This is a genomic window from Bacillus badius NBRC 15713 (assembly GCF_001591605.1).
Taxonomy (GTDB): Bacteria; Bacillota; Bacilli; order Bacillales; family Domibacillaceae; genus Pseudobacillus; species Pseudobacillus badius.
The window spans coordinates 1-57,671 of the sequence record NZ_BCVF01000022.1 but is presented as its reverse complement, the minus strand read 5'-3'; the positions used below and the strand labels follow the sequence as shown (position 1 = coordinate 57,671).

Annotated in this window: 50 protein-coding genes; 11 read left to right on the top strand and 39 right to left on the bottom strand. The window is 46.3% G+C overall.

Annotation, left to right across the window (positions count from 1 at the left end):
- Nucleotides 1-207: 207 nt before the first annotated feature.
- The 3 genes from BBA02S_RS12135 to BBA02S_RS12125 form a co-directional block, all read right to left on the bottom strand.
- Nucleotides 208-663, bottom strand: a complete 456-nt coding sequence (locus BBA02S_RS12135; protein WP_041095065.1) for an Lrp/AsnC family transcriptional regulator — start codon at nt 661-663, stop codon at nt 208-210.
- Between the two features lie 70 nt (nt 664-733).
- On the bottom strand, nt 734-2,095 hold the full coding sequence (locus BBA02S_RS12130) for a sodium-dependent transporter (RefSeq protein WP_041095067.1): 1,362 nt from the start codon (nt 2,093-2,095) through the stop codon (nt 734-736).
- Nucleotides 2,096-2,391: 296 nt separating this feature from the next.
- Nucleotides 2,392-3,366 carry an NAD(P)H-dependent flavin oxidoreductase gene (locus tag BBA02S_RS12125; RefSeq protein ID WP_041095069.1) on the bottom strand — a complete coding sequence of 325 codons (975 nt, stop codon included), beginning with the start codon at nt 3,364-3,366 and terminating at the stop codon, nt 2,392-2,394.
- An 81-nt stretch (nt 3,367-3,447) separates the two neighbouring features.
- On the opposite strand from BBA02S_RS12125, the gene BBA02S_RS12120 reads away from it, so the two are divergent.
- Nucleotides 3,448-3,966 carry a gamma carbonic anhydrase family protein gene (locus BBA02S_RS12120; RefSeq protein ID WP_041095071.1) on the top strand — a complete coding sequence of 173 codons (519 nt, stop codon included), beginning with the start codon at nt 3,448-3,450 and terminating at the stop codon, nt 3,964-3,966.
- 165 nt (nt 3,967-4,131) lie between these two features.
- Here the strand turns inward: BBA02S_RS12120 and paaX are convergent, their stop codons facing one another.
- The 15 genes from paaX to paaK form a co-directional block, all read right to left on the bottom strand.
- A complete protein-coding gene (paaX, locus tag BBA02S_RS12115) occupies nt 4,132-5,010 on the bottom strand; it encodes a phenylacetic acid degradation operon negative regulatory protein PaaX (RefSeq protein WP_041113746.1) in 879 nt (292 codons plus the stop codon).
- Between the two features lie 79 nt (nt 5,011-5,089).
- On the bottom strand, nt 5,090-5,866 hold the full coding sequence (locus tag BBA02S_RS12110; RefSeq protein WP_041095075.1) for an enoyl-CoA hydratase-related protein: 777 nt from the start codon (nt 5,864-5,866) through the stop codon (nt 5,090-5,092).
- A gap of 163 nt (nt 5,867-6,029) precedes the next feature.
- Nucleotides 6,030-7,235, bottom strand: a complete 1,206-nt coding sequence (locus tag BBA02S_RS12105; RefSeq protein ID WP_041095077.1) for a 3-oxoadipyl-CoA thiolase — start codon at nt 7,233-7,235, stop codon at nt 6,030-6,032.
- Nucleotides 7,232-8,104 carry a 3-hydroxyacyl-CoA dehydrogenase gene (locus tag BBA02S_RS12100; protein ID WP_041113747.1) on the bottom strand — a complete coding sequence of 291 codons (873 nt, stop codon included), beginning with the start codon at nt 8,102-8,104 and terminating at the stop codon, nt 7,232-7,234. The genes BBA02S_RS12105 and BBA02S_RS12100 overlap by 4 nt, the downstream gene beginning before the upstream one ends.
- A 68-nt stretch (nt 8,105-8,172) precedes the next feature.
- Nucleotides 8,173-9,690: an aldehyde dehydrogenase family protein gene (locus tag BBA02S_RS12095; protein ID WP_041095081.1), complete on the bottom strand. Its 1,518-nt coding sequence runs from the start codon at nt 9,688-9,690 to the stop codon at nt 8,173-8,175.
- 14 nt (nt 9,691-9,704) lie between these two features.
- A complete protein-coding gene (locus tag BBA02S_RS12090) occupies nt 9,705-10,478 on the bottom strand; it encodes an enoyl-CoA hydratase-related protein (protein ID WP_041095083.1) in 774 nt (257 codons plus the stop codon).
- Between the two features lie 14 nt (nt 10,479-10,492).
- A complete protein-coding gene (locus BBA02S_RS12085) occupies nt 10,493-11,269 on the bottom strand; it encodes an enoyl-CoA hydratase/isomerase family protein (RefSeq protein ID WP_041095085.1) in 777 nt (258 codons plus the stop codon).
- Nucleotides 11,266-11,574 (bottom strand): EthD family reductase, encoded by a 309-nt coding sequence (locus BBA02S_RS12080; protein WP_041095087.1) that lies wholly within the window; start codon nt 11,572-11,574, stop codon nt 11,266-11,268. The genes BBA02S_RS12085 and BBA02S_RS12080 overlap by 4 nt, the downstream gene beginning before the upstream one ends.
- 18 nt (nt 11,575-11,592) lie before the next feature.
- Nucleotides 11,593-12,093, bottom strand: coding sequence for a 1,2-phenylacetyl-CoA epoxidase subunit PaaD (gene paaD, locus BBA02S_RS12075; protein ID WP_041095089.1), 501 nt, complete (start codon nt 12,091-12,093; stop codon nt 11,593-11,595).
- A 26-nt stretch (nt 12,094-12,119) separates the two neighbouring features.
- Nucleotides 12,120-12,932, bottom strand: coding sequence for a 1,2-phenylacetyl-CoA epoxidase subunit PaaC (paaC, locus tag BBA02S_RS12070; protein WP_041095091.1), 813 nt, complete (start codon nt 12,930-12,932; stop codon nt 12,120-12,122).
- Nucleotides 12,929-13,273 (bottom strand): 1,2-phenylacetyl-CoA epoxidase subunit PaaB, encoded by a 345-nt coding sequence (paaB, locus tag BBA02S_RS12065; protein WP_041095093.1) that lies wholly within the window; start codon nt 13,271-13,273, stop codon nt 12,929-12,931. The genes paaC and paaB overlap by 4 nt, the downstream gene beginning before the upstream one ends.
- A gap of 25 nt (nt 13,274-13,298) precedes the next feature.
- Nucleotides 13,299-14,252 (bottom strand): 1,2-phenylacetyl-CoA epoxidase subunit PaaA, encoded by a 954-nt coding sequence (gene paaA / locus BBA02S_RS12060; protein ID WP_041095095.1) that lies wholly within the window; start codon nt 14,250-14,252, stop codon nt 13,299-13,301.
- 324 nt (nt 14,253-14,576) lie between these two features.
- Nucleotides 14,577-14,816, bottom strand: a complete 240-nt coding sequence (locus tag BBA02S_RS12055; protein WP_041095097.1) for a ferredoxin — start codon at nt 14,814-14,816, stop codon at nt 14,577-14,579.
- Between the two features lie 41 nt (nt 14,817-14,857).
- On the bottom strand, nt 14,858-15,883 hold the full coding sequence (locus tag BBA02S_RS12050; protein ID WP_041095099.1) for an NAD(P)/FAD-dependent oxidoreductase: 1,026 nt from the start codon (nt 15,881-15,883) through the stop codon (nt 14,858-14,860).
- 35 nt (nt 15,884-15,918) lie between these two features.
- Entirely contained in the window at nt 15,919-17,247 is a 1,329-nt protein-coding gene (gene paaK, locus BBA02S_RS12045; RefSeq protein ID WP_041095101.1) for a phenylacetate--CoA ligase PaaK, read from the bottom strand.
- Nucleotides 17,248-17,674: 427 nt separating this feature from the next.
- On the opposite strand from paaK, the gene BBA02S_RS12040 reads away from it, so the two are divergent.
- The gene (locus tag BBA02S_RS12040) at nt 17,675-18,136 is read left to right on the top strand and encodes a PaaI family thioesterase (protein ID WP_306305185.1); all 462 of its coding nucleotides are present in this window, start codon (nt 17,675-17,677) and stop codon (nt 18,134-18,136) included.
- An 86-nt stretch (nt 18,137-18,222) separates the two neighbouring features.
- On the opposite strand, the gene BBA02S_RS12035 is transcribed toward BBA02S_RS12040, so the two are convergent.
- From BBA02S_RS12035 to BBA02S_RS12020, 4 genes are all read right to left on the bottom strand, one after another.
- The gene (locus BBA02S_RS12035; RefSeq protein ID WP_041095103.1) at nt 18,223-18,690 is read right to left on the bottom strand and encodes an S-ribosylhomocysteine lyase; all 468 of its coding nucleotides are present in this window, start codon (nt 18,688-18,690) and stop codon (nt 18,223-18,225) included.
- Nucleotides 18,691-18,806: 116 nt separating this feature from the next.
- Nucleotides 18,807-19,367: a hypothetical protein gene (locus tag BBA02S_RS12030; protein ID WP_156141461.1), complete on the bottom strand. Its 561-nt coding sequence runs from the start codon at nt 19,365-19,367 to the stop codon at nt 18,807-18,809.
- Nucleotides 19,368-19,547: 180 nt separating this feature from the next.
- The gene (locus BBA02S_RS12025) at nt 19,548-20,228 is read right to left on the bottom strand and encodes a response regulator (protein WP_041095107.1); all 681 of its coding nucleotides are present in this window, start codon (nt 20,226-20,228) and stop codon (nt 19,548-19,550) included.
- Nucleotides 20,229-20,253: 25 nt separating this feature from the next.
- A complete protein-coding gene (locus BBA02S_RS12020) occupies nt 20,254-21,408 on the bottom strand; it encodes a sensor histidine kinase (RefSeq protein ID WP_041095109.1) in 1,155 nt (384 codons plus the stop codon).
- 476 nt (nt 21,409-21,884) lie between these two features.
- Between BBA02S_RS12020 and BBA02S_RS20695 the strand changes: the two genes are divergently transcribed.
- The 3 genes from BBA02S_RS20695 to BBA02S_RS12010 all read left to right on the top strand — a co-directional run bounded on the left by BBA02S_RS20695 (nt 21,885) and on the right by BBA02S_RS12010 (nt 23,792).
- Nucleotides 21,885-22,034: a hypothetical protein gene (locus BBA02S_RS20695; protein ID WP_156136534.1), complete on the top strand. Its 150-nt coding sequence runs from the start codon at nt 21,885-21,887 to the stop codon at nt 22,032-22,034.
- Between the two features lie 3 nt (nt 22,035-22,037).
- Nucleotides 22,038-22,679 (top strand): YigZ family protein, encoded by a 642-nt coding sequence (locus tag BBA02S_RS12015; RefSeq protein ID WP_041095111.1) that lies wholly within the window; start codon nt 22,038-22,040, stop codon nt 22,677-22,679.
- A gap of 132 nt (nt 22,680-22,811) precedes the next feature.
- Complete coding sequence (locus BBA02S_RS12010) at nt 22,812-23,792, top strand: LCP family protein (RefSeq protein WP_041095112.1); 981 nt, start codon at nt 22,812-22,814, stop codon at nt 23,790-23,792.
- 83 nt (nt 23,793-23,875) lie between these two features.
- Here the strand turns inward: BBA02S_RS12010 and BBA02S_RS12005 are convergent, their stop codons facing one another.
- On the bottom strand, nt 23,876-24,925 hold the full coding sequence (locus BBA02S_RS12005) for a glycosyltransferase family 4 protein (RefSeq protein ID WP_041095113.1): 1,050 nt from the start codon (nt 24,923-24,925) through the stop codon (nt 23,876-23,878).
- A gap of 364 nt (nt 24,926-25,289) precedes the next feature.
- On the opposite strand from BBA02S_RS12005, the gene secA2 reads away from it, so the two are divergent.
- Nucleotides 25,290-27,647 (top strand): accessory Sec system translocase SecA2, encoded by a 2,358-nt coding sequence (gene secA2, locus BBA02S_RS12000; RefSeq protein WP_041095115.1) that lies wholly within the window; start codon nt 25,290-25,292, stop codon nt 27,645-27,647.
- Between the two features lie 2 nt (nt 27,648-27,649).
- Entirely contained in the window at nt 27,650-28,552 is a 903-nt protein-coding gene (locus tag BBA02S_RS11995; RefSeq protein WP_041113749.1) for an accessory Sec system S-layer assembly protein, read from the top strand.
- Between the two features lie 95 nt (nt 28,553-28,647).
- Here BBA02S_RS11995 and BBA02S_RS11990 read toward each other — a convergent pair whose 3' ends face one another.
- A complete protein-coding gene (locus tag BBA02S_RS11990; RefSeq protein ID WP_041113750.1) occupies nt 28,648-29,841 on the bottom strand; it encodes a phosphodiester glycosidase family protein in 1,194 nt (397 codons plus the stop codon).
- Nucleotides 29,842-30,172: 331 nt separating this feature from the next.
- Here BBA02S_RS11990 and BBA02S_RS11985 point away from each other — a divergent pair, with 331 nt between their 5' ends.
- The gene (locus BBA02S_RS11985; RefSeq protein WP_041095120.1) at nt 30,173-31,618 is read left to right on the top strand and encodes an MBOAT family O-acyltransferase; all 1,446 of its coding nucleotides are present in this window, start codon (nt 30,173-30,175) and stop codon (nt 31,616-31,618) included.
- An 11-nt stretch (nt 31,619-31,629) separates the two neighbouring features.
- Nucleotides 31,630-32,679: a hypothetical protein gene (locus BBA02S_RS11980; protein ID WP_041095126.1), complete on the top strand. Its 1,050-nt coding sequence runs from the start codon at nt 31,630-31,632 to the stop codon at nt 32,677-32,679.
- A gap of 115 nt (nt 32,680-32,794) precedes the next feature.
- On the opposite strand, the gene BBA02S_RS11975 is transcribed toward BBA02S_RS11980, so the two are convergent.
- The 15 genes from BBA02S_RS11975 to BBA02S_RS11900 form a co-directional block, all read right to left on the bottom strand.
- On the bottom strand, nt 32,795-34,660 hold the full coding sequence (locus BBA02S_RS11975; RefSeq protein WP_052477304.1) for a C40 family peptidase: 1,866 nt from the start codon (nt 34,658-34,660) through the stop codon (nt 32,795-32,797).
- A gap of 183 nt (nt 34,661-34,843) precedes the next feature.
- Nucleotides 34,844-36,856 (bottom strand): penicillin-binding transpeptidase domain-containing protein, encoded by a 2,013-nt coding sequence (locus BBA02S_RS11970; protein WP_041113751.1) that lies wholly within the window; start codon nt 36,854-36,856, stop codon nt 34,844-34,846.
- Between the two features lie 53 nt (nt 36,857-36,909).
- The gene (locus tag BBA02S_RS11965) at nt 36,910-37,866 is read right to left on the bottom strand and encodes a DMT family transporter (protein WP_041113752.1); all 957 of its coding nucleotides are present in this window, start codon (nt 37,864-37,866) and stop codon (nt 36,910-36,912) included.
- A gap of 136 nt (nt 37,867-38,002) precedes the next feature.
- Nucleotides 38,003-39,964 carry a hydantoinase B/oxoprolinase family protein gene (locus BBA02S_RS11960; RefSeq protein WP_041095133.1) on the bottom strand — a complete coding sequence of 654 codons (1,962 nt, stop codon included), beginning with the start codon at nt 39,962-39,964 and terminating at the stop codon, nt 38,003-38,005.
- Nucleotides 39,965-39,977: 13 nt separating this feature from the next.
- Nucleotides 39,978-42,065, bottom strand: a complete 2,088-nt coding sequence (locus BBA02S_RS11955) for a hydantoinase/oxoprolinase family protein (RefSeq protein WP_041113753.1) — start codon at nt 42,063-42,065, stop codon at nt 39,978-39,980.
- A 166-nt stretch (nt 42,066-42,231) separates the two neighbouring features.
- Nucleotides 42,232-43,212, bottom strand: coding sequence for a 5-oxoprolinase subunit C family protein (locus BBA02S_RS11950; RefSeq protein ID WP_041095137.1), 981 nt, complete (start codon nt 43,210-43,212; stop codon nt 42,232-42,234).
- Between the two features lie 3 nt (nt 43,213-43,215).
- Nucleotides 43,216-44,100, bottom strand: coding sequence for a 5-oxoprolinase subunit B family protein (locus tag BBA02S_RS11945; protein ID WP_041095138.1), 885 nt, complete (start codon nt 44,098-44,100; stop codon nt 43,216-43,218).
- Between the two features lie 14 nt (nt 44,101-44,114).
- Nucleotides 44,115-46,145, bottom strand: coding sequence for a sigma 54-interacting transcriptional regulator (locus BBA02S_RS11940; RefSeq protein WP_052477305.1), 2,031 nt, complete (start codon nt 46,143-46,145; stop codon nt 44,115-44,117).
- A gap of 392 nt (nt 46,146-46,537) precedes the next feature.
- Nucleotides 46,538-47,665: a glycerate kinase family protein gene (locus BBA02S_RS11930; protein ID WP_041095147.1), complete on the bottom strand. Its 1,128-nt coding sequence runs from the start codon at nt 47,663-47,665 to the stop codon at nt 46,538-46,540.
- A gap of 136 nt (nt 47,666-47,801) precedes the next feature.
- Nucleotides 47,802-49,643: a sigma-54-dependent Fis family transcriptional regulator gene (locus BBA02S_RS11925; protein WP_412676331.1), complete on the bottom strand. Its 1,842-nt coding sequence runs from the start codon at nt 49,641-49,643 to the stop codon at nt 47,802-47,804.
- Between the two features lie 335 nt (nt 49,644-49,978).
- Entirely contained in the window at nt 49,979-51,358 is a 1,380-nt protein-coding gene (lpdA, locus tag BBA02S_RS11920) for a dihydrolipoyl dehydrogenase (protein ID WP_041095151.1), read from the bottom strand.
- 16 nt (nt 51,359-51,374) lie between these two features.
- Nucleotides 51,375-52,592, bottom strand: coding sequence for a dihydrolipoamide acetyltransferase family protein (locus BBA02S_RS11915; RefSeq protein WP_041113755.1), 1,218 nt, complete (start codon nt 52,590-52,592; stop codon nt 51,375-51,377).
- 28 nt (nt 52,593-52,620) lie between these two features.
- Nucleotides 52,621-53,655 (bottom strand): alpha-ketoacid dehydrogenase subunit beta, encoded by a 1,035-nt coding sequence (locus BBA02S_RS11910; RefSeq protein WP_041095155.1) that lies wholly within the window; start codon nt 53,653-53,655, stop codon nt 52,621-52,623.
- Between the two features lie 24 nt (nt 53,656-53,679).
- Nucleotides 53,680-54,672, bottom strand: coding sequence for a thiamine pyrophosphate-dependent dehydrogenase E1 component subunit alpha (locus tag BBA02S_RS11905; RefSeq protein WP_041095157.1), 993 nt, complete (start codon nt 54,670-54,672; stop codon nt 53,680-53,682).
- A gap of 233 nt (nt 54,673-54,905) precedes the next feature.
- Nucleotides 54,906-55,187, bottom strand: a complete 282-nt coding sequence (locus BBA02S_RS11900; protein WP_041095751.1) for a hypothetical protein — start codon at nt 55,185-55,187, stop codon at nt 54,906-54,908.
- Between the two features lie 161 nt (nt 55,188-55,348).
- On the opposite strand from BBA02S_RS11900, the gene BBA02S_RS11895 reads away from it, so the two are divergent.
- Together BBA02S_RS11895 and BBA02S_RS11890 are read left to right on the top strand one after the other, a co-directional pair.
- Nucleotides 55,349-56,458: a mandelate racemase/muconate lactonizing enzyme family protein gene (locus BBA02S_RS11895; protein ID WP_041113756.1), complete on the top strand. Its 1,110-nt coding sequence runs from the start codon at nt 55,349-55,351 to the stop codon at nt 56,456-56,458.
- A gap of 40 nt (nt 56,459-56,498) precedes the next feature.
- Entirely contained in the window at nt 56,499-57,581 is a 1,083-nt protein-coding gene (locus BBA02S_RS11890) for a M20 peptidase aminoacylase family protein (protein ID WP_041113855.1), read from the top strand.
- Nucleotides 57,582-57,671: the final 90 nt, after the last annotated feature.

The following is a 57,671-nucleotide window of genomic DNA, read 5'->3' as shown; positions in this document are numbered from 1 at the left end:
AAAAGGTTAAATGATATATATATATATCATTATGATTGAATTTTCAGACCTTTATTTACTTTTCGTATGTATTTTTTGGTATTTATCTTCGTTTTGTAAAACGCTTTCATTTCCAGTAAATAAAAGCTAAAAAAGCCTCCTCTTTCGACAATAGAAAGAGGAGGCTTGTCTTATCATTCGACATCATCTTCTATGATGCGCCGTCCTTCACGGCCATTCCTGTTCTTCATCAGACGGCAAAATAATCTTCTCGGGAACAGGGGATTTCAGCACGATAGAAGTGTGAATACTGCCAAACCGGATCAAATAATCAATCAGCTTGTTTAAATGCTCCATGTCATTGACAGCTGCCTTTAATAAATAATTCACGGTTCCAGTCAAGCGATGGCACTCAATAATATCCGGATGTTCACATGTCATGCTTTCAAATTCCTCGTAAGGAACACTGACCTCGCTTACCTGGATAAACAACAAAATGTTACGTCCGACGGCACTGGGTGACACTCTAGCGCTGATTTTGTCGATGCTGCCTTTTTCCATCAGCCGTGTAAAGCGCTCTGCGACGCTTGGCCGGCTGAGTGAGAGCTTTTTCGACAAATCGCTTAATGTGATCCTTCCATCTTCTTGAAGAATTTTTAAAAGTTGAATATCTGTCTCATCCATGCTTTCACCTTCAAACTTTTGATTGAACTTTGCAACAAAACGCTTTCTCTATCACCGGCAAACTAGTTCATTACTTGAGGCCCATCATGCGAAAAATGCCAAGGACATCAAGGTAAACAATGATAATAGCGACTGGCGCCACATATTTAATCAAGAGGAACCAGGCAGAGAAAATCTTCTTGCCTATCGATGATCCCTCGGACAGCTCCGCAATCAAGCGTTCCTTTGGAATTTTCAGCGGAACGAAAATCGCAATGAGCAGCGCGCCAAGCGGCATCAATATGTTGCTGACAAGGAAATCCGCAGCATCAAAAATCGACTTATCAAAAATCAGCACATCGCTCCATACGCCAAATGACAAAGCGGAAGGCACGCCGACGATGAAAATCAGGAAGCCAATGAGCCATGAGAATTTCATCCGTTTGCCATTATCCCCTTTTGCTAAAGCAGCCACAATAATTTCCAGCATGGAAAAGGCTGATGTCAATGTAGCAAACAAGAATAACACTAAAAAGGCAATCAAGAACACAATGCCTAATGGAATTTGGTTAAAAACAGTCGGCAAAACATTAAACAGCAAGACCGGTCCGGCATCCGGCTCCAGCCCGAATGAGAAAACAGCCGGGAAAATAGCCAATCCCGCCAAGATCGCGACAAGCAAATTCAACGTAACGATTGAAATAGCTGATTGCGGAATGCTTTCCTTTTTAGACAAATAAGAGCTGTACGTAACCATGACCGACACCCCGACGCTTAGCGCGAAGAACGACTGTCCCATAGCAAACAGAATCGTTTCGGAGGTGATTCTTCCTAAATCAGGCTTCAAGAAAAACTCGATCCCTTCCATTGAACCATCGAGCGTAACTGAACGGATAATGATCAGCAGGAATAAAATAAACAGCGCCGGCATCATAAATTGGCTTGCCTTTTCAATCCCTGCGGTTACTCCTTTAGAGACAACATAAATAGTGATAACCATGAAGAGAAATTGGGCAAATACCGCCAACAGCGGGTTAGAAATCGTTTCACCAAACAAAGAACCGTATTGGGCTTCCGACAATCCGCTTAAATCTCCTGTCACGCCTTTGAAAATATAAATTAAAATCCAGCCGCCTACTACACTATAAAACGATAGTAAAATAAAACATGTAAAAATGCCAAGGCGCCCGATCAAATGCCAGGACGAATTCGGCACTAATTCCTTATATGATTGAATTGCATCTTTTTGCGTGCTTCTCCCAATGACAAATTCCCCGATTAATAGCGGTAATCCGACAAGCAGCGTAAAGAGAATGAAGATCAGGAGAAAAATTCCTCCTCCGCTCGTTCCAGCTACATAAGGGAATTTCCAGATAGCCCCCAGCCCGATAGCCGAACCCGCTGCTGCCAAAATGAACCCCAGCTTAGATGACCATTGTTCTTTCTGTTCCATTTTTTCACCCCATAAAGTTGTTAAAATCAGAAAACGCTTACATTTACCCCTCAATATTACTTCAGATATGTATAACGTTATTCCTACGTCATTTTACCAATCAGTAATAAAGGAGTCAATCATGTTGTTAGAAAAATCTTTCTCTTCGAAAAATTGCAGGCATTTCTAGATAAAAAAAGAGAGCGGCTTATCCCCTCTCTAACGAAAAGCTTTTTTAATAAAATAGTTTGGCTGCTGATGAGATTTACCTGAACATATTACCATGGATGCTTTGCGCCGGCAATAGGAAGCGCCGCTTATTTTCCTGTCCGCTCCGCGATCTCTTTTAATTCCTCTGCCGAGCGGTTCAGCTGTTCATTCGCCTCTTCGATCATTCTTTCCAAAAGCTCTTTCACAGTAGGAACATCTTCAATCAGGCCTGCAATTTGGCCGCTGTTAATAAAGCCATTTTCCATATCGCCTTCTACCGCTCCTTTAATATGTTTGTCTTCCGACGTCCATTCTGCATATTGTTCAAGCGTCATACCTGCTTGTTCCCGTTCATTTAAGATGTTGGCATAAGGAGTTTTCAAGATCCTTCTGACTCTGCCAACGCTCCGCCCAAAGATTGTTGTTTCCGTATCACCCGCTCCAATTAAGCGGCCTTTGTACTGCTCATGAAACGGAGCCTCTTTAGTGGCAATAAGCCGGGTTCCCATTTGCACACCGCTTGCACCGAGCATCAAAGCAGCAGCCAGCCCTTTGCCATCACCGATCCCCCCGGCCGCAAGCACCGGAACCTTCACATGCTTCACGATTTGCGGAATAAGCGTGAAGGTAGTCAGCTCAAGGCTCGAGTTAATTCCAGCCGCTTCAAAGCCTTCAGCGACTAGAATGTCCGCTCCGGCTGCTTCTGCCTTTTGGGCATGCTTCACTGAAGCAACAAGCGCAATCACCTTCACACCATGCTCATGCAAGAGCGGGATAAACGGTGCCGGATTGCCGGCCGAAAGCGATACGACTGGCACCTTGTGCTGGATGACGAGATCCATTAATTCCTTTGTATAGGGCGACACACTAATAGCAATATTGATGGCAAAGTTTTTATCTGTCCGTTTTTTTGTTTCTAGAATAATTTTCTCGACTTCCTCAGGCGTCATCGTCCCACAGCCAATCGTGCCGAGACCGCCCGCTTCTGAGACGGCCGCTGTCAGCTGGGCATTGCTGATATTGCCCATCCCGCCTTGAATAATCGGATACTTGATCTGGAGTAATTCACAAACGTATTTCATTATTTCTCCTCCTCTTAAAAGAAATGTTATAATAAATAAAAAAGAAAAACAATTATGTAAATTTGTAATTGGAGGGATTCCATGATCGTTTCGTATAACGGAAAAAATCCGAAGGTAGATCATTCCGTATTTGTCGCGCCTGGAGCTTATCTTATCGGCGACGTTCATATCGGTTCTGAATCAACCGTTTGGTTTAACGCGGTGCTTCGCGGAGATGAAGGAGCAATTACCATCGGCAAGCGCTGCAGCATTCAAGACAATTCTACTATCCATCTGTATGAAGGCGCGCCTGTCGTTGTTGAAGATGAAGTGACGGTTGGCCATAACGTAATCTTGCACGGCTGTAAAATCGGCAAACGGTCAATTGTCGGCATGGGCTCCACTATTTTAGATCATGCTGAAATCGGGGAAGAGTGTATTATTGGCGCGAACACACTGATTCCAAGCGGCAAAAAAATACCGCCGCGCTCCCTCGTCGTGGGTTCTCCGGGAAAAGTTGTCCGCGAGCTGAACGACAAAGATCTCGAGCTCATTCAACTGTCCATCGATACTTACGTTCAAAAAGGCTATGAGTTTCGCGAAGTTTTCAAAGAAAAGTAAACAGGCGTTAGCACCGTGAGCCTAAATCGCGTGATTGCGCGCGTAAATTCGGTTAGTGCGCGCATATTTTGTCAAAGTTCGCGCGCTATTCCAGCAATGGCGTGCATAAAGACGCCCACAGTCATGTGATCCGCAAAAAAAGGTGCCCAGGCGGCACCTTTTTCTTTAGTTCACAATGTACGGATGATCCGCTGCATCATAGGATTTATCTTTTCGGCGCATATCATTATCTTCACTGAATACTTCTTCGAAGAACCGGCTGGCCGGTTCAGCGAGCAGTTTGTAATACTGCGCAAATAAAAGAGCAGCATGATCGCCATTCCACATCGACGGCAGCAACTCTTTTGGCAATCCCGGATCTGTAAAGAGAAACTTGCGATACTCATGCACAAGGTTGGCTCGTTCCACAAAGCATTCGGCATCGGTCATTTGCCCGCTGGCCATTGCACTTTGGTGGACGATATACCTCTTGCTGTATGTGGAAATAAACTCTTCGTACTTCCCTTCAATCTCTTCAAGCGGCCAGCTTTTCTCCACGAGCACCCGGTCTTGCTTCGGGCCTTTATAATCGGAGATAAAGAAATCGACATATTCGCTTATGTCATATTTCTCTATGAGCATCTTCACTTCTTTTTCTAAATCATTCGGTGAAATCCAGCATCCGTTGGAGAAACTGCCAAATCCGCTCCACAGCAGCTCTTTGCGCAATTCGTCGCGAATTTGCCTTTTTTCTTCCGGGATCGTGTACATCAGCATGCGCCATTTGCCGTCCCATTCGTGCGCCTTTAGCTTAAAAATCCGGCGGGCTGCTTCTTCCATGCGCGCTTCGCCGCGAGGAGTAAGGAAATAATAACTTTTGTTTCCTCTCTTCTCTGACTGGATCCACCCTTGCTTCACCATCCGTGAAACCGCCACGCGAACCGACTGCTCGTTATGTCCAAACTCTTTCAGCACACGGATCAAGCTGCCGATCCATATTTTGTTGCCGTAATGACGAATGTAATCGCCATAAATCGTAAAAATCATTGACTGTGTATTCGCCATCTCTCCCACTCTTTCTCTCTTTATCGTTGCATCACTTTCCTTCTGTTCTCTTATTATAACGTGATCCTGATTAAAATACTTACTTTCCGATAAATTTTGGTGCCCTTTTTTCACTGAAAGCTTGAAGCGCTTCTAAGCGGTCTTCCGTTGGAATCGTTAATTCATACGCTTTGGACTCGATGGCCAGTCCTGTCTGTAAATCGGTGTTCATGCCTTGAGTGATAGCATATTTCGCCTGCTTCAATGCAACAGGGCCGTTTTTCATCATTTCCGCCGCCAGCTGTTCACACGCCTCCATCAATTCTTCCTTCTTCACTACCTTCAAAACGGCTCCAAGCTCCTGTCCTTCTTCGGCAGTAAATTTCTTGGCTGTAAAAATCAGCTCTTTCGCCTTCATCTCTCCGACCAGCCTTGGCAGACGCTGGGTGCCGCCCGCTCCAGGAATGATCGCCCAGCTTGTTTCCGTTAATCCCATCTTTACCCCTTCTGCAGCAATCGGGAAATCGCAGGCAATCATCAGCTCAAACCCGCCGCCCAGCGCATAGCCGTTTACAGCGGCGATAGTTGGCTGCGGCAAAGCAGCAATGCTGTTAAAGACATCACGGATGGCCTTTACATTTCTCCGCACTTCTGTTTCTGTCAATGTCTTCCGCTCTTTTAAATCGGCACCGGCACTGAATGCTTTGTCACCGGCACCGGTAAAGATCACAACCTTTACCTCCGGATCAATTGAAATCTCATCCGTCACTTCCTGCAAACGTTTGAGTGTTTCATAGTTAAAACAATTTAGTGATTCTTCACGGTTGATCGTTACATAGCCAATATTATTTTCTTTTTTATATAAAACAGTGGACATATTCCTCTCCCTTTCTACTAGGCTTAATATGAATTGCGCAAAGGGGCAAAGGCAGCAGCTCCTCCTAAAAAAAGCTGTCCAACGTCTGCCGCTGCTCTTCCTTTCCCTTAACAGAAAAGAGCTCTGGCGCCTGAAGGACAGCCTGTTTACCCAATCATTGCATTTATTCGTTTATATTCTCTACAATCGCAGCGATGCCTTGGCCAACACCAATACACATCGTTGCCAAGCCATATTGTTCCTTGCGCTTTTTCATTTCATAAAGCAGCGTTGTTAAAATCCGTGCGCCGCTTGCGCCAAGCGGATGACCAAAAGCGATCGCTCCGCCGTTGACGTTCACCTTGCTTTGGTCAAGCTCCAGCTGGCGGATGCATTCAAGCGACTGGGAAGCAAATGCTTCATTTAACTCAATTAAGCCTAAATCATTCACCGACAGCCCTGCACGTGCCAGCGCTTTGCGGGAGGCATAAATCGGGCCAAGCCCCATCACAGCCGGCTCCAAGCCTGCTGTTGCCCCAGTGATATATTTTGCCATCGGCTGTAAATTCAATTCCTTCGCTTTCTCTGCACTCATAATCAGCAAGGCAGAAGCCCCGTCATTCACTCCGGATGCATTTCCTGCAGTAACGGTGCCACCCTCAAATAATGGCCGCAGCTTTCCAAGCTTTTCAAGGCTCGTGTCCGGACGAGGGTGCTCATCTGTATCAACAACAATCTCATTGCCTTTACGGTCTTTGTACACAACAGGCACAATTTCTTCCGCAAAGCGGCTTTCTTCCATCGCTTTTTTCGCGCGCTGCTGGCTTTCAAAAGCAAATTTATCTTGATCTTCGCGTGAAATGTTATGGCGCTGGGCAACATTTTCGGCTGTTTGCGGCATAGAGTCCGTTCCATACATTTCATGGAGCTTCGGATTTGTAAAACGCCAGCCAATCGTCGTATCCTGCAATTCCATGTTTCCGCGAGGGAAGTCCTTATCCGGCTTTGCCATAACGAGCGGAGCCCGCGTCATGCTTTCTGTTCCGCCGGCAATGAAAATATCTCCTTCGCCAACAGCAATTGCTCTGGCCGCGTACATCACGGCATCCAGCCCTGAACCGCACAGACGGTTGATCGTCGTGCCGCCTACTTCTACCGGAAGACCGGCAAGAAGAGCAGACATTCTGGCCACATTGCGGTTATCTTCGCCTGCCTGGTTCGCGTTGCCGAATATAACTTCTTCAATTTGTTCAGGCGGAAGGCTCGGGTTTCTTTCAAGCAAGGCTTTAATCACAACAGCTCCCAAATCATCTGGGCGAACGTCTTTTAAAGCGCCTTTATATCTGCCAATCGGTGTGCGGACAGCATCAACAATGACTACTTCTCTCATTTTTTTACCAACTCTTCCTTGTTCGTATAGTCGTAAACTCCTTTTCCGCTTTTGCGGCCAAGACGCCCTGCTTTGACGTATTGTTCAAGAAGCGGAGCCGGGCGATATTTCTCGCCAAGCTTTTCATGGAGATATTTTAAATTATTTAACCGGGCATCTAACCCGACAAGATCGACAAGCTCAAACGGTCCCATTGGATAATTCAAGCCAAGCTTGATTGCTTTATCAATTTCCTCTGGCGTGCCTAGTCCTTCCTGCAGCATATAAAACGCTTCATTCCCGACGAGGGCGCTGATCCGGCTCGTTACAAACCCAGGAAATTCATTAATAACCACTGTTTCTTTGCCCATTTTTTCAGCCACTTCTTTGATGATTTGGGCCGTTTCATCGCTCGTTTCCAAGCCGCGAATAATTTCGACGAGAGGCATTTTATGTACCGGATTGAAAAAATGCATCGCGATCGTTTTTTCCGGACGCTTAGCGTAAGAAGCGATTTCTGTCGGACTCATTGTAGATGTGTTTGTCGCAAAGAAGCAATGCTCCGGTGCATGCTCTTCAATCGTTTCGAATACTTGCTTTTTAATCTCTGCTTTTTCCGGAACGGCTTCAATAATTAAATCAGCGGCTGCAGCTGTTTTTGCCAGGTTGCTTTCATAGCTTAAATTTCTCCGTGCTTGTTCAGCCGCTTCTGCTGTGATTTTGCCGCGCGCTAAGCCTTTTTCGAAGATCGAGTCAATTTCCTGCTTGGCGTTCTGCAAAGCGGCTTCATTAATGTCTACTATCGTTACTGAATAACCGCCAACAGCTCCCACATAGGCTATTCCTCTGCCCATCACTCCAGAACCGACGACTGCAATGCGGTTGATCATGTTGCTTTCCCCCTATTCGTAAAGACGGACAGAGGCTTAGCCGCCTTCTGTCCGCACTGATTGATAAATTAAACTCCTAATGGATTAATTGGACGGCTGCCATAGTAAGACAGGATGCTCTTCGTTTCCGTATAGAGATCCAATGATTCAATGCTCAGCTCGCGGCCAAAGCCGGATTGTTTATATCCGCCGAATGGCGTGCCCGGGAAGGCAGAGAATGGGCAGTTGATCATTACGATGCCGGCTTGAATTTGGTTGGCTACACGAGTAGCGCGGGCGCCATCTTTTGTCCAAATAGCAGAACCAAGGCCAAAGTCAGTATCGTTTGCCAATCTGATGGCTTCTTTTTCATCTTTAAATTTCATAACGACAACAACCGGGCCAAAAATTTCTTCTTGGACGACCTTCATGTCGTGATTCACATTAGCGATGACAGTCGGCTCGTACCAGAAGCCGTTTTCGTAGCCTTCAGGATGTACTTGCTTGCCTCCAGCAAGAACTTCAGCGCCGTCTTGAATAGCGGATTGCACATAGCTATCAATTGTATCAAGCTGGCCTTGATCAATGATGGCTCCCATATGAGTGCCTTTATCAAGCGGGTCGCCAAGTTTAATCTTTTTCGCTTTTTCAACGAATTTGCCGACAAACTCGTCATAAATATCTTCATGCACATACAGACGGGAACGCGCCTCGCAAGATTGTCCGCTGTTATAGAAAATACCGAACAGAGAACCATCTACTGCTGCGTCAATATCCGCATCAGCAAATACAAGATTAGGAGATTTACCGCCAAGCTCCAGCGTTACTCGCTTCAATGTTTGAGAAGCTTTCGCCATAATGTCTTTGCCGATTGGCGTTGAACCTGTGAAGGCCACCTTGTCCACTTGAGGATGCCCAACTAAGTAGTCGCCCACTTCAGCGCCGGAACCAGGAACGATGTTTACAACGCCGGCTGGAACGCCCGCTTCTTGGCAAATCTCACCCAGTACAATAGTTGTCAGCGGAGTAAGTGAAGCCGGCTTCACGATAACTGAACAGCCGACAGCGATAGCAGGTGCAATTTTCCAAGCAGCCATCATCATCGGGTAGTTCCACGGAGTGATCTGGGCACAAACACCGACAGGTTCTTTTTCTGTATAGTTATGGAATTGGCCAGGGACATTGTTCACTGTGCCGCGGTGGCCTACAATAGCGCCTGCGTAAAATTCAAAGTCTTCAATTGCTTGTGTGATTTGTCCTTGGGCAGCGTGGATTGTCTTACCTGTATCAAGAACTTCCAGCTCAACAAGCTCGTTGAAACGAGAGCGCATGATCGCAGCAATTTTGTTCAGCACTTGCGCACGGCGGCCAACAGGGTACTTCTTCCATTTGCCGTTGTCAAAGGCTTCGCGCGCTGCTGCGACTGCTTTTTCCGTGTCTTCTTTCGATGCTTTTGCTACTTCCGCTACTAATTCACCAGTCGCTGGATTGTATGTCTTGATCGTTTCGCCCGTGCTGCTTTTTACTTTCTCGCCATTGATGATTAAATGATAAAAGTCGCGCTTCACCGCTTCTTGTTCTACTTTCGTTTCTTGAGTTGTTGACATATATTCCACTCCCTTTATTTTCCTGAGAAAACAGGTTTTCTTTTTTGCAAAAATGCTTCGACACCTTCACGGTGATCAGCCGTTAATCCGGCTGCCCGCTGTCCTTGGGCTTCCTGCTCAAGGTAGTCCTCAAAAGAGAGCACTTCAGCGGCTTTCAATGACCGTTTAATGAGACCGATTGCTTTCGTTGGCATAGCAGCCAAACGAGCGGCATACGCGCTCACTTCATCGTTGAAGGCTTCTGCAGAAATGATCGTGTTAGCAAGCCCAAGCTCTACTGCTTTAGCTGCCGGAATCTTCTCTCCTAAAATCGATAATTCTGCCGCTTTTGCCTGGCCGACCAGCTGTGTAAGGAAATAAAGATTGCCTGAATCAGGGATCAAGCCTACATGGATAAAAGCATTGACGAAGCTGGCTTTCTCGGAAACAAGCCTGAAGTCGCAGGCAAGGGCAAGAGAAAATCCGGCTCCTGCGGCTACGCCGTTGACAGCAGCCACAATGGGCTTTTCGCATTGTCTGATCTGTTTGACCATCGGGCCGTAATGCTTCCTCAGGATGTCACCATGATCCATGCTTTCATCGACTTCTGATAAGTCTTGGCCTGAACAAAAGGCGCGTCCTTCTCCTGTAATGACGATACAGCGGACTTCTTCATTCTGCGAAGCAGCTTTCACTGCATCTTTGATCTCGCGATTCATTTGCGCTGTAAACGCATTCAGCTTATCGGGCCTGTTTAAAAAGAGCCAGGCGACTCCGTCTTTCACATCATAACGGATCGTTTCAAACATTCGACAAGGCCTCCTTACTTTCCTTTATAATTCGGTTTTCTTTTTTCCACAAAGGCGTTCATGCCTTCTTTTTGGTCTTGAGAGGCAAATAGCAAATAGAAATTTTTCCGCTCATATTGCATGCCTTCATACAATGAATAGTCGACCGCTTTGTTCACCGAATCTTTAATCAGGCGAATAGAAAGAGGGGGCTGCTTGGCAATTCTTCCAGCAAACTTCAGCGTTTCCTCCATTAGTACTTCCGGTGCGACAATTTTATTGATGATTCCATGGGCCAAAGCGGCTTCCGCTGGAATTCGTTCACCCGTCCAAAGCCATTCAAGCGCCTTCGTGCGGCCGGCAAGCTTTGTCAGCCTTTGAGTGCCGCCTGCCCCCGGCATTACGCCGATGGATACCTCTGGAAAGGAAAACTCGGTGCCGGCTGAGGCAATTAAGATATCACAGCTTAACGCCAGCTCAAATCCGCCGCCGAATACGAAGCCCTTCACTGCTCCAATAATCGGTTTTTTTATGAGCGCCAGCCTGTCCCAATCAGCAAACTGGTTTAAAAGCTCCAAGCGAATCGGGTCATCCTCGGCCATTTCATCAATATCAGCACCAGCTGAGAAAGAATGGCCTTTTCCTGTCAATACGATGACACGCACTTCATCATCGCGGTCGAATGCTTCCATCGCCGCCACGATTTCACTGACCATCTTGCGGTTCAGCGCATTCAGCTGCCGAGGGCGGTTTAATTCAATAACCGCCGTACCGCCCTCTACAGATGTTTCAATAAATTCAAAACGGCTCATTCTGCTTCCTCACCGATCATCAATGTGACAAGATCACCTGCAAACCCCATTAAGTCTTTGCCAGAAGCTTTCCCCTCATCGGAACGCATGCCGTTCTTTAAATCTTCCATGCTATCGTAAATCATTTCGCACATGAGATAGTATTCTGCTTCTCCGCCGGTCATCACAGATTTATTAAATTTCGTTACCTTCATTTCACGAAGACCCGGGATTTTTGCCGTGATTGGTCCGTGAACATTGAAATAATGCTCATCAAACTTTTCTTTATCTTTTGGTTGTTTGTATAGTGCCACTACTTTTGCCATCGTACATCCCCTCCACTTTTACATCATTGTCGAAACAGGCTTCATTGCTTCAAAAGGATTTTTGCAGCTTTTGCAGTACAAAATGCTTCTGCAGGCGGTCGGCCCAAAAATATTCTCCATGGTCACATAAGTGGATCCGCAATACGGGCAATCCACATGCCAGGAACCGTCTTCTTCGAAGTGCTCTGGCGGCGGAGCAATTCCGAATGCCCGCAAGCCTTTATGCCCTTCTTCCGTGATGCGGTCTGACGTCCATGGCGGATGAAAAACAAATTCCACTTCCACCTTTTCAACAAACGGAAGTTCCTTCACTGCATTCACTGTATTCTTTTTAATAATTTCTAATGCCGGACATCCCAAAAATGTCGGCAGCAGAACAATTTTCACATCATTCCCGGCTGCAATGACCTCTTCTACCATGCCAAGATCAATAATGCTGACTGTATCAATCTCCGGGTCTTTTACATTCGCTAGCGCCTCATATACTTGTTGATTAACAGATTCTACGGATGTATTCATTAAGGCCACCTCTTTTCGGTATAAAATTACCAAACAGCTACAGGGTCCAATTTATATACTTCAGATAGAGTAGCTAGTGCTCCATCCAGTTCTTCGGTATGTTCGCCATTGCGGCCGTTTTTCTCTGACGCTTCAGGAATCGCCGGTACGGCCATTTCAAGAGATTCAAAAATTGGCGTCATGTTCGCTGTCCATCTGGCCTTCAGTTCTTCCTCACTGGCAATCAATTGATTTCCTTCAATGGCTGCCTTTTCATTTCCGTAAGAGAACACGTCCCCGAAATCCTTCATGACGAGCTCCATGGCTGCCGTCATCTTCTGTTTCGCTTCATCTGTGGAGCTTAACAGCTGAACAAACCATGTTTTCCAATGAAGAAGGTGATAGTAAAGCTCCATATTGACCTTTACCGCTGTTTCTGCAAGCGGCTGGTAAGAGCTCTGGCGCAAAGAATCAATTTTCACTTTTTTCGCTTGCGCGTAGAAAAAGTTTCTTACAACAGCATAAGCCCAATCGTACTGAGGCGTCTCCATATAATAGCCTTCACCGTTTACACGCTCAGCCAGTATGCTGTTCTTTCTTTCAGAAGCGGGGCGCAGGTGAGCTAAGTCATCTGCCTTTCCAATGCTGAGCTCCTCTAGCAGTGTGTAATACATCGCGGCGTGCCCCATGGTGTCCTGGCTGATGGAAGAGGAAGCAACGTCTTCCTCAATATGGGGAGCGAGTCCGAGCCATTCGGAACCGCGGAAAGAAATTAAGAAGTCATCATCCGCCAATTGAAATAACAGATTAGTGACTGCCTCTTTATACTCCGGGCTTAATACGTTTTCTGTGCTGCTCATTTGCCGTCTCCTCCCCAGGACAAGATTTCTTTTTCATCAAGCATCTGTTGTTCATAGTGACGCCACTTTTTCTTTAAGTAGCCGTAACCTTTCGTTGTTCGGTATTGTTTATTATCCAGTCTGCCAAGCGTTAGCTTCTCTTCGGCATCCATTGCACGGATATGCTTTCTGTTAACAATCCAAATATCAGCAACCGGTTCGCGGCGCATAAAGTTTTCCTGAGCCATAACCAGCGCCATGTCTTCGTTCGGGGCAAGCAAACTGAACTGATGCTGGAACGCAGAGCTCGGCGTACGCTTGCTGAATACTTCATATTCTTGGTAAAATGTTTTTTCTGCCATTTTCCTTCTGCTCCTCTCGATTTCCTTAGCTTACTGTCGCTGCAAGGGCATCACGCACCCAGGCATTGTTTTCATAAGAAGTTCTGCGCAGGTTCAAACGCTCTTGAGAACGCGGACCTTGGTTTTTAATAATTTTTTTGAATTCCGCCCAATCCGGCTGCTGGTAGACCCATACTTTATTTTCTTCATCATAATGCATTGTCGGATCTGGAAGCTTCAAGCCGAGAGATAAGATACGCGGTACATATTTATCAAAGAAGGCTTGCCTTAATTGCTCATTTGTTTTTGTACGGATTTTATATTTAATCGTTACATCCTGTTTAGAAGAACCTGTCGTGTCTTTGCTTGCCGGTCCGAAGAACATCAGCAAAGCATCCCACCAGCGGTTCAAGGCATCCTGAACCATTGCTCTTTGCTCTTCTGTTCCTTCTGCCAACGCCATGATGATTGCTTCTCCGTGCTGTGCATGGAATACCTCTTCGGCACAAATACGCTGAAGGGCTCTTGCATACGGACCGTAAGAAGCGCCAAGCATGTTTGTCTGAGTAATGATTGCTGCTCCATCAACGAGCCAGCCGATCAATCCGGCATCTCCCCATGTTCTCGTATCCATGTGGAAGACGTTATGGAATTTTAAATCGCCGTTAAATAAATCCTGCATTAAATCGCCGCGGTTTTTGCCGTAAGGCTTCAGCAAGTCCTCCGCTACGCGCAGAAGAAGCTGTCCATGTCCCATCTCATCCTGAACTTTCGCCATGATGCCAAGCTTTCTATGAAGCGAAGGGGCTTTCGGTACCCATTCCTTCTCTGGAAGCGCTCCCATTATTTCGCTGATCCCGTGCATAGAAATTAACTTAATCAGTGCCATACGGTATTCTTCCGGCATCCAGTCATCCGCTTCAATTTTGTCTCCCGCCTCGATCCGCTGCACAAATTGTTCTAATTTTTCTTCTTCAGTCATCATTGTCAGGTTAGACATTGTCTGCTCCTCCTTTAATTCTATCGCAATTCCCTAAATTCATATATAACAGTTTTATAACGTAATTATAAATTATTGTTATACATAATGCAAATATATTCTGATTATTTTATTAAATTTTTTGCTGCAAGCGCCATTTCTTCTAATTAACAGGAGACAAAAAGAGGCAAATAATAAACTTGGGGAGGTCTGTCATGCTCTCAGACGGCTCGACATCCATCTAAAAAACAAAAAGAGGTTCGGAATGAAATCATTCCGAACCTCTTTTTTGTCGACAAACTGAAGGAGACGCCCCTTTGGGACGCCTCCTGGCACCTGCAGCTGTTACACCTTTTCAGCGCAAAACGGCTGTTCAGCTATTTTAATTGACTCTGTCGGACAACCATCAGCCGCATCCTCTAAATCATCAAGGAAGTCTTCAGGCACTTCCGCTGTTCCTTCGTTATCATCCAGGATGACGTAAGAAATCCCCTCGTCATCGTAATCAAAAATATCCGGCGCGCTCGCCCCGCAAGCTCCGCAGGCAATACAAGTATCTTTATCAACAATGGTGTAAGTTGGCATGATGGTGTTTCCTCCTTTATTGATTAATGAAGCGTTCGGCTTTATTTAGCAGCTTTAGCGGCTTTCTTGTCCGAATCGCCCATAACAGACGTACTGTGAAGCGGCTGTACTCTCGCTTTCGGGTCAATGTAGACCTTCGCATTGCTGACAGCGGTTGGCGCTTCGCCGAAGCCGCTCGCAATCAGCTTCACCTTGCCTTCATATGTGCAAATGTCACCAGCCGCGTAAATGCCCTCAATGTTCGTTTCCATCCGGGAATTGACGACAATGCTGTTCTTCTCAATTTCCAGCCCCCAGTTTTTGATCGGGCCAAGGGAAGAAACGAAGCCGTATGTCACGACCACGTCATCGACATCGATCACTTCTTTTCTGTCTCCTTTAACTTCTTCGAGCACGACTTGTTCGATCCGCTCGTCCCCGATCAGCTCGGCCGGCACAAACGGCGTCTTAATGTCTACCTTCGAGTTTTTCATGGTTTCCACGCTGTGTTCATGGGCGCGGAACTTATCCCGGCGGTGGGCGATCGTCACTTGCTCGGCGATCGGCTCCAGCATCAGCGCCCAGTCTACTGCTGAGTCGCCGCCGCCGAAGACTTGGACTTTCTTCCCGGCAAACTGGTTCAGGTCGTTAATAAAGTAGTGCAGGTTTTTGCCTTCATATTTTTCCGAGCCTTCCAGCTCCAGCTTCCGCGGCTGGAACGCTCCGTTTCCAGCTGTGATCACAACGGTTTTTGTGTAATGGACGCCCGCATTGGTCGTCAGCTTAAAGATGCCGTCCCCCTGCTTTTCCAATTCCTCGACAGCCTCCTCCAAGCAGACAGTCGGATCGAACTGATTCATTTGCTCTCTTAGATTATCGATCAGCTCCTGCGCCCGCACCTTTGGAAAGCCAGCGACGTCATAAATGTATTTTTCCGGATAAAGAGCGGACAGCTGGCCGCCAAGCTGCGGCAGGCTTTCAATGATTTTGCAGGACATTTGCCGCATGCCCGCATAGAAAGCGGTGAACATGCCGACTGGACCTCCCCCGATAATCGTTATGTCAAAAATTTCTTGGTTGTCAGACATTCCGTGTTTCCTCCTTCAATCTACTGTTTCTCTTATTATACGCCTACCGTATCAGAATTTCTCAAATCAACGATCCGGATCGCTTTTCCTTCTGATCGAGGAATTGCTTTCGGAATGTTGAACACAGTATTCATCGACACGAGACATGTGGATTTCATTAAATGCTGAATTTCTTTTTTCATTTGCTGAATGCGAAGGTGGGATAAATCTTCTTCAACTTGCTGATATAGCTCAGCCTCCACTTCAACATGCAGCTCGACCCCATCCATTGTTCCTTTTCTCACGAGGTGAATCTGATAATGCGGCACAAGACCTTCAATTTGCAGAAGCACACGCTCAATCTCAGATGGGAACACATTCACGCCGCGGACAATGATCATATCATCAGTACGTCCTTTCACTCTGGACATTCTGACAGTTGTTCGGCCGCATTTGCATTTTTCTCTCGTAATAGAGGCCAGATCGCCGGTGCGATATCTGATGACCGGGAAGGCTTCCTTCGTCAAGCTTGTAAAAACAAGCTCTCCGACTTCCCCTTCAGGAACCGGCTCCAATGTATCCGGATTAATCACTTCAATGAAGAAATGGTCCTCCTGCACATGCAGACCGTCTTGCGCCTCATAGCACTCGATTGATACACCCGGCCCCATAATTTCACTTAATCCGTAAATATCAACCGCTTTCAAATTAAGTGTTTCTTCCAGCTTTGCACGCATTTCTTCAGACCAAGGCTCCGCACCGAAAATCCCGTATTCAAGGGATGTATTTCGCGGATCCTTTCCCATTTCCTGCATTTTTTCAGCAATGTTTAGAATATAGGATGGCGTGCCGCAAATGCCGCGCGGTTTAAAATCTTCAATAATGGTCATTTGTCTTTCTGTATTTCCGCCGGAGATCGGAACAACTGCCGCTCCTAAAGCCTCTGCGCCATAATGCAAACCAAGGCCTCCGGTAAATAATCCATAACCGTAAGCATTATGGAAGATATCTGATTTCTTGCCGCCTGCCGCTACAATAGAACGGGCGACTACTTCGCTCCACACTTTAATATCATTTGCTGTATAACCAACTACAGTCGGCTTTCCGCTCGTACCGGAAGAACCGTGAATGCGGACAACGTCTTCTTGCGGAACAGCAAATAAACCAAATGGATAGTTATCCCGCAAGTCTTGTTTTTTCGTAAATGGCAGTTTTGTGATGTCATCCAAGCTTTTAATATCCTCTGGAGTAATTTCCAGCTCTTCAAACTTTTTTTGATAAAATTCGACATTGTCATACACTCTTCTTACTGTTTGTTGAAGACGCTCCAGCTGCAAGCTCTCCATCTCAGGACGCGCCATTGCTTCAATTTGTGGATTGTACATATATAAGCCCCCCATTGCACATAATTAGCTTTTCCCCAAAATCCCCTGCAAACGATTTATAACGATTTTGATACGAAGTTTTAAATGATAGTAATATAGTTAAAGTTTAAAATTTGCACAGCACCTTGTCAATGATAATTTCTGAAAATTCATATTTGGCAAGCTCATTTTTATATTCTTTTCATTCAGTTTTGTTAACGTTCCCAAGTTTTTTTGCTAAAATTGTAACGTTAACAGAGCGAAAGCATAGAAAAACGACGGAATTTAGACTGAATAATCTGAATTATCCATTTACACAATGGCAGAGCTATGATATTTTAAATCCAGATACTTATAAACAAATACTCGTCTAGCGTTTTGAATTTGTATAGATGCAACTCACTAACGGACGGTCGAACGCCAACCAGCTGGAAAAACTCAAAGAAAGGTGATTATATTGACTAAACAACTTGACGAGCAAGAAATTCACGAAACTTACTATGAGAAAATTGTTGAAACCTTAAAGCAAGAGCCTTACGCCAATCATTTGGGCATTCAGTTAACAGCCCTTGGCAAGGGCACAGCTTCAGCCGAACTGCAAATTCAAGACCATATGCTGAATTCCCACGGCACTGTTCATGGTGCGGTGATCTTTGCTCTTGCTGATTATGTATTTGCAGCAGCGAGCAATTCTTACGGCAAGGTATCTGTCGGCTTATCCACAAATGTTAACTTTATGGCTCCCGGGCAAAAAGGAGCCATGTTAACAGCTTCAGCTTCTGAGATGAAGAAAACGCGCCGAGTGGCCTGGTACAGCATTACAGTAGAAAGTGAAGGAAACCTTTTGGCGACAATGGAAGCGACTGTTTATCGCAAAGATCAGTATTTTGTTCCAATTGATCAGCCTTGATAAAGCCTTACTATCCTGAAAGCTCTTTTTTGCAGCTTTTCCTCATTCGGACAGAAGGCTTTTGTCCGAATGAGCAGCTTCACTAGTTAAAATACTTCCTTCCATTCTTCACGCTTTGACAGCATATAACGGGCCAGCTTCTTGGCCCCTTCGAGACTGTGGCTGGCAGCCCAGCCGCATTGAACTTCATTGCAAGCCGGAACCTCAGTCGCTTCTAATACATCTTTCAGCGTCGCTTCCACAATGCGCAAAACATCATCATAATCTTCGTGGTTAATAACCGATAAGTAATAGCCTGTCTGACATCCCATAGGGCTAATATCAACAATTTTGTCGGAATGATTCCGGCTGAACTCCGCCATCATATGCTCCAATGAATGAATGGAAGGCATATCCATATGCTCTTTATTCGGCTGTGAAAAACGAAGATCATATTTGTAAATCTTGTCTCCATTCATTCCCTCTGTGGTGCCGGCCAGCCGAATATAAGGTGCTTTTACTTTCGTATGATCAAGATTAAAGCTTTCCACGTTCATCTTCTTTTGTTTTGACATCGCGATCGCTCCTTTTTTAGAAAGTAATCCTTCATGCTCAGTCTGCTAAAAGCCCCTCGGCTTCCATCAGTTTGATCTCTCTATTCCCATTATAGCAGTTGCCGAATGCGCTTAGGCTATTTCATTGCAGATAAAGCCGTTTGTTTCCAGCCATCCTTTTCTTTATTGAACGTCATGATTTGCCGTGTCGTTTCCTCGATTTCTTTTCCCGTTTGCAAATCTTTGGTGACGGATTTCATGGCAACAAAGATATAAGCTTCCTTTTTTTCCGGGTCATACTTAATAATAACAGTATGCTTCGGCTCCATCTTTGCATCAAATGTATCAAACACTTTCTTCACATATAGACGCTCTTCCTCATAATTGCGTTCGGTGTTTTTCGAGATGGTGTCCATATAGGCATCCAGATCCTTCGAATTGAAAGCATCTACATGGCGGTTGAACGTTTTCATTAACTCCTCTTTTTCCTGCGGAGGGATATTGTCTGCTTCTTCAATCGGCTGAGTAGTCATCGGCGGTTTGGCTTTTTCAGGCTGATCGTCTGCTGGCTTTGGCGCTTCTGCTGCTGGCGGCGCTTCTGTTTGTTCTGTTTGTTCTTTTTGTTCTTTCTCATCATCGCCGCAACCGGCTAAAAGAACCCCGGCGGCCAAAACCAGTCCCATGAATTTTCTTATCAACGTGTTCACGTCCTTTCTGCCCTATTGTATGTCAAATCCCCTCCACTCCTCAACTTTGGAACTTCAAAAAGTTGCATCTCGCCTGCAATCCGTTTCTTGTGCAAGGCCGGCAAACCATTAGATAAACAAAACACTTACATAAAAAAGCACTGTGCAAATTTGCACAGTGCTTTACTTCTCTTATCTGACTTCGACCCAGCCTTTTTTAATCGCGGTCACGACGGCTTGAGTACGGTCATTTACATTCATTTTTTGCAGGATATTGCTCACATGGTTCTTTACCGTTTTTTCACTAATATAGAGCGCTTCCCCAATGGCGCGGTTGCTCTTTCCGTCAGCCAAAAGCTGCAGAACCTCACATTCACGCCGAGTAAGCAAATGAAGCGGCCGGCGCACTTCTGTTTGTTGGAAGCCTTTTCCTTTTTGGTCATCATTAGCAAGCCGGCGATAATCTGCGATCAAATTGTGTGTTACGCGCGGATGCAAATAAGAGCCGCCCTCAGACACCACTTTAACCGCTTCGATTAAAGCGTCTGCATCCATTTCTTTTAATAAGTAACCCATAGCGCCTGACTTTAAAGCATGAGTGACATAATTTTCATCGTCATGAATAGAAAGGATGATGACTTTCGTATCCTGGAACTTTTGCACTAGCTCACGCGTTGCTTCTACACCATTTACTTCCGGCATGTTGATGTCCATGAGCACCACATCGGGATGATGCTCTTCGATAAGCGCAAGCGCGTCTCTGCCGTCATCTCCTTCAGCTACTACCTCAAAGGACTCTTCAAATTCTAAAATCCGCTTTACTCCTTCGCGGAATAATTGATGATCATCAATAATAACGATTTTCGTTGTCATTGGTCTGCCTCCCTTAATTCAAACTCTAATCTACAATCGGAACACGAATCATAACGAGTGTTCCATCATTCGGTTTAGAATGGATGGAGAGATCGCCTTCTAACAGTTCAAGGCGCTCTTTCATTCCCATAATGCCAAATGAGCTTGATTTCTTTTCTCTTATATCAAACCCGCGGCCGTTATCTTTAATGACAGCCAAAGCTTGATGTGCTTTTATTTCTAGTTTCACAGTAATGGATGTCGCTTCAGAATGCTTGAGTGCATTTTGCACAGACTCTTGAATCAAGCGGAATAAAGCGACTTCAAGCTTGGAGGGAAGACGCCGTTCGCTTCCCATATTTGTAAAATGAATCTTTGTTGTTTTTTTTAATGATTGGACATGCTCTTCAACCGTAGCTAAATACTTTTTTAGCGTAGGAACGAGCCCAAGGTCGTCAAGCGCCATTGGACGTAAGTCATAGATAATCCGGCGGACTTCATACAAAGCGGAGCGAACCATCTGCTTTAAGCTGCGAATTTCTTTAAATGCTTCGTCTACGCCTCGCTCTCTGTAAAGTCGCTCAATTAAATCAGATCTGAGCAGCACATTGGCCATCATCTGTGCCGGACCGTCGTGTATTTCGCGTGACAGCCGTTTCCGTTCTTCTTCCTGCGCCTCCATAATTTGCAGTCCGAACTCCTGCTTTAAGCGGGCATCTTCAAGTACTTCGCCAATTTGCTTCATGTCTTGCGTTAAATAATTTAAGACAACAGATACTTGAGAAACGAGGTGCTCGGCTCGCTCAATCGTCGATTCAATCGTTGACAGGCGCCGTTCAAGATCATTTCTCTTCTCTAGAAATTGCTTTTCCTTTTGTCTGGAAACAAGTAGCTGCATTTGGAGATTGTGTGCTTTTTCATAAGCCTGACGGACCGTTTCTTCAGAATATGTATGGAAATTCTGGCTCACCTCTGATAACCGGTTTCTTGCCATCCTGACTTTTGTCTCTAGTTCATCCTGCTCGTCAATTAAATCATGTACTTGAATACGAACTTGCTCAAGTTCCCCGAGCAAAGATTCATAATCGCGCCTGCTCTGTTCGGCAATCGCAAACAGTTCTCCCTTGCTCTGATCTACGGTCACAATCATTTTCTTTAAGATCGTGTCTAAAAGTGATGTATTGGTATTTTTTGCAGCCATTAGGTAATCCCTTCCTCAACATTCCTATTTTACCTTCATTTCATCTGCATCACTATAATGAAGGTAGGCTTTGTGAGAAATCCCTCTAAAAGACCCTTAAAATTCAAAAAATATTGAAACAAGAAGCTGAATTAGACCTAACTTTCTGGTATTTTCCAGCAATTTCAGAAGGACCTCTTTACCTATTTAGCCCGTCTCCCCAGCGATTATACAACTTTGAGGCTGCATTCATTATATCACGACTAAATTTCCTATACATTAAAGTTTAATTACTATTGCGTTAAAAAGATTTCTATTTGCGTAAAAAGAACCATATCGCTTTGCTCCTTTTTTGTTTTCATATATCATAAGAATGATTAGTACCCATCTTTTCATTAATTAAACCTGTGATCTAAGAAATTTTTAAAATTATTGGTTTTGCTAATCATTGATGCCGATGTTGATTTTTTCACTTATTCGGGTAAAGAGGCTTTTATGTGCAGCTTCAAGAGCTGCTGGCAATGAATCGGACAGCAAAGATCATGAAGGGACATGTACGTTCTCTTCTCTCCTTTTCATGCTATGCAAACAACCTGAGCATCCGCACAATACTCGATAATCACCAAATTATTTTATTGGAGGAATGAACCTTGCTCCCGCTTTATTACACAGTTAAGGGGTATGGTGAAGAAGAAATCACCATCCAAAAATCCCGTTTCATCGCCTATGTCAATCGGGCAGAAACGGAAGAACAAGCGCAGGCATTTATCGCTGAAATTAAGAAGAAAAACTGGAACGCTACCCATAATTGTTCTGCTTATATGATCGGCGAAACGGATCATATCCAAAAAGCAAACGATGACGGCGAGCCGAGCGGAACAGCCGGCCTTCCCATCCTTGAAGTATTAAAGAAACGCGGCTTAAAAGATACTGTTGTCGTTGTCACCCGCTACTTCGGCGGAATTAAACTTGGCACAGGCGGCTTAATCCGCGCCTACGGAAAGTCTGCTTCTGAAGGAATTAACGCTGCGAAAGTGGCGGAACGCCGGCTTATGCAGGTCATGAACGCCTCTATTGACTATACTTGGCTTGGGAAAGTGGAAAATGAACTGCGCTCTTCTATTTATGAAATCAAAGACATTCATTATCTTGATACAGTCACTGTGGAGACATTTGTTGAAGAAAGCCAAAAAGAGGCATTTACTGCCTGGATCACAGAATTGACCAATGGGCAAGCTGTGATAACAGAAGGAAAACAGCTTTACCAGGAGAAAATTGTCGATCCTTCGTAGAATATTAAAGAATGTGCCAAAAATTAAATTTACGCCTGCTGCATTTCATAGTAAAATGTAGTTTGGTCTTTGAAGAATTATGAACATTTATAATTCTCGCCGGATTACTCTATTTTGAAGGAGTTAAACTATATGTCATCAGATAGACAGCGTCTACAAAAGCGCAGGAGGCAAAAGCGCAAGCGCCGTATTGCCTTTCTTATTCTATTGCCGATTGTGTTTCTTACATTTACAGCTGCCGGTTACGGTGCCTTCCTATACAAAAAAGCAGAAACGATCTTTACAGGCTCTTATATGGATGACGGCCGCAAAAAGTCCGCTTTGCGCGATGCCGAAGTTCACCCGCTGAACGATAACATTTCCATTTTGTTCATTGGAATTGATGAAAGTGACGTGCGCACCAAGGAGGATAAAGCCCGTTCAGATGCTTTAATGCTGGCTACTTTAAACGTAAAGGACAAGTCCATTAAGCTGCTCAGCATCCCTCGTGATTCTTATGCCTACATTCCAAAGGTGGGCTATAAAACAAAAATCAACCACGCCCATGCCTATGGAGGACCAAAGGCAACCATTGATACAGTGGAAGAATTATTAGACATTCCCGTTGACTATTATGTTCGCATGAATTTCTATGCTTTCATGGACGTAGTCGATGCATTGGGCGGCATTAAGTTCAATGTGCCTTACAAGTTATCAGAAAAAGACTCTAACGACCGTCACAACGCCATCAAGCTTGAACCAGGCGTTCAAGAATTAAACGGCGAAGAAGCCTTAGCCGTTGCACGGACGCGCCACTATGACAGCGATATTGAGCGCGGCAAGCGTCAGCAGCAGCTATTGGAGGCGGTTATAAAAAAAGCTACTTCTTTCAACTCTATTACCAAGTATGATGAAATTTTGGAAGCAGTTGGCTCTAATATGACAACCAACATGACATTTAGTGAAATGAAGTCCCTCATTAACTATGGAAAATCAGGAAACATGGAATTTGAATCACTTACTTTACAAGGTGAAGATGACGAAATGAAGAATGGCGCTTATATTTACCGCCTGGATGAAGAAGATCTCGAGGTCATTAAACGCAAATTGTCCCGTCATCTTGAAGTGGATTAATGAAAAAACAGGTTAGCACCCAAGAACGATGTCAGGCACTAACCTGGAAGCCAAGAAGCTGCCGGAATAATCCGGCAGCTTCTTTAGTTTCTTTTGATGCGGACACGCATAAAGTTAAGGAGCGGTTTATAATTTGCATGAACAAGACCAATGCTTTCAACAAATAATTCAATCGCAACGGCAAGAACCGCCACCATAATGAACGCTCCCCAAATAGTGGCCATGGAGAAAATGACCGCTGCCAGGCCAAACATGGAGGCAAGGGCGTAAATGATAATAACTGTCTGCCTGTGAGTATATCCCATACGCAGCAAACAATGATGGAGATGCGATTTATCCGGTGCTGACAACGGCTGTTTATTGACCTTTCTTCGAACAATCGCGAAGAATGTATCAGAAATCGGAACACCTAAAATAATGATGGGAATGATTAATGAAATGACGGTGATGTTTTTAAAGCCAAGCAACGACAGAACAGCAATAATATAACCGAGAAACAAGGCGCCTGTATCCCCCATAAAAATCTTGGCCGGGTGAAAATTATAACGCAAAAAGCCAAGTGTGCTCCCTAGCACAAGCAAAGCCATACTCATCACATAGACGTCACCCTTCATAAAAGCCATCAAGCTGATCGTCACAAGGGCAATAGATGACACACCGGCTGCCAAGCCGTCCAGTCCGTCAATTAAGTTGATCGCATTAGTAATGCCGACAATCCACAAAATCGTCAGCGGCACGCTCAAAAATCCAAATTCCATTTCACCGCCAAACGGCAAGGTAATGAACTCCATCTTTACCCCGCCATATAAAACAACTACAAGAGCAGCCAGCAGCTGGCCGCCGAGTTTTGCTTTCGCCGATAACTCAAACCGGTCATCGAGCACACCGGTTATAATAATAATGACGCCGCCGATCACGATCGCCAAATTAAATGGCGATTGCGGCTTCAAAAGAAGCAGACCAATCATAAAGCTGATAAATATTGCCAAGCCGCCCATTCGGGGCATCACCTTTTCATGAACCTTCCGATAATTAGGCTTATCCACCGCACCAATGGCAATGGCCATTTTTTTTACGAGCGGCGTAATGGCAAGTGATGCCAGCACACAGATCACAAAAACCAGGGAAACCATGAAGTACCTCCTTCAGCTATAGAAAAACAAACGTTACGCTTCTGTATTTAGTAGCATGCAACAACAGCAGCCGACTGATTACCTGCTTACTTTATCTTTCCTCATAAATTCATTTCACCTCAATATTATAATGGCATTTTAAAGCAACTTCCATGAAAAATGAGTGAAAGTCTGCTGTTTTTCTTTTCCCGGTCCTAGATATTGTCCAAACCTCTTGTTTTCTGTCTTTTTATGCAATTTTTTCTTCATTTTTACAATAATCTAGATATATTAGTCATCCGTTTCTTCTTTTGGTAAAATAAAATAATGACTGATTATCCCACCTGCGTTTAATTGAAATTTCTCCGAGGGAGCGTACAGATATATGATTTCGTTTTTTAAAAAGCTGGGCGATTCAAACGATCAGCGTTTAAAGAAATATTACAAAGAAGTAGAAAAGATTAATGCGTTAGAAGCCAGCTTTGAAAAGATGTCAGATGAAGAATTAGCTCATATGACGATCGTGTTCAAAGAAAGACTGGCACAGGGCGACACGGTGAACGATATTCAAGCCGAAGCGTTCGCTGTTGTCCGTGAAGCATCCAAACGGGTACTCGGCATGCGTCATTATGACGTGCAGCTGATTGGCGGAATGGTGCTGACAGAAGCAAATATTGCTGAAATGGCAACAGGTGAAGGAAAAACACTTGTCGCTTCTTTGCCGAGTTACTTGCGGGCCTTGGAAGGAAAAGGTGTTCACGTCATCACAGTGAATGACTATCTGGCCAGCCGTGACTGCGAAACGATCGGCCCGCTCCATGAATTTCTCGGTCTGACCGTCGGTTTGAATTTGCCTATGATGGACCCGGAAGAAAAGCAAAAAGCCTACCAGGCGGATATTACATATGGGGTCGGAACCGAATTTGGATTCGATTATTTGCGCGATAACATGGTGTGGCATCCTTCCCAGCGTGTACAGCGCCCTTATCACTTTGCCATTATCGATGAAGTGGACAGTGTCCTGATCGATGAAGCAAAAACCCCTCTCATTATTGCCGGCAAGATGCCTGCAAGCGCGGATCTTCATGTGATTGGGGCCCGTGTAGCCAGCCGCTTCGTTCAAGATGAAGATTATCATCTTGATGACGAAACAAAAGCCGTCAGTCTCACGGAACAAGGAATCGAAAAAGTAGAAAAAGCCTTTGGCGTCGACAATCTATATGAGCTGGAGCACCAAACCTTGTACCACTACATGATCCAGGCAGTCCGTGCCCATGTGATGTTTGAAAGAGATGTTGATTATATTGTCAAAGACGGAAAGGTGTTACTTGTTGACATGTTCACTGGACGGACGATGGAAGGACGGACTCTAAGTGACGGGCTCCACCAGGCCATTGAAGCGAAGGAAGGTCTGGAAATTACGGATGAAAATAAAACGCAAGCTTCCATTACAATCCAAAATTACTTCCGGATGTACCCGCACCTCTCCGGCATGACCGGCACGGCGAAAACCGAGGAAAAGGAATTCCAGCAGGTTTACAACATGCAAGTCGTGCAAATTCCGACAAACCGCCCTAAACAGCGGGTAGATATGCCGGATAATATTTATGCAACAGAGGAAGCTAAATATAAAGCAGTCACAGAAGAAGTAAAAAAACGGCATGCGACCGGACAGCCGGTTCTTGTGGGCACTACATCTATCCTGCAATCAGAAAAAGTAGCGGATTACTTTAAAGAAGCAGGCTTATCATTTGAGCTGCTGAATGCGAAAAGTGTCGAGCAAGAGGTGGAGCTGATTTCTCGTTCCGGCCAGAAAGATCATATAACGATTGCCACGAATATGGCGGGCCGCGGCACCGATATTCTTCTTGGTGACGGCGTAGCCGAGCTGGGCGGACTCTTTGTATTAGGGACGGAGCGCCACGAAAGCCGCCGAATCGACAACCAGCTGAAAGGCCGCTCCGGCCGTCAAGGCGACCCGGGAGCAAGCCAATTCTTTATCTCTTTGGAAGATACGATGTTCCGCCGCTTTGCCAAGGAAGAATTGGAAAAACTATCAAAAAAATTGCGGACAGATAAAGATGGGATCGTCTTAAACAAAAAAATGCCGGAGTTTGTGGACCGGGTTCAACGTATCGTAGAGGGCGCCAACTTCTCCATGCGGGAGTATAACTTAAAGCTCGATGACGTTATTAATGAGCAGCGCGGCATTATATTCGGCTTGCGCAATCAAGCCGTCGACCTGGATAAGCACTTTGACCGTTTTCTGGGGATTATGCAGGAAGCAGCACGCAATGAAATAGACCGGCTCTGCCCTGCTGACGAGCCAACAGATGAATGGCAGGTAGATCAGCTTGCCGGGAGCCTGAGCGCTTTGCTTGGCGGCCGCCCCGTCTATTTACCCGAAGAAGTAATAAGCAGAAAAGAAATGGAAGAGCTGACCGAACAGGCCATCGCTGCTTATACTGAGGAATTAACCGCTGCTTATGAGCCGGATTGGGATGACTATATTAAACAAATTATTTTATCTGCGATTGATCGGCTCTGGGTCGAGCATTTGGAAAACATGACCCGTTTAAAGGAAGGAATCGGCCTTCGCTATTATCAGCAGGAGGACCCGATGAGGATTTATGCGCGTGAGGGTCTGCAGCTATTTTCAGATATGCATCATCAGCTCCAAAAAGAGATCGCCATTCACTTTGGCCGTCTGATCAAGGAATTAAACAATAAGGAGTTGGAATAACTATGTTTTCATTTTTTAAAAGCAAAAAACGTGATTCAGATCAACTGAAAAATGACGGGCGTGAAAGCGCTGTTGCTTCAAGTGAGCTAACCGGCAGCGACGCAGCGGAATCTTCGGAGGAAGTAGAGACGGAGCTTTCCCTTCATCCCTCCTCCAACGTTCCCAAAGAGCAAATGTACGTGCTGCGCTTTTTGAACAATGAGCTTCCTCCTTTGAAAGCGAACCAATTGTCGCTATCAGGCATTGAATGGGAAGAGCAGCCTCAAGGACTGGCCGTTTCCGCTTTTGTGCGCAATTCCGTGGATAAGGGCATTCAACTTGGCGATGTTTCGCTTCTATTAATCAATGAAAAAAATGAAGTGAAAGCTAGACACGATTTTCATTTGGCAGAATTAGGCGAGATTCCCGCTAAGAGCAGCCGTCCATGGACATTCATCTTCCCGCCTGCTTCTATTGACCAGCAAGTGGAGCTGGAAAAAGAAAACTGGACACTGGCATTTGACTTGACCTCAAAGGAGCATCGGCTCGATCTGGCTGAATCCTGGGAGGAAGCCTTGCCGGAAGGGGAAAAAGAAAAACTGGAGCAAATCGTCAAAGACCTTGGTGCTCCCGGAAAAAATGAATTGAACTTTACCGGATTGCAGGCACAGGTAGCTGAAGATGGAAAGTTCCATGTCACTGTGCTCATCCGTAACGGTTATGATAAGCTGATCAACATTGAACAGCTTCCCCTGCAAGTACTCGACAGCGAAAGAGCGGTGATTGCTGAAGGGCAATTTAACTTTGGAAGCTTAGAAATTAAGGCAAACACAACGAAGCCATGGTCCTTTATCTTTCCTAAAGAGCTATTAAAAAAAGAAACTCCGGATCTGTCAAGATGGAGCGTACAAGTTAAAAGCAATTAAGTAAAGCTAGCTTGAGAGAATGATCAAGCTGTTTATGCGCAAGCCTGCTTTCCATTCCGAAAGAAAAGAGCGTTCCGGGAATTCCCGGAACGCTCTTATTTCGCTTGAAACACCTCTAAAATAGCCGAAACCGTTCGTTCCCGGCCATCTGACGGCCTGTTTAATACTTTTGCTTTACTGGAGCCCATAGCCCGGCCTGTTAACGTTGTTGATCCTCCGCCGTCTAAGTTCAGTGCCTGATAGCCTCCCAGGCTTTTTAAATAGGCAGCAAATTCAAGCAACGTCATTCCTGTCCGCCCTTTTTGGCGGCCATCGATAGTAACGAAAAATACTTTTTTGCCTGAACGGTCAACCATGACAGCAGACCGCGGGGCTCTTATCCGCGCATTGGGGCTTGTTGCTGCCATGGTCATGGAGACTTTTCCTTTTTGGACAAGCAGCGGGCCGCTGGCGAGCATGAACTGGCTCCCCCGCCACTTCTCTTCCAGCTGAATAGTCACTGACACAGAGTCGCCGCGTTTTAATGATTTTAAAACCTCCGTCTTCTCTCCTTGCCCTGATAAGACAAAGCCGTTTTTCGGAATAATGGAGCTGGACTGCTCACCATAGTCTCTAATAGAAGTAACTTTTCCCGTAACTGCCTGGCCAAACTTGGCTCCCGGGTCGAGCGGCTGATCCAATCCATCAACAGTGACCTCATAGCCGTGCGGATTCGTTCTCGTATTATTAAACTTCATGCTTCTTGTATAGAAGATTAACTCATCCTTCTCACGGGATTCATTATAGCCTGTTATCGGAAGGCTGGTCTCTCCGGCCTTTGCTGTCACCGTTAAGTGAAAACGGTCAATCATTGCCTTGCCGTCCTTTCTTACACCAAACGCAGCCGGCACATACATATAATCGGTATTTTTATTGGATACCACTCCAAGGTTATCCAGACGATGTTCTTTAGCAAGTAAATAGGCCGGTTCCCTTGTATTAAAGTGAAAAAACGAGGCATTGATGGCCCCAAGCTGTCTTTGCCCTGGCGGCATTTGACGGTTAGACAGGGCAGATGCTTTATTCAGACGATAATAGGGCATGGGCAAATGATAAGAAATGCTATGCCCCCTCTTTGTTAAATCCACGGCCATAATATCGATCGACTGATCCTTCCCATTCACTTTCGTATAGATATGTCTCCAGTTCACCCCATTGCTTAATGCTGTTGTTTTTGCTAAGCCCTCCGTCGGAAAAGCCAGCATCAGGACAAGCATTAACAGAAGCGTCCCTGTTTTTCTTTGGCGCAAAATCAAAATCCCCCTCTTTTTTGTAAAAACAGTATAATTATACCAAACTATATATCTATTTTGGCTTATTTCTTCCAAAAAGAAAAAAGCATCTGCTCATTAAGAGCAGATGCTTTCGGGCCATCCAACCGTTGCCACTTCATTATTGTCAAATTACAAAACAGAAAACTATACTTTTATTGTACCATAACTCTTCGTTTTCACAAGAAATATTTTCATTTAATGGATATAATATCTTGAAAAGAGGACAGGCCCTGCCGTTGTGTTCATTTATTCATTGTAGTATGATTAGTTCGCCATTATTTTCCGTTGTTTTTTGGAGGAGATCCACTTGATTTTTAATTCGTTTGAATTTATTTTTTTATTTCTTCCTATCGTTTTGCTTATCTATTTTTTGCTGAACCAGTGGAGCTTCACCCTTGCTAAAGCTTGGCTGCTTGCTGGGTCCCTGTTTTTCTATGGATGGTGGAACCCCAGCTATTTGCCGTTGATTCTTGCTTCGCTCGTCATCAATTTTCTTGTCGGCACAGCCCTTGGCAAAGAGTATTTCACTGACAGAAAAAAGTGGATTTTAACGGCTGGTATATTATTTAACGTGGGCCTGCTCGGCTATTTTAAATACTATGATTTTTTCGCAGAAAATATCAATTTCTTATTTAATGAATCTATTCCGTTAAAGAACCTGCTGTTGCCGCTGGCCATCTCGTTTTATACCTTTCAGCAAATAGGTTATTTGGTAGACTCCTATCGCGGTGAAACGAAAGGATATAATGTATTAGACTATTGTTTGTTTGTTACCTTTTTCCCGCAGTTAATCGCCGGGCCCATTGTTCACCACCGCCAGGTCATGGAGCAATTCCGCCAAAAAGAAAACCGACGGCTGAATCCGCAAAACTTTGCTCTTGGGCTGCTCATATTCAGTATGGGCTTGTTCAAAAAAGTGGTCATCGCTGATTCGTTCGCCATCTGGGCGAACAGAGGCTATGCAATGGCCGAACAATTAACATTTGTGGACGGCTGGATGACAGCTCTTTCTTATACATTCCAGCTGTATTTTGACTTTAGCGGCTATTCCGATATGGCCATCGGCGCCGGGTTGTTGTTCAATATTCATTTGCCAAAAAACTTCTTTTCGCCTTATAAGGCACTGGATATTCAGGATTTTTGGAGAAGGTGGCATATTACTTTAAATACTTTTTTGACCCAGTATATTTATATCCCGCTCGGCGGCAGCCGCAAAGGAACGGCCCGGACCTATATCAACATTTTAATCATCTTCTTTATTAGCGGGGTTTGGCATGGAGCAGGGTGGACCTTTATCGCTTGGGGCATGATGCATGGAATAGCGAGTGTCATTGCCCGTGCCTGGAAACGCGCCGGGTACTCGATGAATAAATGGCTTGCCTGGTTTATTACATTTAACTTTGTTAATCTGGCATGGGTCTTTTTCCGGTCTCCTGATTTCGCCACGGCTCTTCATGTTCTCAAGAGCATGACCGGATTGAACGGCATCTACTTGCCTAAAGAAGTCATTGAAGCTTTACATATCCCGCTTGGCAGTCCTGTGCTATTCAACTTTAGTCTCGGCAGTTCTTTTGCAGAAGTATTGCTGTACATTGCTGGCGGTTTGCTGATCGTTCTCTTTGCCAAAAACTCTATTCAATGGAGAGATGAATTTGAACCAAGAAAGACGGTTGCATTATATGCCTCTGTTCTTTTTCTCTATTCTGTCATGCAGCTCCAGCAAGTAACTGCATTCCTTTATTTTAATTTTTAAGGTGGATCGTCATGAAACAAGCTAAGCAATTTATTGTTATTTTCTTTCTTCCGGTCATCTTGATTTTGAGCGGAATAGCCGCCTTTAACTTTTATATCGACCCTTATTGGACGTATGGCCATAACCACTCGTATAATGATCATCAAATATCGGTTGATGAACGGGAGCAAAAAACAAACCGCGTCTATTTTCAAGACTTTTCCTATGATACGATCATTCTTGGCAGCAGCCGAACAGCATACATTAATCAAAACCGCTTTCGAGGCATGAAGGCTTATAATTACTCTGTGAATAACATGTCCATTCGTGAATATGATACGTTCTTGCAATTTGCAGAGAAACAAAGCACGCAGAAAATTAAACGAGTCATTATCGGTATGGATTTTTTTAAATCCAGCATTCAGGAAAGCGAGCAGCCTGTTTCTTTGAGAAATTATGAGGAAAAGGTGCAGCAGCGTTTTTATCGAGCCAGAAACTTGATCTCTTTGGACCTGTTTAAATACGCTCTTCAAAACTTTCAAATGTCAAAAAACAACGAAGTGAGCGAGCTGCGCGTCTATGATCGCCATAATATCGCCTATGCCAAAAAAACAAACGCAGCAGAGAGGCTGGAAAATACAGAGGAAAAAATCGAGCGGTTCCGGGATGAGTTTTACGGAAGAAACTATCAATATAATCCAAGGTACAAAGAATACTTGCTGCTTTTTAAGCAGCGGCATCCGGATGTCGAATTGATTGTTTTTACAACACCGATTTCCGCCCGTCTGTTCCAAACGCTGATAGAGGAAGGGCAGCTGGATGATTACGAACGCTGGCTGCGTGACATTACTTCCGTATTTGGCGGAGTCTATAATTTCATGTATCCCAATAAAGTCACGCTGGATCTGAACAACTATTTTGACGGCCATCATTTCTATCCGCATGTTGGCGACCAAATTGCCGCCCGTATCTTGAAGGGCCCCCATGTACCAAACAGTGCATTCGGTGTTTATGTAACCGACGCCACGATTGATTCACACCTTAAAGAAGTTGAGCAGTTGGCAAAGCAACTGGCTCCATAACAAAAAAAACGGCGCCGTCCTGATCAGGGACGGTGCCATTTTTTGTATAGCCGCCTTTTCGACTATTCCCGTTCAGGGCAACACTTGCTGATCGGGAATGAAGAAAAACTGCCTGTTAGTAAAAGCGCTTAAAGCTGTCAAACCGCTGCTTAAAGTAACTGTTATCCAGACTCGTGATGGTAATTCCTTGTGAAGAGCTCGCCTGGATGAACTGGTTGCCGCCAATATAGATGCCCATATGGGAAATGCCTTTTTTATACGTATTTACAAAGAATACCAAGTCGCCTACCTGCGGCTTATCGACATAGTAGGAACGGCTGTAGTAGCCTTCCGTATTGGTGCGCGGGATGCTCTTGCCGGCTTTATTAAATACATAGTAAATGAAGCCGCTGCAATCAAAGCCGGAGGGCTGAACACCGCCCCATACATATGGAGTGCCGAGATGCTTCTTAGCCTCTGCAATCAATGACGCCACGGAAAACGCCCCGCCGCCAGAAGAGCCTGGCTTGCCGGAAGGAGGCGTGCCCGTCCCTGATCCTCCGCCGCTGACCTTTAAGATCTGGCCGGCAAATATCATATCAGACGTTAATTGATTCAGCCTTTTTAATTCGGCTAAACTCATTTGATGCTTTTGGGCGATGAGGCTTAGCGAATCACCGCTTTTGACCGTATAATTGCCGGAGGACGGAGATGGCGTCACCGGCGGCTTCGGTTTCGGCTGGGACGGTGTCGGCTTGCTCGCTCCTGGCTTGCCGCCCACCTTGAGATTCTGGCCAATAAATATCATATCAGACGTTAATTGATTGAGCTGCTTTAACTCTGCTAAGCTCATTTGATGCTTTTGGGCAATGAGACTTAACGAGTCGCCGCTTTTGACCGTATAACTGCCGGAAGATGGCGATGGCGCGGCCGGCGGCTTCGGTTTCGGCTGAGACGGTGTCGGCTTGCTCGTTCCCGGCTTGCCGCTCACCTTTAGCTTTTGGCCAATAAATATAAGGTCTGATGCCAATTGATTAAGCTGCTTTAATTCCGTCACGCTCATTTGATGTCTTTTGGCAATAAGACTTAACGAATCACCGCTTTTGACTGTATAACCGCCAGAAGATGGCGATGGCGTCACCGATGGTTTCGGTTTTGGCTGTGAGGGCTTCGCTGCCGCCGGTTTGCCCTTCACCTTGAGTGTTTGGCCTGCATAAATTATATGGGACGTCAGTCCATTCAGCTTCTGCAGCTCAGCAACTGTCATATTATGCGCTTTTGCAATGGCACCAAGCGAATCGCCGCTCTTTATTGTATAAGTACCAGCAGAAGCGATCCTTGCAGACAGCGCCGGCGGTTCATTTTCAGCAGCCGTTTGGCTGCTTATCTTCAATGTTTGTCCAGCATAAATAGAGTCATTTTCAAGTCCGTTTAATTGCCGAAGCTGGGCTGGCTCCATCTGATAAGCTCTTGCAATAGCTCCCAGTGTATCCCCTCGCTGTACTATGTATGTTCCTGTCACAGGCAGCTCTTTAACTTCTGCTTCGATAGCTGGCTTGGCTGCTTGTGTATGTAATTCTGCTTCTGGGAGAGGACGCTGAACGGCAGCAGCCTGATGGACAGCCTTGTTTCCGCTCACCTTTAGTTTTTGCCCTGCATAAATTGTATTGTTTTCCAACTGATTCAATTGCTTTAATTCTGTTTCGGGCATCTGGTACAGCTGAGCAATGGCGTGAATCGTCTCGCCAGCTTGAACAATGTGCGTGCTTTCGGAAGCCCCGGAAGAATAGCTGGCTACCGTTAAGGTCTGATTTACTTGGAGAGCGTCATTTTCTAAATTGTTTAATGCTTTCAATGTGCTGACGTCTATTTCATACTGTTTAGCAATACTGTCTAATGTTTCACCTGGTTTAACAACATGCTGTTCAGCTGCATGAACAAGTGTAGCCGCCCCGGTGGAAAAAAAAGCTGCGGTTGATAGCGTAAATATACTTTTTTTCATCTCGAACCCCTTATCACCGGAAAGATCCGTTTTTTTTTATATCGGCTATTTCTCACCATTTTTAATTTCCAACGGTCAACTTCTTACAATTTACTTCTACAAAAGGAGCAAATCCCCTTTTCCCATACCCAAAAAAGCCGCCGAAAAAACGGGAATCCTCGCTTTTTCTGGCGGCTTTTTCATTTATGAGCTGATTTCTTTCCATTTAGAAAAAATTTGTTTGCTGGCGGCAATAGCGGCCTTGCTTCCTCCTGCCCCTTCTGCTCCTTCGACCATAAGCGCCAATACAAAGCTTGGCTGCTGCTGGTCATAAGCGACAAACAGACCATTTTCTTTTCCTTTTGTTCCCTTTTCCAGCTTTAACTCGGCCGTGCCTGTCTTGCCCGCAAGCGCAAGCCCCGGCGTATCGGCCGATTTAGCCGTTCCCTTTTGAACGACAAGACGCAGGTCCTGCTTTAACAAATCAGCCGATGCTTTAGAAAGAAGATTCTTTTTCCACACTTCCGGCTGGGCTTCAGCGTAAAGCTGCGGCTTCATCATGTTGCCGTCGTTGACAATAGCACTGTAAACGGATGAAAGATGAAGCATGCTGGACAGAACTTCTCCCTGTCCGTAACCCGTATCACTCAGCAAAATTTCCTTATCAAGTGTTCCGCTGTTCGAAACTTGAGAAGCCCGGATCGGGTAAGCGAAGGGAATCTTTTCTCCATAACCAAACGACTTTAAACCATCGGCCATTTTTTCCCTGCCTGTCTCAAGAGCTGTTTGCGCAAAATAAATGTTGTCAGAATAGATAAGTGCTTTCTGAAGATTCACCGGCTCGCCCGGATCCTTCACACGCGTAACCGAGTAATTGCCCCACGAAGCATCCTTTTTCCAATGGAGACCTGTAATCGGCCGTTCCTTCGCTGGATCAAGTGTGTTCGCCTTTATGGCAACGGCGGCAGTGATCGGCTTGATCGTTGAACCAGGCGAATAAGTGGCGGCAAAACGGTTTAATAGCGGCTGGGCTGGATTCTTCTCAAGCTCCTGATAACGATTGGCTGACACCCCAAGAGCAAATTCGTTCGGATCAAACGCGGGAGAGCTGGCCAGCGCCAGTACTTGACCGGTTTTCGGATCGATGGCTGCTGCTGTTCCCGGCTTGCCTTTCAGCTCTTCGTAAATGGTTTTCTGCAATTCCGCATTGATGGCTACCTTTACGTTTTCCCCATCTTTAGCCGCTTTTTCTGCAATGGTTACTGGTTCACCCTTAGCCTTTTCAATGTAAATTTTCTTGCCGTTGCGGGCGCGAAGCTTCTCCTCCAATAGCTGTTCGAGCCCCCGTTTGCCGATTTGATCCTGATCGCTGTATCCTTTTGATTTTAGCTTTTTCAATTCCTCGCCATTAATGTCTCCGATATAGCCCGTTAAGTGACCAAGCGCTTCTTTGTATGGGTATTGTCTCATGGTAATTTCCTGTGTTTCAAACCCCGGGATAGCCCGAAGCTGCTGAAGCTTTTCGTTATCATAAGCAGATACCTTTTTCAAAGGGACAAAATATCCGGGACGCACCCAGCTTTGCTGCAATTGCTTATCGATAAATTCAGGTGTTATACCGAGCAAAGCCGCTACCTTGCCTTTTGCTGCGGCATCGTTGTCTATGTCTCCAGCCTTGACACCGGCTGAATAGCCCTGGCCGTTGACGGCTAAGGAGCTGCCGTTGCGGTCAACGATCTCGCCGCGGTTTCCTTTAATGGTTTCAATGCGGATTTTATCGCCATCCTCCATGTCAGGAAAAATATATGAAACATCCCAGTCGACAAACCAAGCTTCTTCCTTCTCTTTTTCTTCCTTTTTCAAAACCGCCTTCTTTTTGAAAGAAACAGGACCGGCACTTGTGTCCATTTCCACTTTGATTGGCAGAACCGCTTTTTTTCCTTCCCAATCCTTCTCCTCTGTTTGGAGCGGGGTGACTTTTATTTTTTTCACGTCCAGACTTTTATAGATCGTTTGGTAACGATCGACATAGTCCTCCTGCTTCACCTGCTCTTTATTAGAGGGAGCGACATAACTTTTATACATCTCCGCGAATTCCTGATCACTCCATAGCTTCGCATACTCATTCAGCCTCTCTTCCGGTGACGCCATTTTGTTGCAGCCGCCCAAGCCGAGGAGCAAAATCAGCAGACCGGTTAACAATAAATAATTCCTCATCCTTCCACCTCCGTGCTTTCTTCCTATATTATAGCAAATAAAATACCAGACACTTAAGTGCCTGGCGTGAATTGCTTAACATGAGAAATGTAACTGTGCAGCACCATGCCCACAATAATCAGCACCATGCCGGCGATAGATACAGGGGCAGGCAGAGGCGCGGCGAGCAGCACCATCTCGCCGGCTACCGCAAACAATACCTCTAAAGACTGGGTGGCCTCTACTGCGCCCAATTTATTCATATTTCCTCTCACCAGATCGGTTGCCGCAAAAAACAGCACCGTGGCGAACACACCGGAAAAAAGAGCCACAAGGCTAGATTGGACAACTTGGCCTTTGCTCGGCCAGCCGACTGTGAAGACCGCCGTCACCGAAAGAATCAGCCAAAACGGCAAGCTCGCCAGCGTCATTCCAAGTACACGCTGATAAGCATCAAGACGGTCAGCGCACACCTCCATCATTTTACGGTTCCCGAGCGGATAAGCAAAAGAGGCGGCTATAATCGGCAGGATACAGAGCAGCGCAGCCTGCAACGACAGCTGCCGCGCATGTGCTGCCTGCATAAGAGCAACTCCGGCTAAGATAATAAGCGACATGGCAAGACCCTTATAGGGAATTTTCCCTCTCATTCTCTTAGGGCCGCTTGGTGTCTGTATTGTTATGTAAAAAAACGGGACAAGCAGTGACCCCGAAATAATCGTTACTTGCCACGTTCCGGCAATCAGCCAGCCCGGACCGTAAGCCGCCGCAAAACAGAGCGGCGCATAAAAAAGCCCAAAGCCGACAGTGCTCCAAAGCAGCCAGGCAAATGGATTTCTTTTCATCTCCATCAACAACGGCCGCATGCCTTTGCGGCTGCCGACAATAACTGCAAGCAACGGAATCATAAATAAATAACGCAAAGAAGCACTCCACATCCAGTTGCCTCCTTCTGCTTCCATCAGCCGATTCAGGACAAATGTAAAAGCAAAGAAAAAAGCAGAAAGCACGCCTAGTATAATCGGTCTCATTCAGCCTATCCCCCAATGATCATCAAACGTTTGTGCCCTCACTATAACGCACCTGTTATTTGGCACGCAATGAAAAATTTTCAGAAAGTAATCATTTAAACAAAGAAAAGCAGCGGGGCTCCCGCTGCTTGGTTGATTATGCCCAGTACGCAAGTGAGCGCTTTTTGAGCATTTCGCGATTTTGTGCTGTTGTCTTTTCAAGCACTGTTCCTGTTGCCAAGTCAATAATGACACCATATCTGCGAATCAAATCCAATTGATCAATTTCTCCATTGCGATATTTGGCAAAAATACTGTCCGTGTCTTCCTCCAGCCAGCCGGCGCGTGAATGGCGGATGAGCTCCCTTTCTGTCTTTGTTGCTTCCTCATCAATCTCGAACAAATCAATTTCTCTATCAATCTCCCGAATCACGACGCCGTAGTCTTTTTTCGCCCGTTCAATAGAAACATACTCATCAATGACATCTTCAAGAACTGCCTTTGGATCACGCTCAAGCGGATCGCCAAGCCCGCCTCCTCCAGCGGACGGTCTCGTGAATGTGTCTCCTTTCTTCAGCTTGACGTTTGAGAAGATGGCGCCTAAGAACCGGCCGTCTTCTTTATCTTTATTTAGCCAAGCACCGTGCGGAGTGGACGGAAGCCCGCCAAAGATTCCCCATGTTACTGAACGGGAGCGGTCACAGCAATACGACATTACTGTATCGTTTGCCTCTGTTAACATTCCGCCTTTTTCCACCCCGCAGCCGCCGCGGAATTGACCTGGACCCGCAGAGTCTGTCACGATTTCGTGTTTCGTTGTGATCACTGGAGAAAGCCGCTCCTGTCCCTCGCAAGGCTGAATGCTTAGGCCGACGCCAAATACCGGGGAAAGGGCATTCGCTCCATCACGCTTATCACGGCCTCCATGTCCGCCTGCCATCCAGTCATACCACATAAAGTAATTGTCGTAGCCTTGACGTTTATCCCAGCCGCCAATCAATAAATACTCTAAGTTGAAAGAGCAAGCAAGGGCACGCTCCGGCATCACATGAGACCATAGTTCAAAGCAAGCATTCATGATTTTTTCATATGCGCCGGAGCAAAAGCCTGTAACCGCAACCGGCCAAGCGGCATTGACCACTGAATTTTCCGGCAAATCTACATGCACGACCCGGTAAAAGCCGGAGTTAAGCGGAATGTCCGGGAAAAAGGTTTTCGTGCCTGCATAAGCGGCTGATAAGGAAGAGCCAAAGGCTGAGTTTAAGAAACAGCCGATATAATCATGAGAACCCGCTAAATCATAAAAAATTTCATCGCCTTTAATTGTCATTTTGACTTTAATCGGAATAAGCCCGTCTCCTGCTTCCGGGTCCATATCAATATAGTCAGTTGTTTCCCACTCGCCGTCAGGAAGAGCGGCCACCTTCGCCCTCGCGAGGCGTTCTACGTAATCCTGCACCTCAGCAAAAGCAGTTAAAATAGTATCTAATCCGTACTTTTCAACAAGCGCCAGAAGCTGCGTCTCGCCCGTTTTTGTCGCTTCTGTCTGAGAACGCAAATCTCCAAGGCGCTCTTCCGGCAGTCTCATGTTGGAAACAAGCACGTTCGCCACGTCATGCAAATATTCTCCCTTTCTCCAAATGCGCAGAGGCGGAATTCTGACCCCTTCCCCGTAATGGTCTTTGGACGTAATATCAAAAGACCCCGGCACAGAGCCGCCCATGTCTGCCCAGTGGCCGTTCAGCTGCATGAAAGCAATGAGTTTATCTTCATAAAATACAGGCCGAATCACACGGGTATCGTTAAAGTGCGTGCCGCCGCGATACGGATCATTGACAATAAAAACATCTCCCGGATGAATATCGTCACCGAAATCTTCAATCACCGCTTTAGCTGTCAAATGAAGCGTGCCCACGTGAACGGAAATATCCTGTGTTCCCTGCATGATAGTATTGCCCTCGGCATCACATAAAGCCGCACTGAAATCACGGTTATAAATAACGAACGAATAACACGTTCTTAAGACTTGCTCGGACATCTGGTCGACTAAATTGACAAAACCATTTTTTAAAACCTCAAATGTAACAGGATCTAACTGACTTTCGAATACTTTGCTCATGCTTCCACCCCTTTTAGTTAGCTAATGTTGGTACTGTTATGTCTGCTTCCTTTTGCCCTTCTTCTTTTGCCGCAAATGACATAATGATGTTGCGGTACTCATCTACCTTTACCGTGCAGTACGGAGGAACGACTACCGTAGAATCAAGCTGATCGATAATGGCCGGACCGGAAAACTCCGATAGAACAGGAATTTTCGTGCGGTCATAAACAGCTGTTTCAATAAACCCGCCTGATTCCTCAAAATACACTTCCCGCGTTTCTTTCCATGCTTCTTCCAGTGTTCCTGAAGGCTCTTCTTTGTTGAATTCCGGTTTTGTCACCGTACCGATTGCTTCTACACGCAAGCCGTAAATTTCAATGCCTGTCTCCTCATCCCTGAAAGCAAATTCACGTTCATGCTCTTGATGGAAACGTTCCACAGCGTTTTCAAGAGACTGCAGCGGACGATCTACAGTAACAGACAGTGTTCTCCACTGGCCAACATAGCGCATATCCACATAACGAATTAAGTTCATATTTTCCGGCTCGATGCCTTCTTCTTCAAGCAGGGCGATTGCTTCTTTTTCCATTTCGATAAACTCTTTTTCTAAATCATCCTTTTGGATATCTGCGATGTTTGCTAAATAGGTTTTGGTCACGTCATGGCGGACATCAACGAGCAAGCAGCCCATCGCTGCCGCTACTCCCGGATGGGCCGGCACGATAACATGCGGGATTTCCATTTCTTTCGCCAATTCCGCTCCGTGCAGGGCTCCCGCGCCGCCGAAAGCAACTAAAGCAAAATCACGCGGATCATAGCCGCGGCGCACAGAAATCAAACGAAGTGCGTCACACATGTTCGCATTCGCCACTTTGATAATGGCATCTGCCGCTTCATAAACGTTGTAGTCGAGCTTAGACGCGACAGTTTTTTCAATCGCCTTGATGGCCGCTTCCTTATCCAGTGTCATTTGCCCATCAAGCAGCTTCGTGCCTAAACGGCCAAGCACAACGTTGGCATCCGAGTTGGTCGGCTCGGTTCCGCCCCGCTGATAACAAGCCGGACCAGGTACGGCGCCGGCGCTTTGCGGACCGTTGCGTAAAGAGCCGCCTTCATCAATCCATGATAAGCTTCCTCCTCCAGCTCCAATGGTTAAAATTTCAATGCTAGGGAAGCCAATTGGGTAACCATACTCAATGTACCAGTCCTTCGTTACACGCAAGTCATTGTCGTACATTAAAGAAATATCCGTGCTTGTTCCTCCCATATCTAAGCCGATTGCATTTTTGAATCCGCACATATTGGCGATGTGCTTGCTCGCAATCGCTCCGGCGGCAATCCCTGAGCTTGCTAAACGAGCGGCATAACGAGGGACCGTTTCAGATGTCATCACTCCTCCGCCGGAATGAAGAACGAGGATGTCTCCTTGATAGCCAATTCCTTTCATTTCCTTTTCCAGCACTTTAATATATTTGCTAATGGTCGGGCCAAGCACAGCATTTACAATAGTCGTGCTCATCCGCTCATGCTCAAAGATTTCCGGCAAAGTTTCAGAAGAGGTACAAATATACACATCCGGCATTTCTTCCTGCAACATTTCTTTCACGAGCTTTTCATTATCGCCATTTACATAGGCATTCATGAAGCAAATGGCGATGGATTCTACCTGGCGTCTTTTCAGCACCCTTGCAAGCTCGCGGACCTCGGCTTCATTTACTTCTGTCATAATGTTTCCGGAAAAATCGACCCGCTCCGTCACCTCGAACCGGTCGCGGCGTTTAATGTAAGGCTCTGCCACATCGTTGTAGGCATCCCACAAATCCAGCTTCGTGCCGCGGCGAATCTCCGTCACATCCCGAAAGCCTTTAGTTGTCACAAGTGCCGCTTTCGGCAGCTTTCTCTCGATTAATGCATTGGTTCCGACAGTCGTTCCATGAGAGAACATGGCAATTTGATCGCCTGTCAGCTTAGCTTTAGCGATTCCGTCCATCATTCCTTTTTCTGGATTAGATGGTGTGGAAGATGTTTTTGTTACATGAATTTTCCCTGTTTTTTCATCGAATACGAATACGTCCGTGAATGTTCCTCCAACATCGACAGCTACATGATATTTACTCACTTGATCGCCTCCATTTTGATTAATAAAATGATTTCATTTATATGCAAACCATGATCCTATCACTCTCGCAGTGCGTGTCGGCACCACCTCCTAAAATGAACATCAGAGCAGCACACCTGAGAATAAACGGAATATTCTGAACCCAAAAGCTGCAGCAAGCGTGATTTTATGCTTGCTGAACAGACATTTTTACTTTTTCGATAAATAGCTCTTTTTGCCGTCGCAGCTGAAACGCTTGTTCAACGGTAACGGCATGAAAGCGGACATTCGATTGCGGTTTCGCCTGGGCGAGCACGCTAATATCCGGGCTGATGACCGTACCGGTTGTTACAAATCCTCCGCCGCCTGTTCCGTCATTTAATAAAATAATTAATTCCTCTTCATTAGGCACAATCACCCCGCCGATCGGATAAGGAATATCAACAATGTTGCCTGGACTGCTTCCGGAGCCGAATGGAGCGGCTTCTTTCTTATATCGGACGCGCCCGCCGTGCAGCCGGTAAGCGACCCGATTCGACTCAGAATGAATCGTCCACTCCTGATTAAGAAGACCGGTTAGCCCTTCGTCACTAATTCTTTCACTCGCAATCCCCAATACAAGATGAACATCCAGCTGACGGCTAAACACAGGCTTACTCTCCTCCGGCACGCTTTTTCCTACTTGCCGGAGAACGCCGGGCAGCGGTTCATTGAGCGGCAGCTGGTCGCCTTTCAACAACTTCCGCCCCAATACACCAGGAAAGCCACTCGCAAAGCAAACCGAACGGCTGCCGAGCATTTCAGGTGTGGCAAGGCCGCCTGAAACAGTCAAATAAGTAAAAATCCCTTCCTCTATCCTTCCGACTCTTAATATATCTCCCGGTGAGACAGCTACAGGCTCCCACAGCGGAATCGCCTCCCCATTCAACTCTGCCTTGGCGGGGGCGCCAGTCAGGACGGCCACTGTCTTTTTGTGAAATTCAATAACCGGACCCGTTAACATCATTTCCAAGCCGGCATAGTGAGGCGGGTTGCCAAGAAGAGCATGACCGAGCAAAAAAGAGTATTTATCTGCTGCTCCTGAAGGCGGCACTCCCATATGGTAATAACCAAACCGACCTGTATCCTGGATCGTTGTTTTTAGTCCTGGTTCAAGTATGTGCAGCACAGTTTAAAACCCCTCCATCAGTTGAGAAATGTAACGCATGCCCTCTTCATCATATTGCTCTGCCGAAAACTCAATGGACTTTACTCTATATTCATAGATCCGTTTCGCTACTTCTTCACGAATGTTATAATATTCCGCCTCGGTTACTGGCCGATATTTCCATAAGTCTCCCGGTTTGGCAAGAAAAAAAGAGTCTTGAAAAAGCGGCAAGCTTTGCCCCGGATCATACACGGGAACAGCTGACATACCGATCAACTGATAGCTTCCAGTCGATTCCGATGGATAAACAACCGTGAACGCTCCTCCTATCCCAACTGCCTCACTGGGTGTGTAAGAGCGCGGACTAGGGTATTTGGGCGCCTGCAGAATTTGGCGCTGCGGCACTCCAAGCGGAAACCCCCATGCTGTTCCCGGCTTGAACCCTAATGACGTAATAAAATACGGAGGGGCAGAATGAGAAGCAATGAAGTCCTCCTTGTCAGTAAATCCGTTTGCTTTCATGACGTAAGAGAAGTCATCGCCTTCTGCTTCGGGCTGCAGATGCTGATATTTTTCAATCGTTCTCTTCGTGATCTTATCGTTGTACCAAACCGGAATTTCAATGATCCGGCTGCTGAAGTATAATTCCGAACGGTCACTTTTTTGCTGGTCAATCTCTTGCAAATAATCAAGCAGATGGTGAGGGGAAATCGCATTTGGGTCATAACGGATCAGATAGGACGCATTGCTCGGGTATACTTCAATCATGCCTGGGATGTTGCGCTTTCTCAGCTCATTAGTAATGGAAATCGCCTTAAAGTTACTTTCAATTCTCATCTCTTTAGAAATTTCCGCGTAAATATATTCATCTCCGCAAAAATCAAACTTCGTTTCCGGAAAAATTAACACGCTGTTTTTCTCCTCTACTTTGATACTTTCTTCATTCTGCGGCTGACTGTCGATGCGCTGACTCCCAGTGCAGCCGATGCCTTGATCGCCGTTTTGTATTTGCCGAGCGCCAGCCGGATCAATTGGTCTTCCACTTCTTGGATAGCCTCCTTCAATGGCATGATTCCCCGGACTGTTAAATGGGCCTTCTCGTCCGACTCGCTATCCCAAACAGCACGGAACACATCGTCCCCAGAGATGACTTCCTGTTTTCCAATCACTACTAAACGTTCCATTACATTTTGCAATTCCCGAATGTTCCCCGGCCACTGATAACTCTCTAACAGCTGCAATCCTTCTCTCGACAGCTTCTTTTCCCTTTTATAGGTTTCGTTTAATTTCTCAAGAAAAGACAGAGCAAGCGGAGCAATGTCCTCTTTGCGCTTTCTTAGCGGCGGGATCTGCAGCGGAACGACGTGCAGCCGGTAAAATAGGTCTTCCCGGAACGTCTGGGCCGCCACCATTTTTCGCAGGCTTCTATTCGTGGCGGCTAATACACGCACATTGACTTTGATGGGTGCAAGGCCGCCAACACGGACTATTTCTCGCTCCTGCAAGACCCGCAGCAGCTTGACTTGCATATGAAGCGGAATTTCAGAAATTTCATCAAGAAAAATCGTTCCGCCGTCTGCCGCTTCAAATAATCCCTTTTTTCTTTCTACTGCACTGGTGAACGCGCCCTTTTCATGCCCAAACAATTCACTTTCCAGTAAATTTTCAGGGATAGCACCGCAGTTGATGGTAACGAACGGCGCGTCCGACCGCCGGCTGTAAGCATGAATGTGGCTGGCAATTACCTCTTTTCCGGCTCCCGATTCTCCGGTGATCAGCACCGTGGATTCCGTTTCTGCCACTTCCTTCAGCTGCTTTACAAGTTCCGCCATTTCCCGTGAACGGTACACGAGTTTTTTTGTCAGGTCAGGGGTCAATGGATTTCCGCCCTCCGCATTCCGCCTCTCTGACATCTCCTCTATGCTGACATCACGCGAAAGAACAATGACTTTCTCCAACCTGTCTTTTTTCATGATAGGAACCGCCGTCGATAACACCTTCGTTTCTCCCCGGCTGCTTTGCGTCATGCTGATTCGCTGCTGCTCCTTTAAGCACTGAGCAAAAACATTCGGTTCAAACAACCCGTCAGCTTCTAATTCAAATACACTTCGCCCAATTAAATCCTCTTTTTTATATGGCTTCCAAAAGTTCTTCAAGAACGAACCGGTTATGTTGCTGATTTCCCCGGAAGGCTGCACGACCATAATTTGCTCGTTAGATGCCGCATAAATGGTTTGCAGCTCTTCAGTCAGCTCACGAACAAATTCCAAACGGCTGACGGCTTTTTCCAAATGCTCCTGCAAGTAAAACACATGAACAATGCCCTCGATTTGCCCTTCATGATAAACCGGTGAAAAATGGCCGGTTATTTTTTTGAAATTGAACGTGCTGTCTACCCCGAACTTCTTCTCGCCTGCAAGAATGTTGGCCATTTCGACTTCCGTCGCCATCATTTTTCTGTAATTTCTTCCCGCCAGAATGGAACGCGGCAGCCCTAAGATCTGGCCGGCTGTTTCATTCATAAAATTGACTTCAAATTGCTGGTTTGTTGTGATAATGCCAATCTCGGCACTGTTCAAGCTATGATTTAAACTCTCCAGCTGAAGGTGGGCCAGCTGATTTTTAGCTTCCTCCATAGTGATGTACCCGACCGGCTCCCTTTGTTCATTCACTCCGGCAACGATAGAGCAGTTGTGGCAAAACTCCACCCAGCCATTTTCGCGGACAAGAAGCAAATCCTTTTCATACCTCACCGGCTGATTCAATGATCCAGCGCCTTGCACTTGTTTCATTAAACCATTCAAGGCAAGGTAACCAACAAGCTCTCCTTGTTCATAAACGAACGCCGTATGGCTCTCTTCCCGGGAGAGCAAGCTGATTGCATCCTGCACGGTTGCTTCACTTGACACGCCAGGCGGCAAAGGCAACAAAATCTCCTGCCATCTCCATCTCATAAGCTACTGAACTCCTTTCCATCACATCACCGGGAAAAGAACCATCTCTCTGGCAAACTGAATACGTTTACATCTGCTTTTCTATAAGCAAATACCGTGCCAAAAAGAAGAAATCCCTTGAAAATAAATGAATAATTCAGAAAATAAAGCTTTTTTATCGCTGTTTTCGCTCCTCATTTTTCCCGGTTTTGTTCCGCTATTCGACATTTTTTTGTGCAAACCTTTTTTATTTTTTGCAAAACTGCAAACAATATTGCAGTTTTGCAATTTATTTTACTATGCTAAAGCAACAAAGGGACCACCCTTTGCTGCTAAAAATAGAAATGAGCTTAAGCCATTAAACAAGGAGCTGCTCCTATTCAGACGTTTGGAGTAGAAAGACCGCCTACCGTTCAGGTTAGCGTATAAAAGCGCAGCAGCTGCTCCGCTGCTTGGCTTGCTTGCCGGGAGGCTGTTTCCGGCTCCATTGCCTGCTCAACAGAAAGACAGTCTGATTGAATCGAGAACAGGCCATCAAAATAAGGGTGGAGCGCTTCAAGCTCTCTTCCAAGTCTGCCGGCAAGAGCAATGACCGATGCCCCATGCAGTTTTGCAAGTCGAGCGACCCCGACAGGCACCTTTCCCAGCAAGCTTTGTCCATCAAGGCTGCCTTCACCAGTAATGATTAAATCAGCCTGGCGAATATCCGCCTCAAGTCCGGTTAACTGAATCACAAGCTCCACTCCCGATACAATCTCTCCTCCAAGCGCCGCTGCAATGGCCCCGCCGAGCCCGCCCGCTGCTCCGCTTCCCTTGATCTCTTGAACGTCAAGCCCATAGGTTTGCTGAAATAAGCCGGCGGTCTTTCTCAGCTGCCAGTCCAGCTCCTCCACCTCACGCCTGTCTGCTCCTTTTTGCGGAGCGAAGACAAAAGCAGCTCCTCCCTGCCCATAGAAGGAATTCATGACATCGCTGGCTGCCAGAAAGCGCGTGCCGCGTATAGACGGGTGAATGTCTTCATCCGACAATGAATCAATGGACAATAACGGGTTGCCGTCTATCGGTATTTCTTTTTTCTCCTGATCGTATAGCTTCCAGCCAAGAGCTTGCAGCATGCCTAGACCGCCATCGTTTGTCGCGCTGCCGCCGAGCGAAATAATGATCTGCCGGAAGCCGGCATCAAGCGCTGCTCTAATTTGTTCTCCCAATCCGTATGTATTGGCCGCCATCGGTGAACGCCTGTTTGCCGGCAGCAACGTTAAACCGCTGCTTTGGGCGCATTCAATTACAGCTGTCTGCTCGCCCCTGTATTCTAACGTTAAATAAGAAGCTTCCACCGGGCGCATGAGCGGATCATGGACAGACAGCTGTTGCCGCGTACCGGATAAGGCCTCAATGGTTCCCTCTCCGCCGTCAGCCATCGGCACCACTTTAATTTCGGCATCCGGCACCGCCTTTTTTACTCCTGCGGCGATTGCGTGCCCGACAGCGGCTGCCGAAAGCGAACCTTTGAAAGAGTCCGGCGCAATTAAAATATTCATCTTCCACCTCTTTTGTTGTTTTTCTCCACAGAATGAACAGCCGCAGCACCTCTTTATTTTGGCAGCAAGTTCACAAATGTGCAGGCTGTTTTCTTTCAGTCACAAAAAATGGCAGGAATCCGTTCCCGCCAAGCTGTTACAAATTAAACCGCTGCAGCCGCCTGTAAAAAGTACTCCGCGGCATATCCAGCAATTTGGCCGCTTCGGAAACATTTCCCTGCGTTTTCCGGAGTGCTTCCATCATTAATTCTTTTTGAATCTGTTCACGGACATTCAGCTTACAGGAAACAGGCTCTGCATCCGGCTGCCGGGCATTCGGAGCAAGGAGCTTGTCTACTATATAAAATTCCCCCGGCTCCAGCAAAGGAGAAGAGATGCGCAGACGCTCCAATACATTAAATAGTTCACGGATGTTACCCGGCCAATCGTATTGCTTCAGCCTTTGAATATATTCCTCCGGCACTCGAACGCGCCAATGATGCTGCTCGCAGTAATGGCGCACTAAATGCGGAATATCTTCTTTTCTTTCCCGCAGAGGCGGCACGTATATTGGATACACGTGAAGACGGTAATACAAGTCCTTGCGGAACGTTCCTTCTTCCGCTAATCGCCTAAGATCACGGTGAGTAGCCGCAACAATACGGACATCCAGCTCAATTTCCTTCATTCCTCCAACCGGGGTGACTTTTCTTTCTTGCAGAACACGCAGCAGCTTCACTTGCATAGCCGGAGAAATTTCGCCAATTTCATCAAGAAAAATGGTTCCGCCTTGCGCCTGCTCAAACTTTCCTTTATGGCCTCCCCGCTTCGCTCCGGTAAAAGCACCTTCGGCATAGCCAAACAATTCGCTCTCCATTAACTCTTCAGGCAAAGCTCCGCAATTTAGTGCAATAAAAGGACCATTTCTTCTCTTGCTATTATCATGCAGCGCCCGGGCAATCACTTCTTTGCCTGTGCCTGTTTCCCCAAAAAGGCAAACACTGGCGTCTGTGGGTGCCACTCTTTTTACATCCTCTAATATTTGTTGAAAAGAGCGGCTGCTTCCAGCTGTTCCTTCAAAATAAAAAGAAGGGGCTTCCGGAAAATCGCTTTCAGGCGACTTCTCCACTGCTTGTAAATAAAGACAAGTGCCAATCACCCGGTTCGGATCGCTTGCAACAATAACAGATGCCATTTTTTCTTTCAGGCCGTGCCTGACTAGTTGCTCCCTTTTCAGTTCTCTATAGTCAGGAATGTGCCACCGAAGATCCCGGCTAACAGCAACCACCCTGCCTTTTTCGTTGCAAACGGCTATGAGTGAACCTCCGTCAAGCAAATGCGCGCATTGATTAAGCAAGTCAGCTTCCTGCTTATGTGCTTGCACGCTTAACTCCTTCTCCACTTCGCGGGCAATCGAAGCAACCATGCCAAGCATAAATGGGTGGGCCCGGTCGACCGGACAAGAAATATCGATAACGCCTAGCAGTTCACCTTCTCTTGAATGAATAGGAGCCGCTGCACAGCTCCAATTATGCGAGGCGACAGAATAATGCTCGGAACCGCTGATCATAATCGCTTCTTTTGTCTGCAAAGCTGTGCCGATCGCATTTGTTCCCACTTCTTCCTCAGTCCAGCGTACACCTTCAGTAAAATTGATTCTTTTCGCTTCATATTTTACCTTTTTATTTCCAACAATCGACAGTACATACCCCGAAGGATCAATTAATAACACGACCGCTTCCAATTCGGCCATCATGCGGTCCATTCGTTTTAAAGCCGGCAAAGCCGCCTGCAGCAGCAGCTTATTTTTTTCTTTTTGCTGTTGAAATGACTCTTTTGTCAGAAAGTGCCTTCCTTTCTGCAAATAAGGATCAACCTGTTTGTTTTTACAACGGTGCCAAGATTCAATGATTCGCTTGCTAATACGGGAGGGATCTAGTACTCCTTCACTCACAAAGCGTTTCCATGTACTCAAATAACAGACGGATTGCATGAACATATCCCCCTTAAATCATTTATTTTGTACACCTGAAAAGCTTACATGTTATGTAGGTCTGAGAAAGTACGAGAGTGGATGAATGAACGTATAAACAGCGGTTTTAAAAAAAGAAGAGAATGAGCGTGCAAAGAAGCATGTAAAGTGTCTGTACAAATAAAAATTGATACTTTTCTCATTATAAAATAGAAAGAAAATTCTTTCAAATATCATTTCCCTCTTAAAAAAAGAAAAGGGCTGCCTAAAAAGTCATGAAAAATGACTTTTTGGGACAGCACCTATTTCTTCCCGACCTCTTTTTATTTTATGGATTATTGGCCAGCCTCCCTGAATATTGATCAGGTATGCACAGCTTGGCCGGCCGTGGAGGCTACAGCCTCATAAATAGCTTCCGATACGCTTGGATGAGCGGCGATCAGCCGCTCCAGACTGTCGGCTGTCATCTCGCCATGGATCATGACTGTACCTTGTCCGATCAGCTCTGTAGCATGGGGGCCGACGATCGACAAACCGATGATTTCATTATACTGCGGCTCAATCAATACCTTTACCTTTCCTGCTGCTTCATTGAGAATCAATGATTTGCCGTTAGCCGAAAAAGCACATTCCCCTACTTTAATGTCACCATATTGAGCGCGTGCTTGTTTTTCTGTCAGCCCCACGCCAGCGATCTCCGGAGAAGTATAAATACATCGGGGTACCGCCCGGTAATCAGCATGGACCGCCCCTCCGCACGCATTCAAAGCGGCTACTGTTCCTTCATGGAAAGCAACATGAGCCAGCTGGCTGCCGCCGACAATATCCCCGCACGCATAAATGTGCGGCTGGCTTGTTTGCATTTGGCTATTGACTTCAATGCCGGCTTTCGAATAAGCGACTCCGCTGTTTTCTAATTGCAGGCCGGCCACCCGCGGCTTTCTGCCAATCGCAACAAGCAGGCAGTCAGGGCTGAACTGCCTAATCCCTTGAGCGGTTTCCGCTATTACTTTCTTTTTTCCAGCCTCTACTTTTTTCGCAGAAGCAGAAGTATAAATAGATACACCGTCCGCTTTCAGCTTTTCATGTAAAACAGCCGCTATATCCGGGTCCTCCCCGGGAAGCAACTGGTCAGCCATTTCTATTATGCTTACTTTCGTTCCCATGCGGCTATAGATACTGGCAAACTCGCAGCCGATGACTCCCCCGCCAATAATAAGCATCGTCGCCGGTATAGCCGAAAGAGCCAGCGCCTGGCCGCTATGAATCACCCATTCACCGGCAAACGGCGCGAAGGGCAAGGAAACAGGTTCAGACCCGGCAGCAATAATGAACTTGTCCGCCCGAATGCTCCTTTCCCCTTCCGCTGTTGTAACCCGAAGGCTATGCGGATCGTTAAATCGGGCCTTGCCATTGACAAGTTCAATTTGGTTTTTTTTGATCAAATGCTTGACGCCAGATGCCAGCGTCCGAATCAGTTTCTCTTTCCGCAGCTGGACATAGGCCCAGTCTATTTCGACATAGGACGATGAGCGCCGGATACCGAACTCTGCTGCTTGCTGTACTTTCTCCAATACAGCGGCGCTTTCTAACAGCAATTTCGTTGGCATACACCCTTCATTTAAGCACACTCCGCCCAAGGGCCCCTCCTCAATAAGCGTGACTTTCTGTCCTTGCCGGGCGGCAGTGATGGCTGCTACATATCCGGCAGGCCCGCCGCCGATTATTGCAATGGTTGTCATCGTATCTACCTTCCTTCTAAAGCAACATTGTAAACGGCTCTTCCAACAGCTGCTTGACCGTCTGCAGAAAAGCTGCCGCGGGCGCCCCGTCCAGTACGCGGTGGTCAAAGGTCAAGCTGAGAGGCAGCAAACGGCGGCACTCGATCGTTCCTTCCTTGAATACGGCCGCTTCCTCCATAGCGCCAACCCCGAGAATACCTGCTTCCGGAGAATTTAAAATCGGGGTGAAATATTCCACTCCGTAAGCGCCGAGGTTGCTAATGGTGAAAGTCGAGCCTGTCATTTCATCCTGATTCAACTCTCCTTGGCGCGCCCGCTCAGCACACAGCTTGATTTTTTTAGAAAGCTGGACAAAAGAATCATTCTGAGCATCACGGATAACCGGCACTACAAGCCCTTTCTCAAGCGCTACAGCGACTCCGAGATGAATCGATTCAAACTGATGAATATGCCCATCCATGCAGGCACTATTCATATGCGGATGCTTTTGGAGCGCCAGCACAACAGCCCGGGCAACAAAATCATTCATGGAGAGATTCGCCTCCAGATGGGATTGAACGGTTTCTGCCATCTGCTCGCGAAGCTGAACTGCTTCGGTTGCATCCGCCTTCATTGTGATCGTTAACTGGGCGCTGTTTTTCAAGCTGGCGTGCATCCTTTCCGCAATCACCTTGCGCATACCTGTCATCGGTGTTTGCTGTGCTGCCGGAGCTGTGCTTTCTTCCCTCTGTTCCGGTTCGGAAGCTGCCGGAGCAGGGACTGCTTTCTCCACATCCTCCTTTGTAATTCTCCCGCCTGGCCCTGAACCTTTCAGCTGCGTATAATCAATGCCGGCCGACTCCGCTATTTTGCGGGCCACAGGCGAGATTTTTATCCGGCTCCTTGTTGTGAGAGCAGAAAGCGAAACAGGCTTCGTCTCTTCCATTGCCGTGGCCGCTATTTCCTTGTCAGCTGGCTGCTCGGCAACAGATGTCTCGGCTTCAGGCACTTTTTCACCCGGCTGTCCGATATAGCCAATAACTGTTCCTGGAGGGACTCCCTCGCCTTCTGGAACGGCAATATCCAACAGGCTTCCGCTCGCCGGCGCTTCAATCTCCATTTCAATTTTTTCCGAGTTAATGCTGGCAATCAGCTCTCCTTTTTCTACCGCCTCTCCAACCTGCTTATTCCAATTGGAAACAGTGCCTTCCTTCATTGCCATCCCTAATTTCGGCATGATCACTTCTACTGCCATCGAATCTCTCCCTTTCTTCTTTATCGTCTTATAAGCTGAGAGAAGAGGTTTCTCCTAAAAGTTCAGACACTGCCTGTATCACTTTCTCCGGTGAAGGAAGATACCTATCTTCTAGAGGAGGAGAGAAAGGCACCGGTGTATGAGGCGCTGTTATGCGCTTAATGGGCGCATCCAGCGAATCGAACCCTTTATCCGCTACGATAGCCGCAATGTCAGTCGCCAAATTACAACGCGGGTTCGCTTCATCGACAATGACCAGCCGGTTCGTTTTCGCCACAGAGGAAAGGATTGTTTCTTCATCTAGTGGAGATAAACTCCGCGGATCGACTACCTCTGCTTCGATTCCCCGGCCAGCAAGGTGCCCGGCCGCTTCTAAAGCTGTGTTCACTTGTTTTCCAATGCCGACAATGGTTAAGTCAGAGCCTTCCCGCTTAACATCCGCTTTCCCGATCGGGACTGTATAGTAGCCCTCCGGCACTTCTCCTGTCATGTTATACAGCGTTTTATCTTCGAAAAAGATCACCGGATCATTATCTTCAATAGCAGCAAGCAGCAGCCCTTTCGCATCATAAGGGGTAGATGGTACAACTACTTTCAAGCCTGGGATACTTGTAAACAGTGCATATAAGCTTTGCGAATGCTGGGCGGCTGCCCGAAAGCCGGCTCCGTGCATAGTTCTTACCGTCACCGGCACTTGCGCTTTCCCGCCGAACATATAACGGAATTTAGCTCCCTGATTTAAAACTTCATCGAGACAGCTGCCGATAAAATCGTTAAACATTAATTCAGCAATCGGCCGCAGTCCTGTTGACGCCGCAGCCATCGCCGCTCCCATATAGCCCGCTTCAGCAATCGGCGTATCTAAAATGCGCTCCCGGCCGAACTCTTGGACAAGTCCCTTCGTTACGCCAAGTACGCCTCCCCAGGCATCTTCATCTTGCAAATGATCCACTTCTGCTCCCCCGGCAACATCTTCCCCCAGCAAAACCACATCCGGGTCTTTCCTCATCGCCAATGCGATTGCTTCATTGATCGCTTCGGACATGCTTATTGTTCTCGCCATATTCAGCTCTCCTTTTTTAAGAAATTAATAGGATACATATACATCTGTCAGTAATTCATCTTCTTTCGGATACGGGCTTTCCTCACTGAACCGCACAGCCCGCTGAATCGCTTCAATAACCGATTCTTCTACAGAAGCCAGCTCGTTTTCCGTCAAGAGCCGCTGGGTTAACAGATACTTTTTAAATTGAATAATGGCGTCTTTTTCCTGCTTATGTTCTTTCTTTTCAGGTTCCGCTTTGTACGTCTGGGCATCCCCTTCAAAGTGTCCATAATTGCGGTAGGTCATGCATTCGATCAATGTCGGCCCTTCTCCGCGGCGCGCCCGTTGAATCGCTTCTTCCGCTGCCTTATAAACGGCCAGCACATTCTTTCCATCTACACGGACGCCGGGAATGTTGTAGCCGATTGCCCGGTCTGCAATCGTCTTGCAGCTGGAGGCATATTCAAATGGGGTCGCTTCGGCATACCCGTTATTTTCAGCAACGAAAATAACAGGAAGATTCCAAATCGCCGCCAAATTAATCCCTTCATGAAACGTGCCGTGATTGTTGGCTCCATCTCCAAAGAAGCAAACACTGACATTGTCCGTCTTTTTATATTTGGCCGTTAAAGCAGAGCCGCATGCCAGCGGAAAACCGCCGCCGACAATGCCATTTGCCCCCAGCATGCCTTTATTTAAATCAGCGATATGCATTGAGCCGCCCTTTCCTTTGCACAAGCCTGTCGCTTTTCCGTATATTTCAGCCATCATGCCATCGAGGTCGCAGCCCTTTGCAATACAATGCCCATGTCCGCGATGAGTGCTCGTAATGGTATCCTTGTCATTTAAATGAGCGCATACACCAACGGCTACCGCTTCTTCGCCCGCATACAAATGAACGAACCCCGGCAAAATCCCCTGAGCAAACAGTTCATGCACTTTATCCTCGAATTCGCGGATCTCCAGCATCTTTCTGTACATCCACCGGGCTTGGTCCTGTGTCAATGCAACTCCCTTGTTCTGCAGCACTTCCATGGTTAACAGCCTCCTATCATTTTTTCTCATCCTCTTTATTGCAAATGCCGTGCCACCCGTTCAAGCATGCGAAAACAGCACTTTTTGAATCGATATTCCTTTATCTGAGCGGTCTTTCATCACTTTTTCTATGACTGAAACCTGTACTAAGCCAAAACAAAAAAAGAGACAAAGCGGGACAGCTGTCCCATTTTGTCTCTTTTTGTTTCGTTGCGTGTTTGCTTGTCCGCCCGTTATTTGTTTCTAAAGGCGCTTGAAATCAGAACCAGTGCGGTGATCCAGTGCATGACCATCCCGACAATCGGAATCCAGCCGATCGCTGAAGCAATAATGCCGAGAATACTGCCCGTTAAGCTTTTGCCGGCATTCAAAGCAATCAGCAAGGTGATAATATGCAAAACCGCCATAAAACCGAGCGGCGCCCAAGCATGTCCAAGGATAATCATGCCGCCAAGGATCGGAATACCAAAAAAAGCTTCAAGACCTCCCGTTATCCACTTCATTGCATTTGTCATCTTCGTCTCTCCTTTTTCTGCGCTTGTTGTCTCTTGTTTACGGTCCAGCCATGAAAAAAGTTTCATTTTTATCCAAGCTCTAAGCTGAAAACTTCTTTTCAACCCCATTTTTTCACTTATACTGGAATATATAGTCTATACCTACAAAGGAGAGAACTTTCATGAAGATTACAAAAGCAGAACTTTACGGCATCCACTTGCCTTTAAAAACACCTTTCATTGTTTCCTACGCCACCTTTGATTACATGCCATCCATTATTGTAAAGCTGGAAACAGACAGCGGCCTCATTGGATGGGGAGAAGCAGTGCCCGATGATCACGTAACAGCGGAAAACTTTTACGGCTGCATAGAGGTGTTAAAGCGCGTCCTTTTGCCGGCTGTTCTGGGGGAAAACCCCTTCCGGATTGAACACATTCATCATAAAATGAATCAAGCCATTATTGCCAATCCGGCCGCCAAAGCAGCAGTGGACATTGCTTGCTATGATCTGATGGGCAAAGCGGCCGGATTGCCGGTATATGATTTGATCGGCGGAAGGAGCCATGATGAGCTGACTTATCCAAAAGTATTAAGCATCGAAGAACCCGAAGTGATGGCCGAAAAGGCGCTGGCCGCTATTCAAAACGGCTTTCAATCATTAAAGCTGAAAGTTGGCACTGATCCGCAGCTGGATGTTAAAAGAATCCAAGCCGTTCGGGAAGCGGTCGGCTTGGATGTGCCGATCCGCGTAGATGTCAACCAAGGCTGGCACAAATATGATGTAGCGATCCAAGCCATGAAACAGCTTGAAGAAGTTCAGCTTTCCTGGCTGGAGCAGCCGCTCCGTATTGGCGATATTGACGGCCTGGCACAGTTGAAGCGGCAATGCACGATTCCGCTGATGGCAGATGAATCAATTCAAAATGGCGAACAATTAGTGGAGATCGTAAAAAAAGAGGCTGTTGACAAAATCAATATTAAACTCATGAAGAGCGGCGGCATTTACCCGGCCATCCACATGGCAAAAGCTGCGGAATACGCCGGAATTGATTGCCAGATCGGTTCTATGGTGGAATCGTCCATCGGCTCTGCAGCCGGCTATCACACAGCCATCTCCCGAAAGAATATTAAAAGCACAGAATTGACTGGTCCTATTCTGTTCAGCAAGGATATTGGCGATCTAAAATATGAAGTGCCATATGTTCACCTCAACGACAAACCAGGACTCGGCCTTGTCATTAACGAGTCTGTATTGGAAGAATTAACGGTTTCACGCGCAACGATTAACTAAGAAAGGAGGACCTTTCGTGAAGAAAACAGACGACCGGCTAATGGACATTTTTCAACACCTGCATACACATCCTGAGATTAGCTGGGAGGAGAAAGAAACAACGGCCTACATTGCCGGCCTGCTGCAAAAGGAAGGGATTTTCGTTTCCCTGTTTGATGATTGCACCGGGCTGATTGCCGAAATTGGAAGCGGAAAGCCCGTGGTGGCTGTCCGTGCGGATATAGATGCCCTTTGGCAGGAAGTGGACGGTGTTTTTCAAGCGAACCATTCATGCGGCCACGACGCCCATATGTCCATTGTCATCGGAGCCATCCTGCAATTGAAAAGCCGGATAACGAATGGCACTGTCCGCTTTATTTTTCAGCCGGCTGAGGAAACAGGAAGCGGGGCTTTAAAAATGGTAGAAAAAGGTGCAGTGGACGATGCTGATTATTTATTTGGCATCCACCTCCGGCCGATTGAAGAGCTGCCTTTCGGCAAAATCACCCCGGCTATTCACCATGGGGCTGTTGCCTTTTTAAGGGGAAAAATCAGCGGAGATAATGCCCATGGAGCCCGTCCGCATCAAGGGACGAACGCCATTGATATTCTTTCTTCTTTGAATGAGCAATTGAAATTGATTCATTTTTCTCCTTTTGAACCTTATTCGGTGAAAATGACACATGTAGAGGCCGGCGGCCAAAGCTTAAATATTATCCCCGGCTCTGCAAAATTCGGCCTCGATATCCGGGCGCAAAAAAATTCGGTCTTGCGGGACATGCAGGCAATTATTGAAAAGAAAATCAAACAGTTAAGCGCGCTGTTTGGTGTAAAGATTGAAGCCGAGTGGCTGAAAGTAACTCCGGGAGCGGAGGTAGATGCGGAAGCGGAAGAGCTGCTTCGCCAAAGCATTCTTGAATACGGCGGGCAGGAAATGCTGGCTGCCCCGCTTATTACCTCAGGCAGCGATGACTTTCACTTCTATACTATTAAGAGACCGCATTTAAAAGCGGCCATGATGGGAATCGGAGCTGATTTAAAACCAGGACTGCATCACCCTCATATGTCGTTCGACCCGCGCGCGATCCACATTGGCGCTGACGTACTCACACGAGCTGTTTTAAATGCCTGCCAAGCATCATAAGAGCTAAAAAGACGATGGGCTATTGTTATTTTTGTATCGGATGATGCCCATTCATAAAAAGAGGATAGCCTTTTCGGCTATCCTCTCAGA

Excerpts from the sequence above, each read along its gene's own strand:
- BBA02S_RS12135 (WP_041095065.1), bottom strand. The coding sequence starts at position 663 with ATGGATGAGACAGATATTCAACTTTTAAAAATTCTTCAAGAAGATGGA.
- BBA02S_RS12130 (WP_041095067.1), bottom strand. The coding sequence starts at position 2,095 with ATGGAACAGAAAGAACAATGGTCATCTAAGCTGGGGTTCATTTTGGCA.
- BBA02S_RS12125 (WP_041095069.1), bottom strand. The coding sequence starts at position 3,366 with ATGAAATACGTTTGTGAATTACTCCAGATCAAGTATCCGATTATTCAA.
- BBA02S_RS12120 (WP_041095071.1), top strand. The coding sequence starts at position 3,448 with ATGATCGTTTCGTATAACGGAAAAAATCCGAAGGTAGATCATTCCGTA.
- paaX (WP_041113746.1), bottom strand. The coding sequence starts at position 5,010 with ATGGCGAATACACAGTCAATGATTTTTACGATTTATGGCGATTACATT.
- BBA02S_RS12110 (WP_041095075.1), bottom strand. The coding sequence starts at position 5,866 with ATGTCCACTGTTTTATATAAAAAAGAAAATAATATTGGCTATGTAACG.
- BBA02S_RS12105 (WP_041095077.1), bottom strand. The coding sequence starts at position 7,235 with ATGAGAGAAGTAGTCATTGTTGATGCTGTCCGCACACCGATTGGCAGA.
- BBA02S_RS12100 (WP_041113747.1), bottom strand. The coding sequence starts at position 8,104 with ATGATCAACCGCATTGCAGTCGTCGGTTCTGGAGTGATGGGCAGAGGA.
- BBA02S_RS12095 (WP_041095081.1), bottom strand. The coding sequence starts at position 9,690 with ATGTCAACAACTCAAGAAACGAAAGTAGAACAAGAAGCGGTGAAGCGC.
- BBA02S_RS12090 (WP_041095083.1), bottom strand. The coding sequence starts at position 10,478 with ATGTTTGAAACGATCCGTTATGATGTGAAAGACGGAGTCGCCTGGCTC.
- BBA02S_RS12085 (WP_041095085.1), bottom strand. The coding sequence starts at position 11,269 with ATGAGCCGTTTTGAATTTATTGAAACATCTGTAGAGGGCGGTACGGCG.
- BBA02S_RS12080 (WP_041095087.1), bottom strand. The coding sequence starts at position 11,574 with ATGGCAAAAGTAGTGGCACTATACAAACAACCAAAAGATAAAGAAAAG.
- paaD (WP_041095089.1), bottom strand. The coding sequence starts at position 12,093 with ATGAATACATCCGTAGAATCTGTTAATCAACAAGTATATGAGGCGCTA.
- paaC (WP_041095091.1), bottom strand. The coding sequence starts at position 12,932 with ATGAGCAGCACAGAAAACGTATTAAGCCCGGAGTATAAAGAGGCAGTC.
- paaB (WP_041095093.1), bottom strand. The coding sequence starts at position 13,273 with ATGGCAGAAAAAACATTTTACCAAGAATATGAAGTATTCAGCAAGCGT.
- paaA (WP_041095095.1), bottom strand. The coding sequence starts at position 14,252 with ATGTCTAACCTGACAATGATGACTGAAGAAGAAAAATTAGAACAATTT.
- BBA02S_RS12055 (WP_041095097.1), bottom strand. The coding sequence starts at position 14,816 with ATGCCAACTTACACCATTGTTGATAAAGATACTTGTATTGCCTGCGGA.
- BBA02S_RS12050 (WP_041095099.1), bottom strand. The coding sequence starts at position 15,883 with ATGTCTGACAACCAAGAAATTTTTGACATAACGATTATCGGGGGAGGT.
- paaK (WP_041095101.1), bottom strand. The coding sequence starts at position 17,247 with ATGTACAATCCACAAATTGAAGCAATGGCGCGTCCTGAGATGGAGAGC.
- BBA02S_RS12035 (WP_041095103.1), bottom strand. The coding sequence starts at position 18,690 with ATGTCAAAACAAAAGAAGATGAACGTGGAAAGCTTTAATCTTGATCAT.
- BBA02S_RS12025 (WP_041095107.1), bottom strand. The coding sequence starts at position 20,228 with ATGACAACGAAAATCGTTATTATTGATGATCATCAATTATTCCGCGAA.
- BBA02S_RS12020 (WP_041095109.1), bottom strand. The coding sequence starts at position 21,408 with ATGGCTGCAAAAAATACCAATACATCACTTTTAGACACGATCTTAAAG.
- BBA02S_RS12010 (WP_041095112.1), top strand. The coding sequence starts at position 22,812 with ATGTCATCAGATAGACAGCGTCTACAAAAGCGCAGGAGGCAAAAGCGC.
- BBA02S_RS12005 (WP_041095113.1), bottom strand. The coding sequence starts at position 24,925 with ATGGTTTCCCTGGTTTTTGTGATCTGTGTGCTGGCATCACTTGCCATT.
- secA2 (WP_041095115.1), top strand. The coding sequence starts at position 25,290 with ATGATTTCGTTTTTTAAAAAGCTGGGCGATTCAAACGATCAGCGTTTA.
- BBA02S_RS11995 (WP_041113749.1), top strand. The coding sequence starts at position 27,650 with ATGTTTTCATTTTTTAAAAGCAAAAAACGTGATTCAGATCAACTGAAA.
- BBA02S_RS11980 (WP_041095126.1), top strand. The coding sequence starts at position 31,630 with ATGAAACAAGCTAAGCAATTTATTGTTATTTTCTTTCTTCCGGTCATC.
- BBA02S_RS11975 (WP_052477304.1), bottom strand. The coding sequence starts at position 34,660 with ATGAAAAAAAGTATATTTACGCTATCAACCGCAGCTTTTTTTTCCACC.
- BBA02S_RS11970 (WP_041113751.1), bottom strand. The coding sequence starts at position 36,856 with ATGAGGAATTATTTATTGTTAACCGGTCTGCTGATTTTGCTCCTCGGC.
- BBA02S_RS11965 (WP_041113752.1), bottom strand. The coding sequence starts at position 37,866 with ATGAGACCGATTATACTAGGCGTGCTTTCTGCTTTTTTCTTTGCTTTT.
- BBA02S_RS11960 (WP_041095133.1), bottom strand. The coding sequence starts at position 39,964 with ATGAGCAAAGTATTCGAAAGTCAGTTAGATCCTGTTACATTTGAGGTT.
- BBA02S_RS11940 (WP_052477305.1), bottom strand. The coding sequence starts at position 46,145 with ATGAGATGGAGATGGCAGGAGATTTTGTTGCCTTTGCCGCCTGGCGTG.
- BBA02S_RS11930 (WP_041095147.1), bottom strand. The coding sequence starts at position 47,665 with ATGAATATTTTAATTGCGCCGGACTCTTTCAAAGGTTCGCTTTCGGCA.
- BBA02S_RS11925 (WP_412676331.1), bottom strand. The coding sequence starts at position 49,643 with ATGTTCATGCAATCCGTCTGTTATTTGAGTACATGGAAACGCTTTGTG.
- lpdA (WP_041095151.1), bottom strand. The coding sequence starts at position 51,358 with ATGACAACCATTGCAATAATCGGCGGCGGGCCTGCCGGATATGTAGCA.
- BBA02S_RS11915 (WP_041113755.1), bottom strand. The coding sequence starts at position 52,592 with ATGGCAGTAGAAGTGATCATGCCGAAATTAGGGATGGCAATGAAGGAA.
- BBA02S_RS11910 (WP_041095155.1), bottom strand. The coding sequence starts at position 53,655 with ATGGCGAGAACAATAAGCATGTCCGAAGCGATCAATGAAGCAATCGCA.
- BBA02S_RS11905 (WP_041095157.1), bottom strand. The coding sequence starts at position 54,672 with ATGGAAGTGCTGCAGAACAAGGGAGTTGCATTGACACAGGACCAAGCC.
- BBA02S_RS11900 (WP_041095751.1), bottom strand. The coding sequence starts at position 55,187 with ATGACAAATGCAATGAAGTGGATAACGGGAGGTCTTGAAGCTTTTTTT.
- BBA02S_RS11895 (WP_041113756.1), top strand. The coding sequence starts at position 55,349 with ATGAAGATTACAAAAGCAGAACTTTACGGCATCCACTTGCCTTTAAAA.
- BBA02S_RS11890 (WP_041113855.1), top strand. The coding sequence starts at position 56,499 with ATGGACATTTTTCAACACCTGCATACACATCCTGAGATTAGCTGGGAG.